Raw genomic sequence first — 57671 nt, 5'->3', positions numbered from 1 at the left:
TACCTAAGTTTGGCGAAGATCTTTTCCATACCGAGCCATTAACTGAAAAAGTTAACGATGAAGAACCACGTAAGCTCTCTCTTATTCCTACAGCGGAAGTGCCAGTGACCAATATGGTGAGAGACACCATAGTTGATGAAGCAGATTTGCCGATTAAGATGACGGCACATACGCCATGTTTCCGTTCTGAAGCAGGTTCGTATGGCCGTGATACGCGTGGACTGATCCGTATGCATCAGTTTGATAAGGTTGAACTGATTCAAATTACCAAGCCAGAAGATTCAATGGCGGCTTTGGAAGAGTTAACTGGACATGCTGAAAAAGTACTGCAAATGCTAGAACTGCCATATCGTAAGGTTATTCTATGTACTGGCGATATGGGCTTTGGCGCTCGTAAAACCTATGATCTAGAAGTCTGGGTTCCAGCACAAGAGACATATCGTGAGATTTCATCTTGTTCGAATACTTGGGATTTCCAAGCTCGTCGTATGCAAGCTCGTTTTCGTCGTAAAGGTGAGAAAAAACCAGAGCTACTACACACATTAAACGGTTCAGGTTTGGCTGTCGGTCGTACTATGGTGGCGATTCTGGAAAACAACCAAGAAGCCGATGGTCGCATTGCTATTCCTGCCGTCCTCCAGAAGTATATGGGTGGTGTGACTCACATAGGGTAAGAGCGGTATTCAACTAAAAGCCAGCCCAAGGGCTGGCTTTTTTGTATCATTACCCTCGCAAGATAGGGTACGTATAAAAAACTAAGTGGCTAAAGTTAAACAAGAAGTGAATCAGAACGGCAGCCCATAGCCTTCCGGTTAGATGAAAAACCAATCCGTAACCAAGTCCTGCTAGCGTGGCAAATATTATCAGTAGTGGGCCTCCTGCAAAGTGAGCGACACCGAATAACAAACTCGTGATGACGAGAGCAATGTATAAGCCAAATTTATCCGTTAGCTTTTGCTGAATAAAGCCTCGAAATAGTGCTTCTTCGGCGACGCTGGTGAACATTAGGTTGTTAAATGCAAATAACCACCACCATGATGGTATAGTCAATTCAGGCTTGATAGCACCAAGTAGCGATGCGATGGGTAGTAGAGCAAAAAGCAAGGTACAAACAATCAATAACCCGCGATAATTTGCTTGCCGTGGCTTACCTAATAAGGGTGGGAAAATGCATAGTAGTGCAAAAAATACGAGTGGCTTGTCCAAATTCATGTACATATTGAAGTCTGCACTGAGAGGACCTGCTTGAACTTTTTCTAGTACCTGAGGATTATTAAAGCCAGGGATTAGATGAAGGAAAAGAGCGACACAACAGATAACTGCAAAAGCAGATAGAGCCGTTGATGGCATCCATGTTTTGTTTCTTAAGTAGTAAAGAGCGGTAAAAAGCGTGCTAACCAGTATAAAGCCAACGGGCGTTACAACCCCAAAATACAGGGCACTAAGCAGAACGACGGCGAGAAGAATCGATGAAGCTTTGTTTACCTTGAGAAAAGCTGCTGCAATTGAAATTGCGAGTATTAGCCAAACCCATATTTGGATGTCTATTTGCATATCTTGGGCTCATTTATTTTTAAAGCCACATCATGAACCGAATTGTCCGAGTGAACAAGTGGACTTAAACTCATCAGATCAATTTATTGAAAAGCCGATAAGTCATCGGCTTATTTGATATGCTTTGCTCAAGCGGCTAAGAATTAAATAGACATTTCGCCTCTTAATACTTGCTGCATCTGCGCCTTTACCTGCTCATAACTGAGGTTTTGGCTGAGTAGATAGTGAAGTTTTGCCAATGCAGCTTCTGGTGTCATGTCATATCCACTGATCACACCTGCTTCAGCAAGAGCACAGCCTGTGGCATATCCCCCCATGTTGACTTTACCTGCCAAGCATTGGGTAAGGTTGACTACAATAACCCCCCGTTCTGATGCATCTTTAAGGTGAGACAGAAGTTCTGGGTTTTGTGGGGCATTACCTACACCAAAAGTAAGCAAAATCATAGCATTAACAGGTTGTAGTAGTGTATTACGAATTACTTCATGGGAGATCCCTGGGTACATGGTGATCACGCCAATCGGCTGTGGTGTAATATCGTGTACTTTAAATGTACCAGCAGGCTTTTCGTCCACAACAATATCACTACTGATCTGAATGTTGATACCAGCTTCTAAAAGGGGAGATAGGTTTGGAGAGGTGAATGCATTAAAACCATCTGCGTGTGACTTAGTGCTTCGATTACCACGCATTAGCTTATTATTGAAGAAAAGCGTGACCTCATTAATTGGATAGTTCGCCGCTATGTGGAGAGCATTAAGCAAATTGGCTTGGCCATCAGATCTAAGCTCTGCCAATGGAATTTGGGATCCTGTTACAATTACAGGCTTTGATAAGTTTTCAAGCATAAATGACAAAGCTGATGCCGTATAAGCCATAGTATCAGTGCCGTGCAAGATGACAAATCCATCGTATTTATCGTAATTGCTTCGGATATCATCTGCAATTTGCTGCCAATCTTTTGGAGTCATATCCGATGAGTCGATTAAAGGAGCATATTCATGGATGGTAAATTTTGGCATTTCAGGACGCTGGAACTCCGGCATACTTGCTAACTGCTTTTCCATGAAGCCAGCCACGGGAACGTATCCGTGATCGTCAGACTTTTTCATTCCGATGGTTCCGCCAGTATAAGCGATATATATATGTTTTCTTGCCATAGCTTAAAAAACCAGTCAATTGTAGGGGAACAGAGCGTGGGATTATATATTAATATAAGCCAAGAAAAAGTGGGTAGCTCCTCATCAGCTTTCTTTTATCTGTTGAATTGTCAATAAATGTACTAACTAAAGCCCTAAGGTGGTGTTTATCGTTTGTTAAGGGACTGCAACATACGGTGGATAAGCTCTTCACTAGGCTGGTATGACCAATAAATTGGACTGGTCAGTTGTTTGTAAAATGACATGCGTTAAATTTTGCTACTATCCAAAGCTTATATGTGACTTAAACCAATCTTTTGGTTTTTATAGTAATACTTAGGTAAATAATTGGTTTAGCGAGAACACAGACTATTTCTTGGAAATTCATATAAGTATTGTGCCTATTTTCTCCCATATATGAATTGTAATTTAATTAGCCAGCAGTATGAGGTTTTGTATGCCTAGACAATTTTTGGTGCTTTTTTCTCTATTTTTTGTGTTATTTACCACTCCCTCGTTTTCAAGTCAGCAAGAAGGCGACCAGATCTGTGCTGCCGCACAAGCGGCCTATTTTAAGTTCAGAGGGCTAGATATTGGCACTAATGCAAGTTATATCAAGGCTCTGGAGTCAGTTGACCCAAAAACATTTGGCATCTCGGTTGTGACAGTAGACGGACGTGTTTGTGAATTTGGAGACTACGACGCGCCAGTTTCTATTCAGTCTGTTTCCAAAGTGTTTACTCTAGCACTGTTGATGAAAGACAAAGGGCCAGATTTTGTTGAAGAGACAATCGGAGTTCAGCCTACAGGCATGCCTTTTAATTCTGTGTTGGCGATTGAGAATCAGCATGGCTCTCCATCAAACCCTTATGTAAATGCTGGAGCTATCTCTACTGTGAGCTGGTTAACGCCTCAAAATGAAACAGATCGTTGGAAGGTGATTAAGAGCAATATGGATAGCTTTGCAGGAAAAAAGCTAAGCCTTAACAATGATGTTTTGCAGTCGGAGATGGAGGGCAACAAACGTAATCTCGGTATTGCTACTCTGCTCGACTCGTACGGAAAACTTGGTTCCAGCCCCCTCGATGCAGTGACCACGTATACGAAGCAGTGTTCACTTAATGTCACCTCACATGATCTAGCAGTAATGGGTTCAGTTCTTGCCAACTATGGCTCTCATCCAATTACACATAAACAAATATTAAATGGTGATTATGTACCAAACATATTGTCTTCAATGGTTATGTCGGGGGTTTATGACAATTCAGGCAGCTGGTTTTATGAAACGGGAGTACCTGCTAAAAGCGGTGTCGGTGGTGGGTTTATTGCCATTATACCAGGGAAAATGTCGATAGGTGTGGTGTCTCCACCACTTGATGAATTCGGTAATAGTGTGCGAGCACAAAGAGCGGTGAGTTACATTGTTAATGAGATGAACTTAAATCCTTACGCCAACCAAAAGTAACCTTGATCTAAAAAATGAGCCAGTATTGACAATGAATACTGGCTATATAAAGTCCCTTTGTCGCTCGAAAGTCAGTTTTTAGAGTATAAAAAGACTTTTGGCAGTGAAGAATTTCGGCAGCACTTCACACTTTTCGTACATCCGACTATCCTTATTTGAGACTAGATAAAATAAGAGCTAGGTTTCATATGAAAGGCAAACGTCGATACTTGAGTATTAATAAAAAGTTACTCTTCGCCGTCACCATTATTAGTGTATTTCTTGCCCTGACGACAACCAGTTACAACCTCTATCACCGACTACAACTCGATATAAGTCATATCAATAACGCGCTATCTAATATAAAAGTGAGTCAGTTGTCGAGTATTACCAGTAGTTTATGGGTGGAAGATAGAGCTTTACTCAAATCGCAGATTGAAGGTTTGCTAACCTTGCCAGGAGTAGACTACGCCAACATCTGGAATGATAAAGAGTCAGTGATTGAAAGAGGTCAGCGACTGGATGAAAATGCGATCGCGCAAGTATGGCCATTGGAATATCAGCTCAATGGTAAAAGCTACGTGCTGGGCAATTTGATTATCCAATCAGATCTAACGCCCACCTATGATAGTTTGTGGCTGCAGTTTGTTCATATTCTTTTTGCAGAAAGTATTCGCATTTTACTCTTACTGACCAGCGTTCTTGCTTTCACTTGGTTCTTCGTTATCAAGCGCATTAATCTGATGGAGAAAACAGTGAGTAATAGTGAAAATGCTCAGGCTCCAAATAAAATTCTGCTGCCTCATGCATGGTTTAGAGATGAAATTACGAACTTAGCGGATAGATATAATCATTCTAGCGATGTGATTGAAAGCCATTACGCCCAACTTAATCAAGCGAGGGAAGATGCAGAGCGAGCAAAAGATGATGCGATTAAGGCCAGTAAAGCCAAAAGTAGCTTTCTGGCAAATATGTCACATGAAATTCGAACACCTCTAAATGGTGTGATAGGTATTTCAGAAGTTCTTTCCGATACCTCGTTAACGGCTATTCAACGTGATTACGTTTGTACTATCGAGACGTCATCCCACCTATTACTCAATCTTATTAATGATATTTTGGATTTTTCCAAGGTTGAATCTGGGATGTTAGTCATTAGCCCCAACGCCACCAATATAAGAGAATCTATTTACGATATCGCATCAATTGTGTCACCTAAAGCTCAAGAAAAAGGCATTGATCTCAAAGTTATAGTGAGTCCCAATACCCCTTATTGTCTGATGGTTGACGATCATCGCCTACGTCAGGTATTAATGAATTTTATGTCCAACGCAGTGAAATTTACCGATGTGGGTGAAGTTCATCTTTGTGTGAAAACAAAAGAAGTGGATGGCACTAATGCCTTAGTAGAATTTTCTGTACAAGACTCAGGAATAGGAATTGATGAGCAGCAGCAGAGGAAAATTTTTGAGCCCTTTGTTCAGGAAGATGAGTCTACAACTCGACAATTTGGTGGTACTGGTTTGGGGTTAGCGATCAGCACCCAGTTAGTTGAGCTGATGGGAGGAAATATTCGTTTAGAGTCCGAAAAGAATCAAGGCAGCCGTTTTTTCTTCGAACTTTCTCTACCTATTGCTCAAATGGACTTTGACTCGAAAAATGTTTCACGTCTCAGCCCACTGTGTTTAGTCTGTGATGACAAAGCTAAGCGAGAGCAGTTGTGTGAATCTTTAAACTTCTATCATGCGCCTGCATACCAATCGGTAACGGGACTGGATCAGTTACCCGAATGGGTGTATGAAAAAGATAATGTTATTGTTATCTATGTTGAAACTAGGCCGAACTCTGCAGCTCAAAGTGAGAGTCTTTTACGTTATATCAATGAGTTGGGTATACAAGTGTGTTTGATAAAGCACCTCCATAGCCACCAGTTTGATTTTGGGGAAAGTGTTAGTACTGTGATTACGCAGCCTTTACTTGGTCAGCGTTTGGTGAAGCTGATCGAACGGTTAGAACAAAGCATTGCTAAACCTATAACTTTAACATCACAAAAAGAGCCTGAAGAGGTAAAGAGCAACAAGATATTAGTGGTGGATGATAATGAGGTAAACCGAAAGATTGCCACAATTCATGTTGAAAAATCTGGCTTTAGCTTCGATCTTGCTGAAAATGGTCATCAGGCTTTAGAAATGTTTAAGAAGCATGACTACGCACTAATTCTTATGGATTGCATGATGCCCGTAATGGATGGATTTGAAGCAACAGAGAAAATTCGTCAAATAGAGCGAGAGGAAAAGCGCGACCGCCAGGTCCCCATTATTGCACTTACTGCTAGCGTGGTGGATGAGGATATTCAAAAGTGTTTTGACGTCGGTATGGACGATTATCTAGCTAAACCTTTCAAAGCTGATGTTCTTAGAGAAAAGTTGTCGACACTGATACCTCAAGATCTCACGCATAGACAACCAACAAAATTAGAGGCAGAGCCTAAAGGTATGACTAAAGTACCTAGTGAGTCGTTATCTGACTATTTAGGACGCATATTGTTGGTAGAAGATAATAGCGTTAATCAACAAGTTGCATCATTTATGCTTAGCAAAGCGGGCTATCAAATTGAAATCGCGGAAAATGGGCAGGTTGCGGTGGACAAATATGAACAAGACAGTGACTTTGATATTATTCTTATGGATTGCATGATGCCAGTGATGGATGGGTTTGAAGCGACACAAAAGATTCGTGAATTTGAACAGTTCACAGGGCTTTCTAAAACGCCAATTATCGCGCTGACAGCAAGTGTCATAGATGATGATATCCGTCGCTATTTTGATTCTGGGATGGATGCTTATTTACCCAAGCCTTTTAGGAAAGAGACGCTTTTGCATGAGATTGAAAGTGCCACTTCATAGAGATAGATTAGAATGGATGCAGACTCAGAATTTGATCTTCTGAGTCTGCGGCAGATAAAGTTTTTAAGCAAGAGAGAGCTCTGGCCTTGTATCTGTTAGGTAAAGCACGATTAGGCAAGGAATTGAAGCCATGGCCAGATATAAACCTACGTAGGCTGACCCATGTTCCATCGCTTCTGTTACGATTAGTGGTGTAAGACCACCAAAGATAGATAAGGCGATATTGTAACCAACCCCTAAACTTGTGATGTGGTTTTCTGAATACTGCCAAAGTACGGCTACTGTATTGCCCAATATCACGGCAGATAAAGTACTAATACCTAAAACAGCACATCCTTGTAAGATAAATTGCTCGGAGCCAAGTAGTGCAAAGAGTGGAATAGCAGAAAACAACATGGCTATTGCCCCAAACTTTAATGCTTGTTTGGTAGAAAAGTATTTATCTACGACAAAGGAAAAAATAAATATTAACAATACCAACACTGAAGAATTAATTAATGCCAAATTCTCAATATTCATTGCTTTGCCTAAAATACCACTTGCTAAGTTTTGTACGTAGAATATGACACCAGCAAGAACGGATAAGCAAAAAACTTTTGTAATAACTTTGTAGTTAGCTTGAGTCGCTATTTTTCCGGCTTTAGGTAGCTCAGGCAAAGAAAGGCGAAGATATAGACTGACGAGAATATTTATCACACCGATAAATAACGGCACTCTCCAACCCCAATCCATCATTTGTTCTTGACTAAGTAAGTACTCCAGCCCAGCAACGATGAGTAGCGATATGATAACGCCTGAAATTGAGCTGGATACAATTAAGCTGCTGATTCTAGAACGCTCAGATTTATTTGCATCATACAAAAGGTAGTTAAAAAGCGTTGGATATTCTCCACCAAAGCTAAATGCTTGGAGCATTTGTAGGACTAAGAATACAATTACTACATATTGACCAACAGTTTCCACTGGGACTAAAGCCATTGAGACAGTCGCAAAGCCTGTTAGTAGATTACAGAAAACCAGCGCTTTTTTTCGCCCATACTGTGCAGCATAGCGACAAATGACAACACCACCAATTGGGCGAATTAAGAATCTTAATGCAAATACTCCCCATACGATAAATTCCGAATGTTCAATTCCTTGGTTTGAAAATAGCTGAGAAATATACATAGATATTGACGCAAATACCGCAATATCGTAGTACTCCATCGCATTACCAAGTACGGCACTAGTTCTTTGTTTCCATGTTAACGACAATGTAATATTCTCCTCTATCTTTAGCTTATTTCTGCTGGCTTTTTATAAAGACTACCAAGATCTCTCAATCTAAAATATGGATTAGGTGTAAGTAATGGCGTAATTAAAATACTGACTAAAATATCCATATTGAGGGGATCCACTTTGTGGACAAAGTTATATTTTAGCCTAAGAAATATATGCGTATCATACACAATGAAACGAGTTTTTCTAGAAGTTTAACTGATAAATAGTTGAGAAGTCGATAGATTTAAATCAGGAAGTAAAAACAATTTAAAGGTGGTTAGAAAATGCGCCTATATATTATGTTTCTGATATAGGCGCTATAGTTGTAGTGGATGTTATTTATTCAACTTGGCAATTCAAACAAAAAGCATACTGACCTTTAGGATCATTGAAGCTGCTTAATAGGCTTGTATCTTGAATTATTTGAGTTGCTGCAGGTCTTAGTGTAGGAGGAATAAGAGCATAAACATCTAGACCAAGTTTGATTTGCACTTCACTCATTAAGTTTTGAATAAATTCTTGGGCTGGGGTCAGCGGCTCTTCAACCCAATATAAGTTGTAATCATCTAACTTGGCGAGCTCGGCAGCTAATGCTATTGCATCATCAAAGTCCCCCATTTGGTCAACTAAGCCAAACTTTTCTGCGTCTTGCCCTGTCCATACACGGCCTTGAGCTATGTTGTCCATGTCATTGATATCGATATTTCTGTTTTCACTTACTAGATTAATAAAACGATGGTATCCATGCTCAATACCGAGTTGAAATGCGTCACTTGCTCCCTTAGATAAGCCAGTTGTTATGCCAACACCTGAAAACGGGGAAGTACCAACGCCATCTGTATATACTCCTAGCTTGTTTAGCCCTTTTTCGAATGTAGTAATTACGCTGAAAATACCAATTGAGCCAGTCAGGGTAGTCGGTTGGGCGACAATTTTATCTGCACTCATAGAAATCCAATATCCACCAGATGCAGCCAAGCTTGACATAGATGCAACGACAGGTTTACCAGCTTCCCTTAAAGCCTGTATTTCGTTACGTATCACTTCAGATGCGAACGCACTACCACCTGGGCTATCAACACGCAGGACAACAGCCTTTACGTTATCATCGTTTCTAGCCTGACGCAGAAGAGATGATACTGTGTCACCGCCTGCTGTACCTTGTGGTTGTGACCCATCCATAATGGCTCCACTTGCGACCACTACAGCGATGTCATCTTTTGCAGTATCAAACTTAGGTTTGATTGTTGTTATATATTGATAGTAATCGACGTGTTGATAGCTGTCTTCGCCATTAGAGCCAAAGATTTCGATTAAGTCTGCTCTTACTTGTTGACGTGTCGCTAGTTCATCAATTAAACCAAGCTCAAGAGACAGGCCTGCGAGGTCGCCATCTTGCTCCTTTAGTTGAGCTAAAAACTCTTTCATACTCGGGTTTAGGGTCTCTTTTGATACTTGTCTATTGGTTGCGACATCATCTACATAGGCTCCCCAAAGTTGTCCTAGCCAGCGCGAAGCTGACTCTTTTGCGGCTTTTGACATGTCGTCACGTACGAATGGCTCGATAGCTGACTTATAGGTGCCAACACGGAAAACATGCGTATTTACATCAAGCTTTTCTAACAATGTCTTGTAGTACATTGAATATGCACTGTAGCCTTTAATCAGTACTGCACCATCTGGAGCAAGGTAAATTTTATCTGCGTAACTGGCAAGATAGTATTGGCTTTGGTTGTAAAAATCACCAGCAGCGTAAACGGGCTTGCCGGAAGCTTTGAATTCGTTAAGTGCTTTTGCTATGTAACGAAGCTTAGTTAAGTTGGTTTCTGGCATGTTACCAAGAGCTAACACAATTCCTGTAATTTTATCGTCATCTTTCGCGTGTCGGATGGTATCTACGATATCAAACAGTAAGTTTTCGCTTGGTATATCTTCACCGAATAGAGAGCCCGCAACTGAATCCATAGGGTTCACGTATCTTGATTGCTCCACGATTGGGCCGGAAATATTGAGAACAAGCGCCGACTTTTGAGTAATGCTTGGAGTAACCGAACTTCCGGTTGAGTATATAAAATACAAAAGTCCGAGTGTAATTAGGAATATAAGATTCACCAAAGCAAGGCGGACAAAGGTGATGGCTTTCCAAAAGCCTTTGAAAATCATGCCAATATACTTAAATATTTTTTTCATTCTGGCTCCACTGCGCGCGTGCGCAGGTATAAATCTAGATACGCTTGAGCATAAAAGTGTAAGTAGGTATACATCCTACTTAAACTAGTATACCTGAACAACTACAAGATTGATCACTGTTACAAAAATGTAAACGCCTGTTTGATTTTAATTGCAGTCAAATCTATTGTGGTCAGACCAGAAAAAGATAATGAAGTGATGTCTGCTATGTACCCAAACTTGTTAAAGCCCTTGGATTTAGGATTTACTCAGATTAGAAATCGAGTCTTAATGGGCTCTATGCACACTGGCCTTGAAGAACATAAAGAGGGGCTGGGAAAACTGGCTGCTTTTTACGCTGAACGTGCGAAGGGCGGTGTTGGCCTTATTGTTACAGGAGGTTTTTCTCCCAATTTACGGGGTAGGCTACATCCGTTTAGCGCTGAGTTTAGCAAGACAAAACATGCTAAAGCACACAAAGTCGTCACTGAGTCTGTTCATAAGCATGGCGGTAAAATCGCGCTTCAACTTTTGCATGCTGGTCGCTATGCAATGCATCCTTTTTCTCAAAGCTCATCCGCAATTAAAGCACCTATTGCTCGTTTTGCTCCGAGTGAAATGAGTGACCGTCAAATAAAAAAAACCATTGCAGCTTTCGCCAATAGCGCGGTACTTGCAAAATCAGCTGGTTATGACGGGGTCGAGATCATGGGTTCTGAAGGATATCTGATTAACCAATTTATCTGTAAGCGCACCAATACTCGATACGATGATTGGGGGGGAAATTATGAGAATCGTATTCGCTTCCCACAAGAGATTGTCCGAGCGATGCGACAAGCTGTTGGGGAGGAGTTTATTATCATTTTCCGCCTATCCATGCTGGATCTAGTCGAAGAAGGCAGTACTTTTGATGAGGTAGTGACTCTAGCCAAAGAGTTAGAGAAAGCGGGAGTGACTATCATCAACTCGGGCATTGGCTGGCACGAAGCGCGAATTCCTACCATTGCAACACAAGTGCCGCGTGGTGCTTTTACTTGGGTGACAGAAAAGGTTCGTCCACATGTATCGGTTCCCATAGTGACTTGTAATCGTATTAATACCCCGCAAGAAGCTGAACGTATTTTGTCCAGTGGTCATGCAGACATGGTATCAATGGCGCGTCCGTTCTTGGCTGACCCATATTTTGTCGTGAAAGCGGAGAATGAACAGGCTCATTTGATAAACACTTGTATTGGCTGCAACCAAGCTTGTTTAGACCATGTTTTCAAAGGTAAGAGGGCAAGCTGTTTAGTTAACCCGCTTGCCTGTCGGGAAGATGAACTCAGAGTGACTCCCTCCAGTTCTCCCAAAAATATTGCTGTCGTTGGAGCTGGCCCAGCTGGGTTATCCTGTGCTACGACGTTAGCTAAGCGAGGTCATCATGTGGATTTGTTTGAAAGAAATGATCGAATTGGTGGCCAGTTCCGTCTCGCTATGCAGATCCCAGGGAAAGAAGAGTTTCGAGAAACCATTCGGTATTTTGCTAATCAAATTGATGAAACGGGAGTAAAACTTCACCTTGAAACAGAGGCCAATTTTGATTTGCTTGCTGAGTATGATGAGGTGGTGATGGCCTCTGGCGTTGAGCCACGTAAGGTGAAGATAGAAGGAATTGAAAACCCTGATAAAGTCATTGATTACCAAACATTGATCAAAGAGAAAGCTTACGTTGGAGAAAAAGTAGCGATTGTGGGGGCGGGCGGTATTGGTGTTGATGTAGCTACCATGCTAACAGAACCGTCTGGACACAACCTTGATGATTGGCTTCATGAGTGGGGGATAGATAAAGATATAGCTCATCCAGGAGGTTTGTTCCCATACCCAGATTCTCACACTGAAAAGGATGTCTGGGTTCTACAAAGAAGAGCTGGAAAAGTGGGTAAAGGTCCTGGAAAAACAACAGGTTGGATTCACAAACGAACGTTGGAGAAAAGAGGGGTGAATCTGCTTGGTGGTGTGAGTTATGACAAAATTGATCAGCAAGGCTTACATATCACCTGCAATGACAAGTCCCAATTGCTTGAAGTTGACAAGGTCATAATATGTGCTGGTCAAGAGTCGGTCAGGCCTTTTGAAGACAAATGGCAACAAATGGGCGATAAACTTCACATTATTGGTGGGGCGGACCACGCTGGAGAAATAGATGCTGTTAGGGCGATTCGTCAAGGTGTCGAGCTTGCCATAAAGTTGTAAATTCAAGTGCAGTGGGAAGACCTTTCACAGAAGGGCTTCCCATTTGTAGGTTAAAGAATGACGGTTTTATTTCCCATTACAAACACATGGTCATTGATCACTTTACTTAACGCTTTACTCAGAACGTTTTTTTCAACATCACGTCCGGCTTGTGCCATGTCTTGCGCGCTAAAGTTATGATCAACGGGTATGACATCTTGTTTGATGATAGGGCCTTCATCGAGATCATTGGTGACAAAGTGCGCTGTCGCTCCAATTATTTTCACACCTCTATCGTAGGCTTGTTGGTAAGGCCTAGCTCCAATAAACGCAGGGAGAAAGCTGTGATGGATGTTAATGATCTTATGGCGATAGTTTTCAACGAAAGAAGGTGTTAATACACGCATAAACTTAGCGAGAACAAGATAATCTGCATGGTATTGTTCAATCACCTCAAGCATTTTCCTCTCATGCTCTTCTCTATCTAATCCTATATGTGAGATATGGTGGTAAGGGATATCAAATTTTTCTGTAAGGCTTTGAAGGACATCGTAATTACCCACCACTGCGGCAATATCGACATTGAGACTGCCATCGTAACTTTTCATCAGAATGTCACCAAGGCAATGTGCTTCTTTGGTCACCATAACCACGATACGCTTTCGATTTGTGCCAACTAATTCTCTTGAGGCACCTTGAGGTAAAGCCTGATCCAGTTCCTCAAGGAGTATACTATCGTTAAAGTATCCTTGTAATTCAGTACGCATGAAAAAGTGACCGCTTGTATTGTCGACAAATTCATTGTTGTGAATAATATTGAGCTGATGTTTGTAACAGATGTTGGTTACTTTTGATATAAGGCCTGGCGCATCTTTACAATGAGTAAGCAGTGTTTTCTTTTCCATTGGGATGTAACTTCCGTGAATTATGTTATTTGTAGTTTAAAACTAAAATTTGATACTGAACTATTAAGCAGTCTGTAACTATAGCAACTACAATTATCCTAATGTTGTGATAGTTTCAAGCATTAATCCTAGCTAACCGATTGGCTTGGTGAATTTGTCGAGAAACTGACTGATCTCAGCCCTTAGAGGTAGTAGATATGGATAGAGATCTACTTGCGCGCAAGTTGTACTGCGAAAGAGTGAGTGCACTACTTGGTGATCAAGAGCTTAATGAAGAACTTCTCAATGAAATGTGGGAAAATAAAGCGTCGCCTAGTGAAGCTGCTCGCGCAATGACAGATTGCCAAAATGAATTTGAAGGCCCGGCTTGGCTGTCGCGTTATTTGAATCGACGTTAAGTAATTGAAAATAAAATGTTCACACCCTCTTTTGACATGAGGGATTTGTGTTTATTCGCTCTAATTATATTCGCATCCCGAGCTCGAACCTGACATAATCCGTTTTTACCCAATCTCAGATTCACATTCCTCCTTGATGATTTCAAAAATTTTTTCAGCTAAAGGTGCTTTAGGTAAAGTAATTAAGGGTTTTCAACCTCGAAAAGCCCAGCTGCAGATGGCTGAAGCAATTTCTACTGCGATTCAAGCTAGTCAGCAAGTGGTTATTGAAGCGGGCACAGGGACAGGAAAGACTTTTGCTTACCTTATTCCAGCACTTCAAAGTGGAAAAAAGACCATCATTAGCACAGGGTCAAAAAATCTCCAAGAGCAACTGTTTCACCGTGATTTACCCTTAGTGACTGATGCTCTCGGTTTTGGCGGGCGAGTCGCTCTGTTAAAAGGCCGGTCAAACTATTTATGCCTTGATCGTTTAAGTCGACAAATGGTCGAAAGCCATGGAGAAGGAATAGACACTAACCTTCTTAGCCAACTGGTTAAAGTCAGAGCTTGGTCGAGTGAAACAAGAAGTGGGGACCTTGGTGAATGCAGTGACATAGCTGAAGATAGCCCAGTGATTTCATCTATCACTTCAACCAATGATAACTGTTTGGGCAAAGAGTGCCCCAGCTATCAAGATTGTTTTGTTCTCAAAGCTCGTAAAAAAGCTATGGATGCCGATGTGGTAGTGGTGAATCATCACCTTTTCTTGGCTGATTTAGCAATAAAAGAAACCGGATTTGGCGAGCTTATTCCCGAAGCTGAAGTTTTTATTTTTGATGAGGCACATCAGTTACCTGATATTGCTAGTCAGTATTTTGGCCAGTCATTGTCCAGTCGACAGATCCAAGAATTATCTAAAGATATTGAAATAGCTTACCGAACTGAAGCTAAAGACATGCGTCAGTTACAAAAAGTCGGAGAGAAACTACTACAAGGTGCAATGGATCTCAGGGTAGCTTTGGGAGAGCCTGGTTATCGGGGTAATTGGCGTGAAGCGATACAGTCTGCTGCAATTGAAAGGGATCTTGAACGCTTGCGCGAGACGCTTGAATTTTGTATAGAAGTACTAAAATTAGCGCTTGGCAGAAGCCAACTTCTCGATACAGCCTATGAAAGAGCCTGTGTAATCCATGCCCGCTTAGTTAGAATGTGTGACGTTTCCATTACCGGATACTCATATTGGTATGAGACAACACCGCGACATTTTAGTTTACATATCACTCCTTTGTCGGTCGCTGATAAATTTCAAGAGCAGATTATACAAACAAAAGGAGCTTGGATTTTCACGTCAGCAACCTTAGGTGTAAATGGGGATTTTGGACACTTTACCTCTAGGCTTGGTATTAAGGCTGATACTGAGTTAGCCTTGGCTAGTCCGTTTGATTACCACACTCAAGCAAAGTTGTGTGTTCCTCGCTACTTACCTGAACCTAATAGCCCTAATATGGCGGATAAGTTAGCGTCGATGTTAGGACCAGTGATTGAAAAGAATCAGGGGCGGTGCTTCTTCCTTTGTACATCTCATAATATGATGAAGGAATTGGTTGAAAGGTTTCGCAATAGCTTGTCAATCCCTGTGTTAATGCAAGGAGAAACCAGTAAACAAAAAACTCTCAGTGAATTTATGGAACTGGGGAACGCATTACTGGTTGCGACAGGAGCATTTTGGGAGGGTATTGATGTTAGAGGTGATGCCCTCAGCTGTGTTATTATCGACAAGTTGCCTTTTACAGCACCCGATGATCCTTTACTCAAAGCAAGGATAGAGGATTGTCAGTTAAAAGGAGGTCAGCCATTTTCACAGGTTCAACTTCCAGACGCTGTCATCACCTTGAAACAGGGAGTGGGGCGTTTAATTAGGGATAAAACAGATAAAGGTGTGTTGATCATTTGTGATAACAGGCTGGTCACTCGGGATTATGGTGGCGTTTTTCTTGCCAGTTTACCGCCAATTCCACGGACTCGAGATTTGGCAGTCGTGCAAGATTTTCTTGCACAAATTAAAGAAACAAACAGATAGTTAGAGAATTCAATGAGCGCAAAAATTCTTGCCTTAGATACAGCAACTGAAAATTGCTCTGTCGCATTACTTGTTAATGATCGTGTGTACGTACGTAGAGAAGTTGCACCTCGAGACCATACCAAAAAAATTCTACCTATGGTGGACGAAGTATTGAAAGAAGCGGGTCTTAACTTAGATGAGTTGGATGCGTTGGCATTTGGTCGAGGTCCAGGTAGTTTTACTGGGGTCCGTATTGGCATTGGTATTGCACAGGGTTTAGCGTTTGGAGCTGAGCTGCCTATGATTGGTATCTCCACATTACAAGCTATGGCTCAAGGTAGCTATCGTAATATGGGCGCAACGCATGTAGCTTGTGCGATTGACGCTCGTATGAGTGAAGTGTATTGGGGGCGTTTTATGCGTCAAGAAGATGGCACTTGGGCTTCTGTCGATGACGAGGCCGTTATCCCTCCTGCTGTAGCGGCTGACAATAGTCAAACTGATGACATGTCTTGGGTTACAGCTGGAACAGGCTGGGAAGCTTATAAAGAATTGTTGGATACGGTTAAATTCGATATTGTGACGGGTAATATTCTGTACCCAGATGCTGAAGATATTGTTGTATTGGCCAAGTTTGAGTTTGAAAAGGGTAATATCCAAACGGTTGAGCAAGCGAGTCCAGTTTACTTGCGTGATAAAGTAGCATGGAAGAAGTTACCAGGTAGAGAATAAGAGGATTTAAGACGGGGAGAGTATGGTTTCTATCAATGGATTACCTCCATCACTGCCAGGGCCGAATAAAGCCAATAAAACTGGAAAAAAAGATGGAGTAAAAAAATCACACAGTAAAACACCCGTTGATCAGCCAAGTAAAGTGGCTAGTGCTGTAGCACACTCCATTCGCCATATTAATGAATCAGATATCCATAAAGCACAGCTACAGTATGATCTTCCTGAAGGGCAAGGAAGAAAAGCTCTGGAAGAGTATATGAATGTGATGAATCAAACGAAACGTGAGGAGTTGTCACAGCTCTTGGGCGTTGACCTTTATATTTAACGGCTTGAAAAGGCTCCCTATGAAATCAAATGTATTTAAATGTTCTGTACTCACTCTTCTTATTATCGCACTGAGTGCCTGTAGTGTTCTTCCTGAAGACTTAGTATCGAGTAACCCAAATGTACAGACCAGTTACTCAAACTGGAGAGAATCATTGGATGTCACTCAAGAACTTCGCTTGGGTGGAGTGATTGCAAATGTAACTAACTTAAAAGACACAACTAGGGTAGAGGTGGTTAACTTACCGATAGGCTCAAGTGGTAAACCGGATATCAATCAAGAGCCACAAGGGCGTTTTGTCGCTTACATTGACGGCTTTGCAGATCCTGTAAAACTGTCAGAGGGGCGTTTGATTACGTTACTTGGAGATAACGGCCATAAGGAAATTGCACCAGTGGGTGACTATAGCTATGAATTTCCTGTGATGAAGGTGAAAAACTACCATTTATGGAAAATTGAAGAGCGAGTAATCATGCATAATGATTTTGGCCCTTATAATTATTCTTGTCGCAGTCTCTATTGCCGTGAAATCACTCGCGGGACGCAGCAAGGTATTGTTATCCAGGAAGTTAAATGAGTTATAGAAATACCCAATATACCCTAGCAGAGGGATATTTGAGTGCAGTTGAGTACGGTTACAGTGATTCGGCTAAGTGTTCTCTAGTCTTTATACATGGCTGGCTTGATAATGCAGCCAGTTTTGAATCAGTTATGAAAGAATTGCATGGGTTAGAGCCGGCTCTTCATCTATGTGCAATTGATCTCCCTGGTCACGGTCAATCCAGTCATAAGTCGGGTAACAATTTTTATTCATTTCATGACTACATTGATGATATTTATCAGTTTTTGTCTGAATTATCACCAAAAAAACTGGTTTTAGTAGGTCATTCGCTTGGTGCTTTGGTGGCAAGTTGCTATAGTGCGGCTTTTCCAGAGCAAGTTAGCGCACTTGTCGAGATCGAAGGGCGTGGCCCTTTATCCGAAGATAGTGAGAATACAGTTTCACGTCTAAGGGAAGGTGTTTTGAATCGACAAAAAATTCGTAGCAGACCGAATCGAGCGTTTTTGTCACAGGATGATGCTGTTGACGTTCGAGCTAAGATTAACCAAATACCTTCAGCTCTTATCAGTCCAATAGTGCAACGAGGGCTTAAGAAAGTATCGGATGGTTGGCTGTGGCGACATGATGAAAAACTGCAAGGCCAATCTCTCTATCGTATGTCACATCAGCATGCGCAGTCTGTTAGGAAAGGAATAGTGTGTCCTCACTTAGTTGTATTGGGTCAAAATGGATTCCCATACTTGCGTCAGGTACAAGAAGGGGAACTGAGAACCGTGGAGGTCGCAACTGTTGAAGGTGGGCACCATTGCCATTTAGAATCCTCCTCTAGAGTATCTAGTCTAATTTTTGCTTTGGTTAACAGAATTTAAATTAGTAGCCGAGCCTTTCGTGCCCTAGTTATGTGGCTGTGTTGTAATACTGGCCTATTAGAATAAACATGGCGTTAGATAGATAACAGCCTAATTACTTCAAGGAGTATTTTCGTGGATAAACCTTGGTTGTCTCGTTATCCTAGCGATGTGCCAGAGCACATCAACCCAAATCACTACCCGTCTTTAGTGGAAATGTTTGAGCAGTCAGTGCAGAAATTTGCTGACCAGCCTGCATTTACCAATATGGGCTCGGTGATGACTTTCCGTAAACTGGAAGAGCGTAGTCGCGCATTTGCGGCGTATTTGCAAAATGAACTGAAGCTACAGAAAGGCGATCGGGTTGCTTTAATGATGCCCAACCTTTTGCAGTATCCTGTGGCTTTATTTGGAGTGTTACGCGCTGGCCTTATTGCGGTCAATGTAAATCCTCTATATACACCGCGAGAGCTAGAACACCAACTTAATGACTCAGAAGCTAAAGCGATTGTTATCGTGTCGAACTTCGCTAACACGCTGGAGCAGGTGGTTGAGAAAACTTCAGTTAAGCATGTTGTATTAACCAGTCTTGGCCAAATGCTTCCCAGAGCAAAAGGCACTTTGGTCGACTTTGTGGTGAAGTACGTCAAAGGGATGGTACCTAAATATAATTTGCCCGGCGCTATTTCAATGCGTAAAACGTTACAAAAAGGTCGTCGCCTTCAATATGTTAAGCCTTTTATGTCTGGGGATGATATTGCGTTTTTGCAATATACAGGCGGTACGACCGGAGTCGCCAAAGGCGCTATTTTAACCCATAGCAATATGATTGCTAATGTCATGCAGGCAAGAGCTATGTATGGCCCTGTGTTAATTGAAGGCAGGGAAACGATTGTAACAGCACTTCCGCTCTATCATGTTTTTGCTCTAACGGTAAATTGCTTGTTTTTCTTGGAATTAGGAGGCTGTAACCTCTTAATTACCAACCCACGAGATATTCCTGGTTTTGTTAAAGAACTGAAAAAAAATCGTTTTACTGCAATAACAGGTGTAAATACCTTGTTTAATGCCCTAGTCAATGACGAAGACTTTCATGAGCTTGACTTCAGTCAACTGAAATTAGCTATTGGCGGTGGTATGGCTGTGCAGAAGGCTGTTGCTGAAAATTGGAACAAAACAACGGGTATCTGCCTGCTGGAAGGTTATGGACTCACAGAGTGTTCTCCTTTAGTTACAGTAAACCCATACGATACGGGCGAATATACTGGAGCTATTGGTTTGCCTGTGCCTTCAACAGAAGTTCGTATTGTTGATGAAGAAGGTAGTGTGCTGCCGAACACTCAAGTGGGAGAGCTTCAAGTTCGGGGCCCTCAGGTGATGCAAGGTTATTGGCAGAGACCTGAAGCGACGAAAGAAGTGATAAATGGCGACGGCTGGCTTTCAACGGGCGATGTCGTTAAGTTTGATGAGCAGGGCCTAATCCATATCGTTGATCGTAAGAAAGACATGATTTTGGTGTCTGGCTTCAATGTATATCCTAATGAGATTGAGGACGTTGTTGCCTTACATGGTAAAGTTTTGGAAGTCGCTGCTATTGGTCAGCCACATGATGTCTCTGGAGAAGTTGTAAAGGTGTATGTGGTTAAACGAGATCCTAGCTTGACCAAAGATGAGATCATTGCTCACTGTCGTCAGCATATGACTGGGTATAAAATTCCTAAGCTGGTTGAATTTAAAGACGAGCTACCCAAAACAAACGTTGGAAAAATACTAAGACGAGTACTGCGAGAAGAGAATGATGCAAAACTCGACAAAGTTAGCTAGATTTAAATACAAAGAGAACCAAATACTTATCGGATATCTCGCCGGTAAACGGTAAAATATTAATAAGTAGATACCAAGTGATAAAGAGCGCCGGCTAAATGAGTCGGCATTTTTCTTTATCGACCCGAAGGTTTGTGGATATTTAAATCAACATATCTAACTTACCTTATTACTCACAGTGAGAGTGTTGTGAATTATCAGATCATTACCCAGTCAGAACAGTTAAATTCGCTATGCCAGAAAGCGAGAAAGACAGGCTCAGTCATGTTGGATACGGAGTTTGTTAGAACACGTACCTTTTATCCCCAGCTTGGCCTCATACAGTTATATGACGGTGAACATCTTTCCTTAATCGATCCGACAGTGATTGATGATATGTCGGCCTTTATTGATCTTCTAAAAGACACGGCTGTAGTTAAGGTATTACATGCATGTGGGGAGGATCTGGAAGTTTTTAATAATAGCTTTAACTGTTTACCATTCCCAATGATCGATACTCAAATTATGGCCGCATTTTTAGGGCATGGCTTATCGACGGGTTTTGCAGCTTTGGTCGAATCGTATCTAGACATTTCTCTTGATAAAAGTGAATCCCGCACAGACTGGTTGGCGAGACCACTGACAAGTAAGCAGCTTGAATACGCGGCTGGTGATGTATTTTATTTGCTTCCTTTGTATGAAAAACTACTTAAAGCAGTGAGCGAAGCAGGATGGTTAGAAGCTGCTCAACTAGAAAGTGAATCACTTGCCAGAAAAAGAATCAAGAATATCGATCCTGAAAACGTCTATCTTGATGTGAAAGGTGCTTGGCAGCTAAAACCCAAACAGTTGGCCATTTTAAAACCTCTTGCAACTTGGCGATATAAAGAGGCGATACGACGTGACTTAGCTTTGAACTTTATATTCAAGGAACAAGACTTGCTGTCGGTTGCCAAGCTGGGTTTAGAGAGCAAGCAAAGTATGGAAGATGAAGGGCTAGATAGCCGCTCTGTTGACCGTCATAGTACACGTATTATATCTATAGTTAAAAGTGCGCGGATGCAGTCGGCGGTTGATTATCCAGATAAGATAGAGCGTTTAATGGATATGCCGATGTATAAGCACAAGTTCAAAGCGCTTAAAGATGAAGTGAAAAAAGTGGCCCAATCGTCCGGTCTAGCAACGGAATTTTTAGCGTCTAAAAAACAGCTCAATCAGTTGATCTCATGGGTGTGGAAGAAAAACCGCGATCCGCAACAACTCCCTGACTTGATGCAAGGATGGCGCTTGGATTTATTGGGCGAAAAGCTGGATAAGTTACTGTAGAGAAGTTTAAACGGGGCCTTCAATTGAAAGCCCCGATGTAGAAAATCTAACTAGCCAGCTAGAACATCAGTGGCAACTTTGTAGCTCGGATCTTCTTTTACGTTTATTTCTATTAAGCTTCCTGCTTTGTCGAGTAGTTTTCGGCAGTCAGGGCTTAAATGACGTAAATGAAGGGTCTTTCCAACCGATGAATATCTTTCAGCAAGTGTTTCTATCGCTTCTATCGCTGAATGATCGGTTACTCTCGAATCAGCAAAGTCAACGATAACATCAGCAGGATCATTTTGAGCATCGAATAACTCAAGAAAGTTAGCCGTTGAACCAAAGAAAATTGGTCCGTGAATGTTGTACTCTTTTGAGCCTTCTTCGTTAATCTTTGTGTCTGCGTATATGTGTTTTGCATGCTGCCAAGCGAACATTAGTGCTGATGCAATAACACCTACACCAACCGCAATTGCAAGATCAGTTAATACCGTAACGACAGTAACAAGTACGATGACGAAGAAATCTTGTCTTGGAACACGGCGTGCCAGTTTAAATGTTGCCCATTCAAAGGTACCAATCACTACCATGAACATGACGCCTACAAGAGCTGCAAGAGGGATCATCTCGATAAGTGCAGAAGCAAACAAAATGAACGTCAGAAGGGCAATAGCCGCAACAATACCAGAAAGGCGACCACGACCTCCAGAATTGACGTTAATCATTGATTGTCCGATCATGGCGCATCCACCCATGGCACCAAATACGGAACAGGTAATGTTCGCCATTCCCTGACCGACACACTCTCTGTTTGATTGTCCTCGAGTATTGGTCATTTCATCCAGTACAGTGAGTGTCAAAAGAGACTCAATCAGCCCGATTGCTGCAAGAATAATGGCATATGGGAGAATGATTTGAAGCGTTTCAAGCGTCATGGGGATCATAGGTAATGCGAATGTAGGCAGCGAGCCAGCAAGCGTTGCTTGATCATCCCCTGACATGGTCCGCAGAAAATCAACCACAGTTCTTGTCTCTAAATCTAAACCAACAACCAATGCTGTGACGCTCACAATAGCAACAAGTGAAGAAGGGACGGCGGTTGTGAACTTAGGTAAAAAGTGAATGATGGCCATAGTCAGAGCAACTAGGCCTAGCATCAGTATCATTTGATCCTGTGGAAGCCAAGTTAGGGCACCATTAACATCAGGAACTTTGAACTGCCCTAGTTGAGCGAGGAAGATGACGATAGCTAAACCATTAACAAAGCCAATCATTACTGGATGAGGGACGATACGAATAAATTTGCCTAGCTTAAATATGCCAGCGGTGACCTGAAGAAGACCAGCCAGCATTATAGCTGCAAATAAGTATTGAACTCCGTGGGATGCGACCAGTGACACCATGACTACAGCCATAGCGCCAGTTGCACCAGAGATCATTCCAGGACGACCACCAAATACAGAGGTAACTAGTCCAACAATAAAGGCAGCATAGAGCCCGACCATAGGGTCAACGCCAGCCACGAAGGCAAAAGCAACAGCTTCAGGCACTAATGCGAGTGCAACGGTTAAACCGGATAACACATCATTTTTTACAGAGTGTTTTGAAAATTGTGGGAATTCAAACATGTTTGCTCAGTTATGGTAAAAGTTATCCGAAAAACAAGATAACGATAAATTAATAGATAAAAGTATAGGCTCTGACTTAGTTTTCATCGAAGCAAAATAAGCGGAAAAAGAGCATTGAAAATTAAGAAAAAGCGACAAATCAGATTGACGCATGCTACATAAAAGTGTGATTAAGTTCAATAATGAGCCAGAAGCTAGGTGTAAGAGCTAATGAATAGTTTGGCTTGTATCATATGTCAGCCGCATAAAAATCTAAAAAAACAGCCCCATTGAAGGGGCTGTTTCATATTTTTTATTACTAACTAGTAGTGCTGAGGTCGAGCCATTTTTGCACTAGATTGATTACGAGCAACCTGACTACCTGCTCCTTTGGATAAGTACCTATGTTCACGGAAGGGGGCTGCAATAACAGTGATTTCCTTCATTTCGGCACCTCCTGGAGCCTTCACCATAGGTGCCGAAGCATGGCCCTTAAATGCTTTAGGTAAAACAATCTCCGAACATGCTTTCTCTTCAAAAGGTGGTTGAACACTTGATGACTTATTCTGCTCTGGGTTTAGCTCAACAGCAGGTAACTCGGTAGCGATTTCAACACTATTATCCGTAGATAAAGTTTCTACATGAGCTGGGGTTTCAGCAGAGGCGGTTGACTCAACTCTTGTGTGTATAGGCGTATTACGGCTGACAATCACTTTACCCATTGCCATTTCGGGGCAAGCAACACCACTGATTGTCTCCAATGGTGTAATAGGATCAGCTTTATCTGCCTGTTTTGGTCGTGGCTTACTAATGCCATAACTCGGCATAACTTTACCCATTGCCATTTCAGGAGATGCAACACCACCTTTGCGGAGCCTGAAAGGGTTAGGGCGACGCTCTCTTCCACGTCTTCTGCGCTGACCACTCGCTCTTAGGTGACGTGGTGAACGGCGATTGCGGCGTTGTTTAGGCTGTTCTGTCTCATCAACTGATACCGCATCATTGTTCTCTATCACAGCCTCTTGACTAGCAGAAGTCTGAACTTCTTTCACTTCTTCTGCTGCAACTGCCTGAGCTTTTTGGTCTTTGACTCGCACTTGCTTACTTAATTTGCGGCGTTGACGGCGCTCTTTGATCTTTGCCGTTTTTTCCTCACGTTTAGGCTTGTCTTCACTTTGTGCTTCAGCCGCAAGTTTTAGGCCTTCTTCGGCTACCTTAGTTGCATTCATGTCGTCACGTGGTTTATTACGACGTTCTTGCTTAGGTTTACGGTTTTGTTGTTTGCGCTCAGTAGAAGAAGCTTTTACTTCAGTGTTGAACTCTTCATTTTGCTGCTTGTTGTGACGGCTCTCGCGCTTGTCGTCGCGATTGTCTTTACGGTTATCCCTACCGTTACGACGGCGTTGATCGTTATTACGATTACGACGATTACGATTATTGCGCTGAGCATCTTTCTTCGGATCTCTCGCCTGTTTAGAATCCGATTTATTTTGCTCTTCTGAAGAACCAAATAAGAACTTACCTACAGCTTGGATTAATCGAGTCACCAGACCTGGCTGGTTAGTTCCAGACTGCACTTTGCTGGATGCCTTTGACGACTGCTTCGGTGCAGGTGCAGATTGAGATGGCGCGGCAAAGCCCTTCAACGCTGGCTCTTCAAGCTTTCTTGGCTTAGCCTCAGCTTCAGTGGTTTCTTTACTTTCTGCTTCTTTGATTGCATCCAGTTTGCTCGGAAGCAAATAGGATAGAAGGTCAAATTCTTCGCCTTCACGAACACGAATCACATCGAAATGCGGTGTTTCCATATCTGAATTAGGAACAACCGTTATTTTCACTTCTTGAATACGCTCTATGTGGTTTATTGAGCGACGTTTTTCATTAAGAAGATAGGAAGCAATAGGTACTGGGACAACCGCAAGAACTTGGGCCGTGTTGTCTTTAAGTGCTTCCTCTTCGATTAAACGAAGAACAGAGAGAGCTAAAGATTCATTGTCACGAACGACACCTGTACCACTACAACGAGGACAGATATGATGACTTGCTTCTGCTAGCGACGGGCTTAGGCGCTGACGCGACATCTCTAAAAGCCCAAATCGGGAAATCCTACCAATTTGGACACGTGCGCGATCCAATCTAACGGAATCACGAAGACGGTTTTCTACTTCACGCTGATGGCGGACTGGTGTCATGTCGATAAAGTCAATGACAACTAGACCACCCAGGTCACGTAGACGCAGTTGGCGTGCGATTTCTTCCGCTGCTTCAAGGTTGGTATTGAGTGCCGTTTCTTCGATATCACCGCCCTTAGTTGCGCGAGCAGAGTTGATATCAATAGAGGTAAGTGCTTCGGTCGGATCGATGACTATTGATCCGCCAGAAGGGAGTCGAACCTCCCTTTGAAAAGCAGACTCTATTTGGCTCTCAATTTGGTAGTGACTAAAAAGAGGGATTTCGCCATCATACTTTTTGACTCGATTAACAAAGTCAGGGCGTACAAGTCGAATGTGCTCTAAGGCACGCTCATAAATAGTATTGCTATCTATTAGTATCTCACCAATATCACGGCGCAGATAGTCTCGAATGGCGCGAACGATGACGTTACTTTCTTGATGGATGAGCAATGGAGCAGGGTGAGCATCAGAGGCTTGTTTAATCGCTCCCCAATGGTTAAGAAGGACATTAAGATCCCACTCTAACTCTTCTGCACTTTTACCCACGCCAGCAGTACGAACGATAAGGCCCATTCCTTGCGGCAGATCTAATGTGCTTAAGGCTGCTTTAAGTTGAGTTCGTTCATCCCCTTCGATACGACGAGATATACCGCCGGCTCGAGGGTTGTTAGGCATTAAGACAAGGTAGCTACCAGCAAGAGAAATAAACGTAGTTAGAGCTGCGCCCTTACTGCCTCGCTCTTCCTTTTCTACTTGAACGATAACTTCTTGGCCTTCGGTTAGCACTTCTTTTATGCTGGGACGGCCTTGGTAGGTGTATCCTTCAGGAAAGTATTCACGTGCAATTTCTTTAAGAGGTAGGAAACCGTGTCTTTCTGAGCCGTAGTCGACAAACGCAGCTTCTAAGCTGGGCTCAATACGCGTAATACGACCTTTATATATATTTGCTTTCTTTGATTCGTGCCCTGGGCTTTCGATGTCTAAGTCATACAACCTTTGACCGTCTACCAAAGCAACACGCAACTCTTCTTTTTGAGTTGCGTTAATTAACATTCTTTTCATTAATAAATCTCGTTGTCATTCTATGGCTTTGTTGCCTTTATGCTTCTTTCAAGGTGCCTGACCCCATGGCTAAATCTGTGCAGCCTCCCGGCTGGAGGGGTGCTCTTTGGGCACATCAGCCTCACAAACGCTTTGCCTGTGAGCCGCATATTGTGGCGGATAATACTCAACATGAAAGAGTTCTGAGTAGGGCAACAATCTTGACTAATTCTCAAAATGTCTTACGCCATATGCTGCATTTCGGTAAAATAGCCGCTACTCAATATATTGCTCAATAATGATTAGGTTTTGTAAAATAGAACCTAAGCATCCATTGCAGGTGTGAACTATAGCAGTACCCACTAAACTCAGCAATCTGCTTTACCACAAAAGGTTAAAAAACCTATTTTATATATTTTTAAGTTGTTGAATTTTAATGAAAATAACATTTTCTTGCTGAAGCGTTAATTATTATGACTAGTTTTTAAGCTCAGCCTCAATAAAATCAGCCTTAAAAGGGAGTGAACAATTTAGTATTCAGAAAACGTGAATTTACCGTCGCCTCAGTGATAGAATGCCTAGATGAGTGAAATTAGAACCCAAGTCCAGTTTGTCGATATCGATGAAGACATGGCTGGCCAACGTATAGATAATTTTTTACGTAACCAACTAAAAAACCTCCCTAAGAGCATGGTTTATAGGATCTTGCGCAAGGGAGAAGTACGTGTAAATAAAAAACGAATTAAGGCGGAATATAAACTTCAAGCAGGAGACATAGTCCGTATTCCTCCAGTCACCATTGAACAAAAGCAGGAAGAGTCGCAACCGCTAAATATCAAGCTTAACAAGGTGGCAGAGCTTGAGCATCTGATTATCTACGAAGATGAACATATACTCGTTCTTAATAAGCCTTCAGGTACAGCTGTCCATGGTGGAAGTGGACTTAAGTTTGGAGCAATTGAAGCACTTAGAGCGCTCAGGCCTCAATCACGTTTTCTGGAGTTAGTGCACCGTATCGACCGGGACACGTCGGGAATATTGTTGGTCGCGAAAAAGCGGTCAGCACTTCGGCATCTCCAAGCTCAGTTTCGTGCTAAAACAGTGCAAAAGTATTATTTTGCCTTAGTCATGGGGCATTGGAAGCCGAGTTGTAAAAAGGTGACTGCGCCATTGTTGAAAAACGAAGTCAACAGCATAGTGCGAGTTAACGCTCAAGGAAAACCCTCTGAAACACGATTTAAAATTATTGAGAAGTTTTCTAAAGCGACATTAGTGCAAGCCAGTCCAATCACAGGGCGTACACATCAAATTCGAGTTCACACTCAATATACGGGGCATCCAATCGCTTGGGATGATCGTTATGGTGATAGAAGGTTTGATGCCTATATGTCTCAAGTAGGCCTAGATAGATTGTTTCTTCACGCTGCCAATATCAAATTTCAGCATCCGTCTAATGAGCAGTGGATGGAGATAGATGCGCCAATGGGCGATAAACTTGACAAAGTCCTGATGAGTTTACGTCAACTCCCCTGAAATCGGTAGCCTGCATATTGCAGGCTAGCATCTCGCAAGTATTTAGCTTTTACGCTTTTAAAACGTCTATACCTTGGTCATTTAACATTTCGATTAAGTCAATTAAAGGTAGTCCAACAAGCGTGTTTGGATCTTTACCTTCGAGCTTTTTGAACAAGGCTATACCCAATCCCTCACTTTTAAAACTGCCTGCGCAGTCATAGGGCTTTTCCTTGTCGACATAATATTCAATCTGGGCTTGTGTTAGTTCTCGAAAGTGAACACAGAAGGTATCTAGGTGGACATGAGATTGTTTACTGACGTTATTGAAAACGGCTAGGCCTGTGAAAAACTGGATGACTTTTCCACTTTGGCTGCTCAACTGCTCAATTGCTGACTGTCGATTAAGCGGTTTGCCGATAATTTTCCCATCAATAACACAAACTTGATCACTTCCTATTATCAGGCTGGGTTGGTCGACTGTACAAGATTCTGCTTTAGTCTTCGCGAGTCGTGTAACTAAGCACTCTGGACTTTCGTTTTCGTGGGGAGTTTCATCACAGTCAGGAGACGCAGTGATGAAAGGCATAGATAACTTGGCGATAAGTTGCTGCCTGTATTTGGAAGTAGAGGCTAGGACAAGTTGGAAATTCGTCATATTATGTAATTACATTTCGTTTTCATCAGATGCGAAAAGATTAAAACATATTGTGCTTTTCGTCTCTGGTGTTTTGATAGCAATGAAAAAAACTATAACTTTTTGCCCTTTTTCTTTGACTAAAAATGAATAGGAAGATAGAATTCGCGCCCTATGCAAAAGGTAAAAATACCGCGAACGGTTGATCCGGCACGAGCAGCACAGAAACGCTTAGACTATGATGGTATCATCCAAGTCAGCCTTTTTAAGCGCTTATTCGAATCAGTTGAAGGCGTTAAACGCGACGCTCAAGTGTCATTGTCATTTGAGTTAGATGAACAGCGGCTTGTTGTTATCTCTGGTAAAGCTAACATCGAAGTTGATTTAGAGTGTCAACGCTGTAACGAGAACTTCGCTCATGAATGCGAAGTTACATTCACTTACACACCTTATAAAGGTGAACAAAGTGAAGAAAATGCACCGGAAGAGTACGATTTGGTAGATCTGAACGAGTACGGTGAAATAGACTTGATACAGTTAGTTGAAGACGAGTTCATTCTAAACTTACCTCAAATTGCCAAGCATGAAGAAGCGGATTGTAGCGTTCAATCAGACAATTTGGTATTTGGTGAAATTCCAGAAGAAATTGTGGAAGAAAAGCCGAATCCATTCGATGTTTTAAAAAACTTAAAGAATTAATTCTTTAAGCGTTAACATAGGAGTAGGGTCAATGGCCGTACAAAAGAGCAAAAAATCACGTTCTAAGCGTGGCATGCGTCGTTCTCACGATGCTCTAAACACAGCCGCGCTATCTGTAGATGCGACTTCAGGTGAAACTCACCTGCGCCACAACGTAACCGCTGAAGGTTACTACCGTGGCAAAAAGGTTATCAACAAGTAAGGTTGACCTTTGCCTAATATAACCGTTGCACTTGATGCAATGGGCGGGGATTTTGGTCCTCGCGTAACAGTGCCTGCCGCCGTGCAGGCATTGTCTCATTTCCCTGAGCTAAAAGTGATACTCATAGGTGATCATATAGCGATCGCTAAACAACTGTCGTTACTTGGCTATCACCCCAACCCACGCTTGGAAATACAGCACAGCGATCGCGTTATTTCTAATACAGAAAAACCTTCTTTAGCGTTAAGAAATAGTGACGGTACATCTATGTCTCAGTCCATTGATGCTGTTGCAAAACACGAAGCAGACGCATGTGTCAGCGGTGGTAATACTGGGGCTTTGATGGCGCTGTCGCGTTTTAAACTCAAACTCTTGCCTGGGATAGACCGCCCAGCCCTTATCTCTGCGCTGCCTACTGCTTCGGGATCGAATACTTGGATGCTAGATCTTGGTGCTAATGTCTCCAGCGATGCAGACTCCTTGTTTCAGTTTGCTATTATGGGAAGTGCCTTGGCCGAGCAATACTTAGAGCATTCTCCTCGCGTTGCAATTCTCAATATCGGCGCAGAAGAAATTAAAGGGAACGACTTGGTAAAACGCTGTGCAGAAATGCTCTCTCAAACCAACTCGATGAATTACATTGGCTATATTGAAGGTAATCAACTTTTGAGTGATGTCGCTGATGTGGTAGTTTGTGACGGTTTTGTGGGTAATGTCTGCCTTAAAGCCTGTGAAGGTACGGCGCAGATATTTATCAACAAGCTGAGGTCGAGTATGATGGCCTCATCAATAAAAGGTTGGATTGCAAGAAAATTATTTTCTGGGTTATTTAATGACCTGAAAACGCTGAACCCCGACCAGTATAACGGCGCAAGTTTGTTAGGATTGCGCGGCATTGTAATAAAAAGCCATGGAAGTGCTGATGTAGAAGCTCTTGTCAATGCAATTGGCGAAGCATTACACGAGGTCAAACGACAAGTACCAAGCCGTATTAGCGATCGTTTGGAAGCGGTTTTACTCGAGAGGCATTATTAGTCTTCATGTATAGCAAAATTTTAGGTACTGGCAGCTACCTGCCATCTCAGGTGCGTTCCAACGCAGATCTAGAGAAAATGGTAGATACAAGTGATGATTGGATCGTAACTCGTACTGGTATACGAGAGAGACGTATTGCTGCTGAGAATGAAACGGTTGCGGATATGGGCGCTATCGCCGCACAACATGCTATTGAGATGGCGGGAATTCAAACTGATGATATTGACCTTATCATCGTAGCAACGACCAGCAGTAGCCACACATTCCCATCATCTGCGTGTCAGGTGCAAGCCAAGCTTGGTGTTTCGGAATGCCCAGCTTTTGATATCGCAGCTGCTTGCTCTGGGTTTATTTATGCCCTGTCTGTCGCTGATCAGCATATTAAAACGGGTATGTGTAAAAATGTTTTGGTTATAGGTTCTGATACCTTGTCGAAAACATGTGATCCAACTGACCGCTCAACGATCATCTTATTTGGTGATGGCGCTGGGGCTGTTGTTGTGGGGGCCAGTGATGAACCTGGGATCCTATCTACACACATTTATTCTGATGGTCGCTTTGGAGAGTTATTGAGCTTAGAGGTACCTGAGCGCGGCAAAGATGCAGATAAGTGGCTACATATGGCGGGTAACGAAGTGTTTAAAGTCGCGGTTACTCAGCTTTCAAAATTGGTCAAAGATACCCTGGCAGCCAACAATATGCACAAATCTGAACTAGACTGGCTGGTGCCCCATCAAGCGAATTACCGGATCATTTCAGCGACGGCTAAGAAGCTGTCTATGTCTCTTGATCAAGTAGTCATCACCCTTGATAAGCATGGTAACACCTCTGCAGCTACGGTCCCGACTGCTCTTGATGAAGCAGTTCGAGATGGTCGAATCCAGCGAGGCCAAACACTTTTACTTGAGGCCTTTGGTGGTGGTTTTACATGGGGTTCTGCGTTAGTTAAATTCTAAACTAACGCGTATTTTCTGAGTTTTTTTGATGTCTAGAGTCTCCCTTTTGTCATCCAACGATGCGGTGTGCGAAGTAGGCTCTAGAAATAGGCATCGTTTGTTACTTTTTTAAGGTAAATAGAATGAGCAATTTTGCTATCGTTTTTCCAGGTCAAGGTTCTCAAGCTGTTGGTATGCTTGCTGAGCTTGGCGAGCGGTATGATGTAATAAGAAACACATTTGCAGAAGCGTCTGAGGCATTGGGCTATGACTTATGGTCCCTAGTTCAAGACGGTCCTGTAGAAGACTTGAATCAAACGTTTCGCACTCAACCTGCCTTATTGGCTTCTTCAGTTGCAATCTGGAGAGTATGGCAAGAGTTAGACTTGGATCAGCCAAGTTGCATTGCTGGTCATAGTTTGGGTGAATATTCAGCTTTAGTTTGCGCTGGTGTTATTGATTTCAAGCAGGCCATTAAATTGGTTGAGTTACGTGGACAGCTAATGCAAGAAGCGGTACCTGCTGGCACAGGGGCTATGTACGCCATCATTGGTCTTGATGATGAATCTATTGCGAAAGCATGTGAGGAAGCTGCCCAAGGAGATGTTGTTTCTCCTGTAAACTACAACTCGCCAGGACAAGTTGTTATCGCGGGCAGCAAAGAAGCTGTCGAAAGGGCTGGAACATTATGTAAAGAAGCTGGTGCTAAAAGGGCATTACCTTTACCAGTCTCTGTTCCCTCTCATTGTGCATTAATGAAACCAGCAGCGGACAAACTTGCTATCGCTCTGGAAGAAATAGAGTTCAATGTGCCTCAGCTGCCCGTTATCAATAATGTTGATGTGACTGCTGAAGCTGATCCAGAAAAAATTAAAGAGGCGCTGGTTCGCCAACTGCATAGCCCAGTTCGTTGGACGGAAAGTGTTCAGCATATGAGTGAGCAAGGTGTTGAGAAATTATATGAACTTGGCCCAGGCAAAGTATTGACTGGTCTGACAAAGAGAATTGTCAAAACACTCAGTGGTGCAGCGGTTAATGATTTAGCATCGCTTGACGCTGTTAAGTAAATATTTGAGGAATAGCAATTATGATGAATCTTGAAGGCAAAGTTGCTTTGGTGACAGGTGCGAGCCGTGGTATCGGTCGTGCTATCGCCGAACTTCTGGCTGAAAGGGGAGCGACAGTGATTGGTACTGCGACTTCTGAAAATGGGGCTGCGGCTATCAGTGATTACCTAGCAGACAAAGGCAAGGGTCTTGCCCTGAATGTGACCAATGTCGAATCAATTGAAGCAACTCTAAAAAACATCAACGATGAGTTTGGTGCGATCGATATTTTAGTGAACAATGCTGGTATCACTCGCGATAACTTGCTGATGCGCATGAAAGATGACGAGTGGAATGACATCATTGATACCAACTTAACGCCTATATATCGTATGTCAAAAGCAGTGCTTCGTGGCATGATGAAAAAACGCTCTGGTCGTATTATTAATGTTGGTTCTGTTGTCGGCACAATGGGCAATGCTGGACAAGCTAACTATGCAGCTGCTAAAGCAGGAGTGATAGGTTTTACTAAGTCTATGGCACGTGAGGTTGCATCTCGTGGTGTGACAGTAAATACTGTTGCACCTGGTTTTATTGAAACCGATATGACGAAAGCGCTTAACGACGAGCAAAGAGCAGCGACATTATCTAATGTTCCTGCAGGTCGTCTTGGAGATCCTAAAGAAATTGCTTCAGCAGTTGCTTTTCTTGCCTCTCCAGAAGCTGCGTACATTACAGGCGAAACTTTGCACGTTAATGGCGGCATGTATATGGTTTGATGCTAAGTTGAGCTAACTCGGCTATTAACTATCACAAAATAGCCTATAGTTTGTGATGACCAGCATCTATGTGCGCAAGATTTGTGCATGATATAAGTCAAAAATGTATTGAATTTCGGTAAAAATCGCGAAATTTGTGGTTTGACCAGCAAGTACCCCCTTGCAACTTTCAATAGTTCGAATAAACTACGGAACCATCGCATTGAGCGAAATCTGTAAAGGAAAAGAAAAATGAGCAACATCGAAGAACGCGTAAAGAAAATCATTGTTGAACAGCTAGGTGTAGATGAAGCAGAAGTTAAAAATGAAGCTTCTTTCGTTGACGATCTAGGTGCTGATTCTCTAGACACTGTTGAACTAGTAATGGCTCTAGAAGAAGAATTTGACACTGAGATTCCAGATGAAGAAGCTGAGAAGATCACAACTGTTCAAGCTGCAATCGACTACGTAAACAGCGCTCAGTAATATCTCTCCCAGGCGGCCTTCTGGCCGCCTGTGTTCTTTTTAACTCTTCTATACCTTTCATAGAATCATATCAATTCCGGAGAATAAAATCGTGTCCAAGCGTCGTGTTGTTATCACTGGCATGGGTATGTTGTCACCGGTCGGCAACACAGTAGAATCATCGTGGAAAGCCCTGCTAGAAGGTCAGAGTGGTATCGTTAATATCGAGCACTTTGATACAGAAAACTTTTCAACTCGCTTTGCGGGATTAGTAAAAGGTTTTGACTGCACAGAATACATGTCAAAGAAAGATGCTCGTAAAATGGATTTGTTTATCCAATACGGCATTGCTGCTGGCATTCAAGCTCTTGATGACTCAGGCCTAGAAATTAGTCATGACAACGCAGCGCGCGTTGGTGTGGCTATAGGATCAGGCATTGGTGGACTTGACCTCATCGAAGCAGGTCATACCGCTCTAGTCGAAAAGGGTCCGCGAAAAGTCAGTCCTTTCTTTGTCCCTTCAACCATAGTGAATATGGTTGCTGGAAACCTATCGATCATGCGTGGCCTCCGTGGTCCTAACATCGCTATCTCAACAGCATGTACCACTGGCCTTCACAACATTGGTCATGCCGCTCGTATGATTGCTTATGGTGATGCTGATGCTATGGTCGCTGGCGGAGCAGAGAAAGCTTCAACACCGCTCGGTATGGCAGGATTTGGTGCTGCTAAAGCACTATCTACTCGCAATGACGAACCTCAGAAAGCATCGCGTCCTTGGGATAAAGAGCGTGATGGTTTTGTTTTGGGTGACGGAGCTGGTGTTATCGTATTAGAAGAATATGAGCATGCGAAAGCCCGAGGCGCCAAAATTTATGCTGAGCTTGTTGGCTTTGGTATGTCTGGCGATGCCTATCATATGACCTCTCCAAGTGAAGACGGTTCTGGCGGTGCTTTAGCGATGGAAGCGGCAATGCGTGACGCTGGCATCACAGGTACTCAAGTCGGTTATGTCAATGCGCATGGAACTTCTACACCAGCGGGTGATGTCGCAGAAGCTAAAGGTATTCGCCGCGCGCTTGGTGAAGAAGGCACAAAACAAGTAAAAGTGTCTTCTACCAAGTCTATGACTGGCCACCTTTTAGGCGCCGCAGGTTCTGTAGAGGCGATCGTTACTATTATGGCTTTGGTTGATCAAATGGTGCCACCTACGATTAACTTAGACAATTGTGAAGAAGGGTTAGGAGATATTGACCTTGTCCCACATACTGCAAAGCCAATTAATTCAGATTACGCGATTTGTAACTCATTTGGTTTTGGCGGAACTAACGGTTCTTTGGTCTTTAAAAAAATCTAAAGAGTCTTAGAGCAATTTATGATAAAACGGCTTAATGCGCAGGCATTAGGCCGTTTCTCTATCTATGGAAGAAAATATGTACTGGGTAAATGGACGACTGTCAGAGACGATTTCTTTGCATGATCGCTCCTTTCAATATGGTGATGGTTGTTTTACCACTATGTTGGTTCAAGGAGAGCAGGTACAGTATTGGGATAAGCACAAAGAAAGAATGCAGTCATGTATGGAGCTGCTTGGGATCTCCCTGCCAAATTGGCATCAAGTAGAAGACTGGTTGCGAAATGCCTGTACTGCGAAAGTTGAAGCTGGCATTAAACTTCATATCAGCCGTGGCGAAGGCGGTCGTGGGTATAGTCCCAACAAAGTTAAGGGACCCAATGTAATTATCAGTACTTTTGATTTTCCCACTCACTATACAAAGTGGATGACTGAGGGAGTAAAATTAGGTGTATGTTCCCAGCGCCTTGGCCATAACCCTATGCTCGCAGGTCACAAGCATAACAATCGGCTTGAACAAGTACTACTCAAGTCTGAAATGGATGAAAAAGGCCTTTCTGATGGAATCGTGCTTGATATCAAAGCTAATGTCATAGAAACCACAATGGCTAATGTTTTTTGGGTTAACCAAGATGTTGTTTATACACCAGATCTTACCAACGCTGGCGTAAAAGGAGTGATGCAACGTGTTATTATTGATTCAGCGGTTAAGAATGGCATAGAGGTGAGAGTAGGGGACTATTCGCTTAAAGAGCTGTATGCAGCGGAGGAAGTCTTTATTTCGAACTCTCTTCTTCGTATAGCACCTGTCAAAGCTATTGGTCAGCAATCTTATGCAAAAAGCTCAGTGACAAAGACTATTCAGGAGATGATTAACCAGTGGTAAAAAGACTCACCTTATTGTTGTTAAGTGGCTTAGTGCTGGCAGGTGCTGGTTATGCCTACTTAACAAAGTACATGGAGCAATATGTCAACCAAGCACTCATATTGGATCAAGAGAAAATATATACAATTGAGCCAGGTGCGAGCTTTAACCAAGTATTATCTGGGCTGACAAAAGAGCAACTGATCGAATTTGATAAACTCACTCCCTTGGTACACAGATTTTACCCGCAAATGGCTGAGATCAAAGCTGGCACTTATCTTCTGATACCGGAAATGACGCTAAAGCAAGCTCTGGAGCTGTTTAACACGGGTAAAGAGCACCAGTTTGCCATCACCTTTGTCGAAGGTTCGACATTTTCTGAATGGCTCGACTCTCTGCAGCAAGCTCCACACCTTGACCATAAAGCTCAAGGCATGACAGAGGCTCAAATTGCGCAGAATATAGGTGTAAAACAGAATAAACTGGAAGGCTTGCTGCTAGCAGAAACGTATCATTACACTGTGGGTACTTCTGATCTCGATATATTAAAGCGGGCAGCCAACAAACTGCAAAAAGTACTCGATGAGCAGTGGTCTTTGCGTCAGAAAGATCTTCCACTTGATTCACCTTATGAAGCCTTAATCTTAGCTTCAATTATCGAGAAAGAAACCGCAGTAGAGTCAGAGCGAGAACGAGTGGCTGCCGTGTTCGTTAATCGACTTAATAAGCGAATGCGATTACAAACCGATCCGACCGTCATTTATGGTATGGGGGACAAGTACGATGGTAATATTCGCAAGAAAGATCTGCGAACGCCAACTCCGTACAACACCTATACTATTTTTGGTTTGCCACCTACGCCAATCGCTATGCCGGGGAAAGCATCCATTAAAGCTGCACTTAACCCAGAAGCGAGTCGCTATCTTTATTTTGTCGCGAGTGGTAATGGTGGGCATGTATTTTCTAAAACATTGGCCGAACATAACCGAGCCGTTCGTGCTTATTTAAAACAGTTAAGAAGTAATAAATGAACAAAGCTAAATTCATAGTTGTCGAAGGTCTAGAAGGCGCAGGAAAAAGTACAGCGATTAAAACAGTACTTGAGACACTTGAGAATGCAGGAATAAAGAACATTCAATCAACACGAGAGCCAGGTGGTACAGCATTAGCAGAACAACTGCGCACTTTGGTCAAACAAGACCATGAAGGCGAATCACTTCAAGATATGACTGAACTTTTGCTTATGTATGCTGCTCGTGTTCAGTTAGTTGAAAATGTGATTAAGCCTGCCTTGGCTTGTGGTGATTGGGTGGTTGGTGACAGACATGATATGTCTTCTCAAGCCTATCAAGGTGGAGGACGACAGCTTTCACATAAGATACTGCAAGATCTTAAGCAAACAACGCTGGGTGACTTTAAACCCGATTTGACCATTTATCTTGATATTGACCCCAAGCTTGGTCTTTCCAGAGCGAGAGGCCGAGGCGAGCTGGATCGCATTGAAAAGATGGACATGAGTTTTTTTGAGCGCACAAGAGAGCGCTATCTCGAATTAGCTTCTAGTGATGACAGGGTAGTCACCATCAACGCGAATCAAAGTATTGATGCTGTTGCCAGTGATATACAAAGTCAACTTAACGAATGGTTAAAACGGCAGCAATGATATCCACGTATCCATGGTTAAGTAGCATTTGGAAGGAATGGCAATCTAGTCTAGAGCAGGATACCTTTCCAAACGCTGTTTTGTTGAGCTCCCATCTAGGAATGGGCACTGAAGTATTGGTTTCAATATTCACTCAGGCTGTGATGTGTAGCAATTATGCTAGTGAAGCGTGCGGTGTTTGTCATAGTTGCCAGTTAATGCAGGCAAGCAACCATCCCGATTATCATCTTATCAAGCCAGAGAAAAGTGCTAAATCAATCAGTGTGGACCAAATTCGAGGTTGTAACCGATTAGCGCAGGAGTCATCGCAGTTATCGGGTAAGCGTATATTTATTATTGAACCCGCAGAGGCAATGACAGAATCTGCAGCGAATGCGCTTTTAAAGACTCTTGAAGAGCCCTCAAGTACCTGTATATTCCTCCTCATCTCCTATCAGCCACATAGGCTGCTTCCGACGGTGAGTAGTCGATGTCAAAGATGGCAAGTTACTAAACCTTCGGCGCACGAAGTCGCTGATTGGTTAAGTCAGCAGGTATCATTCACTATTGCTCCTCACATCGCGCATGTTAACGGTAATGCTCCAACCACTATTCAGTCATTCATGGACCGAGGACAAGAAGCGCTTTACCAGCAATTAGAGCAAAGTTTATTAGATATTCTAAAACATGACGGTGATCTGGTCGCTCTGGCTAAACTACTCGCAAGCTCACATGAGGAATCTCTCGATTGGATGTGGTACATACTTACTGATGCGCAGAAAGTTTATTTTGGTCTAGATGCGCCATACTTTTCACCCATTGCAAAAGAGCTTATACACTACTTAAGCTATGAGAAGCTCTTCCAACAAACAGAGAATTTAAGCAAATTAACAGAGCAACTCAGAGAATACTCAGGGCTTAACAGTGAATTGCTAATTCTAGATTGGTTAATCAAGTTTAACGAGGAAGTATGTTCGTAGATTCCGCAGTCACCTTTAAACACAACCGAATTGAAAGAGGTTGTTAAAGCGCTTCCCTTAGAACTCATATTAATAGAGACGGACTCCCAATATTTAGCCTCTGTGCCTCTCCTTGGAAAGCTAACCAGCCTATGCCTATAAAGGTTGCATACTACGTAGTACAGTTCAGGGAGTGTCGTCATCAGAAATAGGCTTGAAACTAGCCAAAACTCCCAAATTCTTTTTTCTCGAAGAGAAAAAAGAATTGAGTGGAAAAAGAACAAAAGGTCACTTTTCCATGTTAAATATCACGATAATGAGAAATATTATGCTTGTTTACGAAAAATGTTGAACTCGTGGTGTGAATAGGTCTGAGATGTAATTTTGTTACGTGAAATAACAAGCTTGGTGATTTTATTTTTACTGTAAAATTAATATTATCACTATTTAAGTCTATTGTTTTCAGTGGTTTATTGGAATTTTTGTGCAAAACACCCTACTTTTAGACTGTGATCTATCTATTAGTTTGAAACTTATTTTCGTAAGCCGCTAGAAAGTTTGTTTACCATCAATATATATTTAGAGCCGGAAAATATACTGTCATATGTGGTTACATTTTCCACGGGTGCTAACATTTAAGGCTACGGGGGTGTGCCGTTAGAACCCAAGAATTCTTATAATTTTTCAGGAGCATATATATGTTTAAGAATCTTTTTGCTAACCTGCAAAAAGTGGGTAAGGCTCTGATGCTTCCAGTATCAGTATTACCTGTTGCAGGTATCTTGCTTGGGGTTGGTGCAGCCAATCTAAGCTTTATTCCAGAGATTGTTTCGAATCTGATGGCACAAGCGGGTGGTTCTGTATTTGGCCAAATGGCGCTTTTATTTGCAGTCGGTGTTGCACTTGGCTTTACCAATAACGATGGTGTTGCTGGTCTAGCAGCCATTGTCGGTTATGGCATCATGACAGCTACTCTAGGAGCGCTTGCTCAGTTAGATGTGGAGTCTGCTAAAGCAGCGGCACTTGCGGCTGGAAACGTATTAGATGACAAAGCGGTAGAGTTGATCTTAAAACGTTACGAAACGGGCGTGCTTGGCGGTATTCTAGTTGGTGGTATTGCAGCTTGGTCCTTTAACCGTTTCTTTAAAATTCAGCTTCCAGAATACTTGGGCTTCTTTGCCGGTAAGCGCGCAGTTCCAATTATCACTGGTTTTCTAGCTATTGCATTGGCACTTATTCTGTCTGTGATCTGGCCTCCTGTTGCAGCGGTTATGCAGTCATTCTCTGATTGGTCAGCACACCAAAATCCACAGGTAGCTTTCGGTATTTACGGTATTGTTGAGCGTTCTTTAATCCCATTTGGTTTGCATCACGTTTGGAACGTACCTTTCTTCTTTGAAGCTGGCTCTTGTGTAAATGCAGCTGGTGAACCTCAAACTGGTGTTCTTACCTGTTACTTAGTGGCTGATGAAGCATCTCGTGCTGCTGGTAATGGCTTTGGACAGCTAGCTGGTGGTTATATGTTCAAGATGTTTGGTCTACCTGCAGCAGCGATTGCTATTGCTCATTCTGCTAAACCAGAGAATCGAGTAAAGGTTATGGGTATTATGGCTTCGGCGGCATTGACGTCATCCCTTACAGGTATTACAGAGCCGATTGAATTCTCATTCCTGTTTGTTGCTCCAATCTTATACGGTATCCACGCTTTGTTAGCGGGTTCAGCGTACGTGGTAGCAAACACTCTTGGTTTTGTGCACGGTACGTCTTTCTCACACGGTTTGATTGACTTCCTTGTTCTTTCAGGCAACGCTCAAAAAGTCGGTCTAATGGTAGCGACAGGTGTCGTCTATGCGGTTATTTACTACGTTGTGTTTCGTGTAGTGATTAAAGCTCTGGATCTTAAGACTCCTGGACGTGAAGATGAGTCGCTAGAAGAGGCAGTAGCATCTGGCTCTGAGCTTGCTGGTGAGCTTGTTGCTGCCTTTGGTGGTAAAGCTAATATCACTGGCTTGGATGCATGTATTACTCGCTTACGTGTTGCAGTTGCAGACGCTGAAGCAGTTGACCAAGACAAGCTAAAACAGCTGGGTGCTGCTGGTGTTGTTGTGGTTGCTGGTGGTGTTCAAGCAATATTTGGCACTAAGTCAGACAACCTTAAAACAGAAATGGATGAGTGGATCCGTAACAACGGCTAATTTACTTACATCTCGTGTGAAAAAAGGAGGCATTAGCCTCCTTTTTTAATCCAATCTAAATCGATTAAAAATTATCAAATTTATCACTTACCTTAACTTTAGTCTGACATATGGTAGTTTCTTATCTGTAGATTTGAACGCTGTTTTATTAGATAAGAGTAGAGAGTAATGAAGACACATAATCTAGTCAGAGCCGCTTTGCTTGGTACCATTTTATCTGTGAGTACGACAGTGTTAGCTGAAGGTGAAAGCAGCCATCAGTGGTCTGCAGGTATGGCGTTTGATCAAGATTTGAGCGCTGTTGTTGAACTGGATGATAAGTATCGTCTCACTTTAGGTAATGATGGCGCAGCTTTCGATTACATTTTTGCCAGAGGAAAGTTTGATGCGGATGTACCTTTTACTTGGTATGTCGGCGCAGGTGCTTGGAGTGAATGGGACCATGATGAGTTCGGAGCTCGAGTTCCTCTTGGCGTGAACTGGAACTTCCACAAAAACTGGGATATGTATGGTCAAGTTCACCCAGAACTAGACTTACATAGTGGCGCAGAGCTACAGATTGGTGGAGCACTTGGCGTTAAGTATACATTCTAGCTCATCAAAAAAATGCCGACATAGCTATGTCGGCACTTTTAATCGGAAAGGAAACTTATGATTCTTTCTTATTCATTGCTCTTATAATACATATGGCAGCGCCGCCCCAAGTAAGCCCCAGCCCTAGTACCATCATGACAATTGCTCCAGTGGTCATAGTGATTCCTCTTGTTTACTCGTCGCATTAATTAAAATACCAATGACAAATAGCGCAGCTATCATTGCCCAGCCTAAAGTGAGATCGTAGTCACCATAACCTTCGGTAAATAGTGTGTGTAGTTTGGTTACTAGGATAATGGCTAGCATTATTGGAGTAATGAACTTAAGGCAGATGATAAACCAAGTTCCGATTGAAAAATCCGAGATATCATTAGCGTATTGACGCACATCAGCCACTCTATTTAAAAGCCATGCCATCAAGACAATTTCCACTAAGCCACCAGCCATAATTCCGACATTGTTGGCAAAATGATCAACTAGATCGAGAAGTAGCAGTCCGCCATTGGTTGCAAAGGCCATTGATACAAAAACGCCTATACCTATGACTATTGTTGCCGCTTTTCTCCGGCTCCAGTTTAATTTGTCCATGATTGCGGACGTTACCGCTTCCATAATTGAAATATGCGAGCTCAGCCCCGCAACAACAAGGGCAAAGAAAAACAGAGGCCCTAGGATATAAGGTGCAGGCAGTAAGTTGATTGCTGCGGGCAAAGTAACAAACGCTAGGCCAACACCTGCAGAAACCACATCAGTTAGAGGTTTTCCTTGCTCGAAAGCCATATAACCCAGGACCGAAAAGATCATAATACCGGCTAAAATTGAGAATCCACAATTAATGAGGACAGTCATAAAAGCATTATTTGTAATATCTGACTTTTCAGGCAAATAACTGGAATAAGCGAGCATGATGGCAAATCCAATACTCAGCGTGAAAAATATCTGTCCATATGCAGCCGCCCACACCTTTACATCCCATATCTTACTAAAGTCAGGTTCAAACATGTAGTTTATGCCGTTAAGTGCTCCTGGAAGAAAAACCATTCTAGCAATAAGCAAAATAACCAAAATAAAGAGGATTGGCATCATAATTTTTGAAGCGCGCTCTATACCTGATTTCACACCACCAACAATAGCCGCATATGTGATAGCCCAAGCAATAGCCATAGCAGCGGCTATTTTCCACTGAATGTCGCCTAAGTTAGTTGGAGAGTTGTCTCCCAGTGCTAAGTACTCTTTGAAAAAGAAAGCATTCGTATCTGTGCCCCAGCTTTGGTTGAAAGACATACTAAAGTAAGAAATAGCCCAACCAATGACGGCCACATAGTACACGGCTATGACTGCGGCGACACCTACTTGAAACCATCCAAGCCATTCGAACTTCGAATGAATTTTTGCAAGGGTTCTAGGTGCACTTCCACGGTATTTTTGCCCCATACTGAACTCGAGTATCATGAAGGGAATACCTGCTGTGATCATGGCAAAAAGATAGGGAATAAAGAAAGCTCCGCCACCGTTATCGTAAGCCATGTATGGAAAACGCCATATGTTTCCCAACCCGATCGCTGATCCCACTGCGGCCAGTATAAAGCCAGCTCGGGATCCCCACTGTTCTCTTTTCATATAGGACTCCTGTAAATCCAATATCCTATGAGTAAAGCGATGAAAACGATGCGTTAGCTGAACGTTAGCTTGTCGCATCCAGTACATAGAAGTGGATATGCCTTTCTAGGTGGCATTTTAAATAAAAACTCACTGCTAATAAATAGCTGGGTAGCTATATGTACTGATAAATTCGCCTTACATTAGGTTTTTATGCTTCTTTGTTTGATGTGTGTTTACCAAATCTGAAATAATCAGCTTTATGTAATAAAAAGATTAACTACTAAAATGACTTAACGCAATAGCATAGATGTGTAAAAAGTAACTTAATATCTTGCAGTTAACCTAAATTAGGTAAGTGAATAAAATAAATGAAGCGTAGGGTGTGACATCCGTTTAGTTTAGAGTCGATGATTACCAACAAAAACCTAGAAAGTCACCATAATGAACAGGGATAGTTTGACCTAAGCTTAAGCCCGTGTAGAGGATCTCCTCGTCAAGTTCAGAAATTCCAAGTAAGCCCTAAATTGGCAGAAAATTGGTTCATCCAATCTGTTTTAAACTTAATAATGCAGTTGTCGGATTCAGAAGCGGATAAGTTACACACACCACTGGTATCATTATCAACCACAGTTCCTAGCCAGCGTAGTTGGGAATTTAGAGCTAAATTTTTGTGGAAGCGGTATTCAAACCCTCCAAAAATACTTGCTGAGAATCCCAACTCATCGTCTACCCAGTCTGCATCTATATACGAAGCGCCCAATCCAATACCAAGGTAAAATGAGACTTTTTCTTCTGTCGGGTAGTAGATGCTACTTTGGAATTGCAAATAATGAATTTTTGAATCTAAGTTTATGGAGTCGACGCTTGTGTCTTGGTTAGAATAGAAAACCCCAACTCGTCCATCTTCTAAATCAATTTCTCCAGTGATTGCATAACTTTCTGAGCCCTCTAAATCATAAATCATCTCATTTTGAGCGACGACTTTTCCACCTCCTGTGTATCCTACCCAAGGAGTCAGATAAATATCAGCTAAAACAGGCATTGAAATATAAGTTATTATTATGACGAGAGAATATCTAATCTTGTTACTCATTTTAGTAGTCCCTTGGAACAAGACGTTTTGGTAATTGTGATACTAACATCATAAATACGCACAAAAAAAAAGGAATATTTGAAGATAGCTCACAAGGGTGTTATTACTTTGTTACATAACAAGGAGGTGTTTATGGAGCTTGAGCTAAAGTATGCGATACTTATCACAGTAATCGTGTTTACTATACTAATTGGTTTTGGTTTGGTCGCTATTACTTCCGTTTAGGCCTGACTTATGAGCAATAGCGGCATTGTTACAGGTGCGACTATTGAATTAGACCTTGATCGCCTTGCCAAGTACACAGGGGGTAAAAATGCGCTTGTGGCTCAAGGCGGCGGTCAACGTGGTATCTTTACTTCTGGCGTACTTGACGCTTTTCTCCTCTCTAATTTTGACCCGTTTGATGTTTTTTATGGTACCTCTGCCGGAGCGCTTAACCTATGTGGCTTTCTCTGTCGTCAGAGAGGCATAGGTCGTGCTTTCATCCTTGATCTCACTACTGATCCTCTGTTTTTCAATCTATTTCGTTATATCAGACGTAAGCAGCACCTTGGAATAGATTGGGCGGTGGATAAAATCAGCGACTATCCATACAAGTTGGACATAGATATGGGTAGAAAAGTATTACGTGACAGAAAAGCTTTTGCGGCGGTGACTGATACCAGCCGTTTATTCGATCATTATTTGCCCATGTTGCAAGAAGACTGGCGAAAGGTGATGATTGCCACTTGTGCGATTCCTAGACTGTATAACCAAGCGGTTGAGTTTGAACATGGGATATATGTTGATGGGGGGGTATCGGCATCCATTCCTGTTCAAGAAGCTTGGCGTAAAGAAGCTCGTTGTATCATTGTAATAAGAACAGAAGGAGAGGACTTAGAAACTGAAGTTGAAGAAGAAATGCGCGCTGAAGACACGCAATGGTATAGAGGTTCTTTCAATCTTATTCAAGAAAGATGGCAGCAGAAGTTGTCAAGTTGGAAGGAAGATTGGGCAAGTTTTTTCACTGAGCAGTTGCAGCGTTCGAAAGAAGAAAAGCTCAGGCATGTTCATCTTGAAGCACTTAATGGTGGTCGATGGCTGTTTGGCGCTGAAGATATTTATAGATTAAGTTATCTACTGGGAGAGAAGTTTGACTCTGGACTCGCAGATATGCTGATGGTTCATTACCAGACATATTCCCTAACCCAAGACTTTTTACACAATCCTCCTGATGATTGCTTCATCGTTCAGATAAAGCCAGCAAAGCCACTTTTATCGAACTCTTTGATGAGTGAAAGAGAGGCTTTACTGCATGACTATCAAATGGGACTTGACGCTGGATTCCGGTTTGTTGAAACGTACGCTTCTGTATCGACCAGAATAACTTCTCATTTTCACCATAACTAACTCTACAGCGTATAAGCGCATTAGGCGGATAGTATTCGCATACAATTAGTTGAACCGACCACGTCCATTACGTCTCCGAGAGTAATTATCACAAGGTCTCCATCATGGAGTAGGCCCTTATCTTTTAAGCGCTGAACGGCATCTTTGGCGGTAGACAATCCTGAATCACTTGTTGAATCAAAATAAACGGGTGTCACCCCTCGGTATAGGGCGGCTTGGTTCAGAGTACTCTCATTACGCGATAAGGCAAAGATAGGTAATCCTGAACTGAGTCTCGACATCATAAGTGCAGTCCAGCCTGATTCTGTGAGTGTAACGATTCCCTTAACGCCCTTTAAATGATTGGCTGCAAACATGGTCGTCATAGCAATGGTTTCTACACATGTTTCAAAGACGGTATCCATTCTGTATGTCGAGCGGTTGATGGCTGACATTTTCTCTGCACCTAGGCAGACTTCAGCCATTGAACGAACCGTTTCGAGAGGGTATTTTCCTGCTGCAGTCTCGCCAGATAGCATGACAGCGTCGGTTCCGTCTAACACTGCATTTGCGACATCCATGACTTCTGCTCGTGTTGGCATTGGGTTCTCAATCATAGATTCCATCATCTGCGTTGCAGTAATGACAGCTCGATTAAGGCTTCTTGCTCTGCGGATGAGTTGTTTTTGCACACCAATCAGCTCTGGGTCACCAATTTCAACTCCTAAGTCTCCACGGGCAACCATAACCGCGTCTGAGGCGAGAATAATATCATCGATGTTTTCTTCGCTTTCTACGGTCTCTGCACGTTCTACCTTGGCGACAAGCTTGGCTTCAAGGCCAGCATCAAGGGCAAGACGTCTGGCATACTTCATATCTTCGCCATTTCTCGGGAAGGAAATAGCCAAATAGTCTACTTTGATTCTGGCGGCAGTTTTAATATCATTTTTGTCTTTTTCTGTTAGTGCATCGGCTGATAAACCACCGCCTTTTTTGTTAATACCTTTATTGTTTGATAGTGGCCCACCGACAATGACTTCAGTGATCACTTGGTTTCTTGATACCTTAGTGACCTCTAGTTGTACACGACCATCATCGAGGAGCAAGATATCACCAGTGGTGACATCTTGGGGGAGCTCTTTGTAATCGAGCCCGACAGAGTTCTGATTTCCTTGACCTTGTGGTAAGTCACTATCGAGTACAAAAGTATCGCCGACTGAAAGATGGATTTTGTTGTCCTTGAACGTTGAAACACGTATTTTGGGCCCTTGAAGATCACCAAGTATTGCCACATGAGTTCCATATTTGGCAGCAATACTGCGTACTTGTGTTGCTCTTTCGACATGCTCCTCGGCCGAACCATGAGAAAAGTTTATTCTAACGACATTCGCACCCGCTTTTATAATTTCTTCCAGCATGCCCTCTTTGTCTGTTGAAGGACCTAGAGTAGTGACTATTTTCGTTCTTCTTTGAATACAGGTCATGACATCTTCCTTGATCACATTAGGAGTGAAACGGCTTTTTCGACGCAAGCCTTATTTGAGTATAAGCAAAATACTGAGTTGTGGGAGATATAGACAATTAACTGTGTACATATTTATTAATGCAAAAAAATATAGTGTCAAATGTCGGATTTGTTTAGCAATTTGATGAAACGCTCAAACAATCATCTTTATCCGTGATGGCTGTCACGGCAATTTAGTAAAGTCCTTCACAATTACTTCGCAAAGTAAAAAAATCGCGATGTTGTTGATATTTGGAGCACCCTATGTACATGGCTCAACCAGGTCATATTGACCACATTAAGCAGGTCAATGCTGGCCGTGTATATAAACTCATCGATCAAAAAGGTCCTATTTCCCGAATTGATTTGTCCAAAGAGAGTGAGCTGGCCCCTGCCAGCATTACTAAAATCACTCGTGAATTGATTGAAGCTCACTTGATTCACGAGACAACAGTTCAGGAAGCAACCAGTCGCGGGCGACCTGCGGTTGGTCTACAGGTCAATAATAAAGATTGGCAATTTCTCTCTATGCGTCTTGGGCGTGGTTATCTCACGATTGCGTTACATGAGCTGGGCGGTGAAGTGCTTATCGATACCAAGATTGATATTCATGAAATCGATCAAGAGGATGTTTTAGCTCGGTTGTTACATGAAATTGAAGAGTTTTTTCAGAGCTACTCGGATCAACTTGGTCGCGTAACCAGCATAGCTTTAACCTTACCTGGACTGGTCAATTCAGAGAAAGGTATTGTCATGCAAATGCCCCACTATAACGTTGAAAACCTTGCTCTAGGCCCCGAAATATTCAAAGCTACGGGGTTGCCAGTTTTTATTGCTAATGACACGCGAGCTTGGGCTTTGGCAGAAAGGTTATTTGGTCATTCACAAGATAATGAAAACTCGGTACTTATTTCAATTCACCATGGTCTCGGAGCGGGTATTATTCTTGATGGCCGTGTTCTTCTTGGACGTCATGGAAATATTGGTGAATTAGGCCATATCCAAATAGATCCCCATGGTAAACCTTGTCATTGTGGGAATAGAGGTTGTTTAGAAACAGTCGCGAGCTCTCAAGCTATTCGAGATGAGGTAACTGAGCGGCTTGCTAGAGGAGAGCAGTCAATACTATCGAGCATTGATGAAGTTTCTGTTGAAGACATTTGTGAAGCCGCTGCTAATGGTGATGCCTTAGCGGTCGAGGTAATAGAAAAACTTGGTCGTTATTTGGGAACTGCAATATCGATAGTGATTAATTTGTTTAATCCAGAGAAGGTCTTGATAGGCGGGGCAATCAATCAAGCGAAAAATATTTTGTATCCGGCGATTCAAAATTGTATAAAGGAGCAAAGTCTACCTGTCTATCAGCAAGGCCTACAAGTTGTAGAATCTCGTTTTTACAAGCAAGCAACAATGCCAGGCGCAGCTTTAATCAAACAAGCTCTTTATGATGGTTTATTATTAATGAAAGTTATTGAAGGTTAGCTTTTGTTATTATGGGTATTTATACCTTTTTTGTGAACATATAGCATTTTAGTTGCACGTGTTTATTTTGGTTTAGGCCAGCTTTAGTCTATTTTTGATATATTACATAGTAGTTGAGAAGTCGTATGTCTGGAGTTTTAAATAGCGTTGATCAGCGAACCAACTTGGTGGGTGAGAACCGGCTTGAGCTATTGCTATTTCGTCTAAACAGTCGGCAGATCTTTGCGATCAACGTATTTAAAGTTCGTGAGGTAATTCAAGTTCCCCCATTGACTAAGATGCCGGGTTGTCATCATCATATTACTGGCGTTGCGTCTCTGCGCGGGGTTCCAGTACCAGTGATTGACCTTCGCGGCGCCATTGGTTTTCCTCCTCTTCGTGAAGAAGATGTGGAATATAACCTTATTATCACAGAATACAATAGGTCCATTCAGGGGTTTTTAGTTGGTCAAGTGCGCAACATTATCAATACGACGTGGGCGGAAATTCAACCCCCGCCAAAGAGTGCTGGTCGAGCCAATTACTTAACGGCAATTACCCACATTAAAGATAATGAGGATCAGGCGATTGTTGAGATAATCGATGTCGAGAAAGTTTTGGCAGAAATCATTGAGTATGATGTTTCCATCTCTGAAGGTGTGCTTGATGAAGAGCTTGCGGCTCAAATGGTGGGTCGAAATGTTCTGATTGTGGATGACTCTTCTACAGCGCGCTCTCAGGTCAAAGGGTGTTTATCACAACTGGGGCTCAACATTTTAGAGTGTTGTGATGGACTTGAAGCATTGAAGCTTCTAAAACAATGGACCGAAGAAGGTAAAGACGTCCCGCGTGAGTTGCTGTTAATGATAACAGACGCGGAAATGCCAGAGATGGATGGTTATAAACTTACCTATGAGATCCGTAATGATCCCAAGCTCAAGGATCTTTACGTCACTTTGAATACTTCTCTCAGTGGTAGCTTTAACGATGCCATGGTTAAGAAAGTAGGTTGTGACCGTTTTATATCCAAATTCCAACCAGACTTGTTGGTTCAGGTTGCACAAGATAGGCTGCGAGATGTGCTGTCGAGCTAGTGATGTCATCACCTTTACTTAACCCACAAGCTTTTAATCTCGGCGCGTATTTCTGCATTTTGGCCTAACCTTTATTTTATGTTTGAAATTAGTGGAAATTACGTGAGTGTGTGGTCAAGCCGCTAAGTCTATCCGTGATATCAATTAGTTTGCCAGCAACCACATGGGTGACTTGACCTTCTTTCTCTAATATCCCTTTTACCATCATAATCTTGGCTGTTAAATAAGCTTTCTTTTGAGCTCGAGCTGTTGCCTGCCAAACGATAACATTTATATTGCCAGTATCGTCTTCTAGCGTTAGGAAAGTGACACCTGCAGCAGTTCCGGGAGCTTGCTTACCTGTCACAACACCGACGATAGTCACAAGGGAGCGATGGGGAAGTTGTATCAGATTGCAGGCGCGAGTAAATCGTCCGAGCTTGTTGGCTTTCTCTAGAAGTGTTATCGGATGCTTGTTAAGGGAGAGGTTGGTTGCAGCATAATCTTCCAGTAAGGTTTGTGTTTCAGACGGGTAAAGCAGCCCCTTTTCTTTAGGCTCTTGTAACTCTTTGAATAAAGGTAAATCTGATAACGAATCCATTATTTCCCAGCGAGTTTGAAAGCGGTTATTGGCAATCGATGACATAGCGTTAGCTGAGGCAAGTTGTTCTAACTCTTGCTTAGTTAAACCAATGCTTTTCAGTTGTGCTAGATTTTGGAATACTGTGGACCCGCGAGCTTTGAGAAGACGTTGACCAGTATGCTTACTAAAGCCTTTGATTTGACGAAAGCCGAGCCTGATTGCTAATCCGCCATTATGTTGCACCACTTGGTGGTCATGGAGAGAATGATTTATACAAATGGGTAGGATGGTGATCTTGTGACGCTTTGCATCTTGGACCAATTGGGATGCACTGTAAAACCCCATCGGAAGGCTATTGAGGAGCGAGGTATAAAAAACCTCTGGATGGTAATACTTTAGCCATGCAGAGCAGTAGGCTAGCACGGCGAATGAGGCAGAGTGACTTTCTGGAAAACCGTATTCACCAAAGCCAAGTATCTGCTCAAATATGCGCTCAGCGAATACTGTCTCATAACCACGATTTTGCATTCCTTGGATCAGTTTTTTCCGAAACTTGAGTAACTTGCCATTTTTTTTCCAAGAGGCCATAGCTCGGCGTAACTGATCTGCTTCACCACCAGTAAAGCCAGCGGCTACCATAGCTAATTTGATCACCTGTTCTTGAAAAATAGGTACGCCCATTGTGCGTGATAACACTTCTTTCACTTCTTTTGAAGGATAAGTGACAGACTCCAGACCGTTTCGCCGTTTGAGGAAAGGGTGGACCATATCCCCTTGGATTGGACCAGGCCGGACTATGGCTATCTGGATAACTAAATCGTAATAAGTCTTTGGTTTGAGTCTAGGTAGCATACTCATTTGTGCTCTAGATTCAATTTGGAAGACGCCTATGGTGTCTGCTTGTTGAATCATTTCATATACATTTCTATCGTCTTCTAGATTAGTAATATGTGCGATAGTTAATGATTGATTATGTAGGCGTTTAACCAGTTTAAAGCATTTTTGAATCGCGCTGAGCATACCCAATGCAAGCACATCTACTTTCATCAACTTAAGGCTCTCAAGGTCATCTTTGTCCCATTGAATGACGGTTCTATTAGCCATGGCTGCATTTTCAATAGGGACTAATTCATAAAGAGGACCTGCTGCAATAACAAAACCGCCGACATGCTGTGAAAGGTGACGAGGAAACCCAAGAATACTATTAACTAAGGAAATAAATTGCTCACCTTTGAGCGAATTTGGCTCCAAACCAAGTTCAACAATTTGCGCTTGCCAATCAAGATCGCGATCGCGACGGTTAACATTTTTGATGAAATAGTCGAGTTGAGCCTCTTCAATCCCAAGCGCCTTACCAACATCTCTGACTGCGCTTTTAAATCGATAAGTGATCACGGTAGCGGCAAGTGCTGCTCGCTCTCGGCCATATTTTTGATAAATGTATTGAATGACTTCTTCACGGCGTTCATGCTCAAAGTCGACATCAATATCGGGCGGCTCATCACGCTCTTCACTGATGAATCGCTCAAAAAGAACGGAAATCTGCCTTGGGTCTACAGCAGTAATTTCGAGGCAATAACAGACAACAGAATTAGCAGCAGAACCTCTTCCTTGGTAGAGAATATTTTCTTTCTGGGCAAACTGAACAATGTCATGGATGGTTAGAAAGTAATATGGATAGTTAAGCTTTTCAATGAGATTGAGCTCTTTATCTATAGTATTTTCAATCTCATCAGGTATACCATTAGGAAAACGTCGCTGCTTTCCTTTTGCAACCAAATTTTTCAGGTGGCACATTGCACTTATACCATCAGGCACAAGTTCACTTGGATATTCATATTGCAATTCCGATAAACTAAAATGGCATTGTTTGGCAATATGTATGCTCTCGTTCAGCCATTGTGCTTTGAATAGTCGAGAAAGCTTGTCTTTACTACGCAGACTTCGCTCAGAGTTACTTAAAAGGTGTCGGCTGATATTTTCAACGCTGCTTTTGTGCTGAATTGAGGTTAAGACGTGCTGCAAAGGTAGCCGACTTGGAGTATGCATTAATACCCCGCCAACAGCGGTAATAGGTAACTTGAGATTTTGAGCAAGTTGCTCACAGTGAGTAAGGTACTGCTTATCATCTGAGCCTAGATGGCGCTGCACGCCTAACCACAGCCTAGGTTGATGGTGCTGAGTCAACCACTGTCCCCACTTTGGATTGTCTTGTGTGTGGTTAGGTAGCCAGACAATGAGGCAGTGGCGTATTGACATCAAGTCCCATTCGGCGAGTTGGTAATGTCCTTTTTGACAGCGTTTTCTCGCATTGGTGATAACCCGACATAACTCAGCATAGGCTTTGCGATTTGGACAAAGCAAGATGATCTGACATTCTTGATGTAGCCAAAACATGCTACCAATGATGAGCTGAATATTGAGCTTATGTGTTTTGATTGCATTGTAAGCTTTTACAACGCCAGCAACAGAGCATTCATCGGTAATAGCAAGCGAATGGTAACGCAGAAAGTCTGCTTGTAGAATCAGCTCTTCTGCATGAGAAGCGCCAGTGAGAAATGAAAAGTTAGTTTGGCAAAACAGTTCAGCATATTTCATGTCTTAATCTCTTGCTTAGCTAAATATACCATGGAGAAACCATTGCATTTTCTGATTTCGAAATACCCATAACCAACGACCGTTTTTACTGCGCGCAATGAAGTAATCTCGGGTGACATCTTCACCATCCCACCATCCAGTAGCTATACGTTCAGGACCATGCAAAATGGTGACTTTGTCGACTAAGAGTTCTGGGGTTTTGAGTACGAATGAGGGTCTTAGTCCAGTTGTTCGAGAGTCATTTGAAACCGTCTTCTCTGGACAACAAAGTACGGTAGATTTTTCTGGTCTCGGATCATCAGTTGGCGCGATCTTACATACTCGCGTTTTACCTAACTTGGCTTGTAGTGTTGTGATAAGTTCGAGAGGTGTTTGTTGGCCTTTATAGCCTGAGAAAATATCTTGGCTGATAGATTTAAGTTCACCGCTACGAATGACTTTAAGTGTTAGAGCATAGACAGAACCATTAAGTTGCAGAGATTCCATAGTCAGCTGACTGAGCTTTTCCCACCTATCAGCTAGGTAGTCACCACATGCTGATGTTAAAGTAACGACCTCTGATGTGGTGTCACGCTGGTGCAGTTGTAATTCAAGTTCATACGCGACTTGGCTACGTAATGTAAGGAAGTGCTCAAGCTTGACAAGCAGTTTTCTCAGGGGCTTTTCTAGCCACTGCCTATTATCGATATCAAAGAGTAGCTCTAGGCAGTGATGGAACTCTTCTGGTGGATGGTAAAAATCCACTGGGTGTTTGAATTGACCCGTCAGCTTGCCAATGTAATTCACTAGTTCAATATCGAATCTTCTAGCAATTTCAGGCATTGGAAGCTTAAGTAAATCCTCCAGTGTAATCACACCAACACGAGACAGCTTTTCAACCTGCTTTTTACTCAGTTCTGTTGCAGAAATAGGACAAGCTCTCAGGTTAATGTTGATGTCATCTTGGTCTTCTGTGAGAAAGTTTGAACCTAATTTGGTTAGTAAAATAGCTGAAAATGGAGAAAAACCCGTGGCATAACAAAATTCAATGTTGAGGGATTGTAAGTGGTGAGAAACAATATGCCAGTAAGACTCAAGCCCACCGTATAGAGTAAGCATATCTGTTAGTTTAAGTAAAAGTCCTTTAGGTGGAAATAAGACGAGATCAGAGGTGACAAGATAAAGCCATTGGGCGATCTCTAAAAGAGCTTGCTGTTCGACGCTTTCATCATAAGGATGCACTAAAAGTGATGGGCAAAGTGTGCTTGCGCTGCCAAGGCCCATACCATTCTGAATGCCTTGCTGTTGAGCCGTATTATTCGACTGTACGATTTGAAAGCACTTCGTATCAAGAACCACTAGAGGTTGAAGATCCTTGTCTGAATACAGAGTATCCAGTTGTAATTTTGGAAAATGCAGGTAAAGCCACAATTGCTTCATCAGCCTTGCTTACGCCTCTGAAAAGGTAACACGACATTTTGACGTTCTTTTTCAGCAAGATCGGGCCAGTAAGTTCTCATGTCGATTAAAAAACTTGAATGTGACCAGCTTCCTTTACGTTTAGTGATGGTTATTTCTAACCCATGAGCGTGTGGTACAAGTGTCATGCTCAAACTAACAGGTAGAGAGAAAAGAGTGCTGGATTGTTTAAACAAAAATGACAGGCTAGTACCTGTTTCACTGGCAACCTGAAGGCGGCGAACATGATGTACTTCTAGTTGATTTTGCCATAGAAGTACATTGCTACAAGCTCCGCTTTTAAGGCATTGCTCAGCGGCCCATAACGCTTCTTTGTAAGTTTTTGGGTAGAGCAATAGGGTATAGTTTAGATCAATGCCTTGGGCAATTAAGTGTTGTGCTGAGAGATTGCCTGGAGGCTGAATGAATACGGATAGCCTCCCTTTATGGTTATTTCTTAGATGAGGACATAATAATCGAAGCTCTCCTATACCAGAGCTTGAGTGTAACTCTACGACGCCATGATGCGGGAAGCCGCCCTCTAGCCTTTCGTCTAAAAGCTCATAACCGGTTGGATAGGCTCCTTTAGATTGCAGTTCAGAGCTTCCCTGCCAAAGCCATTGTTTTTTCTTAAGATGTTCGATTAATTCATACATAACAAAATACCTGTATATACATGCAGTATATGTTTTTATTATTAATCGGCAAGAGACAGGGTAGGTAAACGGGTAAAAAAACGCCTTGTTTGTTAACAAGGCGTTGAATAAAAGAAGGATTTATTTTTTGGGTTGAGCATCAATACATTGGCCTGTGATGTCCTGACTTTGATTCGACATCAAATAGAGATACAAAGGCATAATATCTAGCGGTGTTTTGAGCAAATCGGTATCTTCAGCAGGGTAAGCTTTTGCACGCATTCCTGTTCTTGTGCCGCCAGGGTTAATCGCATTTACTCGGATATGAGAATCGCTGAGCTCATCGGCTAGGACTTGCATCATACCTTCGGTTGCGAACTTTGACATGGCATACGTTCCCCAAAAAGCGCGTCCGCTATGACCCACAGTGGAAGAAGTAAAAATAAGGCTCGCGTGATTGGATTTATGCAGAAGTGGTAATATAGCTTGAGTCATTAAAAATTGCGCTTTGACATTCACCTGCATTACATCATCGTATGTTTCTTCACCGATCTGATCGAACGGGCTCAATACACCTAACAGGCTGGCATTATGTAAAACGCCATCTAAGCGACCGAATTGGCTGCCAATAGTGTCGGCCATATCGAGATAGTTTTGTTTAGATGCTCCTTTCATATCCAGAGGAATGATGGCTGGTTGGGGAAGGCCTTGTGCTTCAATCTCATCGTAAGTCTGTTCAAGTTTTTTGACTGTGCGGCCTAGCAATATGACAGTGGCACCATGTTGAGCATAGGATAAAGCCGCTTGCTTTCCGATGCCGTCACCAGCGCCTGTTACAAGTATGACTTTTCCTTGTAACGCATCTGAGGGAATAGAATAATTCACGTCATATGTCCTTAATTGTTACGTTCTGCTTTATGAATCAGTAGGATGATGGTTACAATACACTAATTCGCATCTTAGGGGATATTACATTGGAATTTTTGTTGGACTATGGGCTGTTTTTGGCCAAGATTGTAACCGTGGTCGTTGCCGTAATTGCACTGTTAGTGGTTGCTAAAACCGTAGGCGGAAAAAACGGTGCGGCAAAAGGTGAGTTAGAAATCACCAATCTGACTGAGCAGAATAAAGAGACGGTCGAGCAGCTTGAACATCACTTGCATGACTCTGCGTTTCTTAAAGCGCGTGATAAAGCGGAAAAGAAGCAGGAAAAAGAAAAGCTCAAAGCCAGAGAAAAGGAAGTAAAACAAGCGTCAAAAGAAGGGGATCTAGATAGTAAAAGAGAGCCTCACTTATTCGTGCTTGATTTTAAAGGAAGCATTGATGCTAAAGAAGTGTCTTCACTGCGAGAAGAAGTCACAGCGATTCTTTCTGTTGCAAGAGAGGGAGATGAGGTCCTACTGCGTTTAGAATCTGGCGGCGGTATGGTTCATGGCTACGGATTAGCTTCTTCTCAGTTGGATCGTATTAAAGCCGCTCAGTTGCCATTAACTATTGCTGTTGATAAAGTTGCTGCCAGTGGTGGTTACATGATGGCTTGTATCGCAGATAAGTTGGTTTCTGCTCCTTTCGCAATCGTGGGCTCAATTGGAGTGATCGCGCAGCTACCAAATTTCAATAAGCTTTTGAAAAAGCATGATATTGATTATGAACAACTGACCGCTGGAGAGTATAAGCGCACTCTGACCATGTTTGGTGAAAATACAGATAAAGCTCGCGATAAATTTAAGCAAGAGTTGGAAGACACTCATGATTTGTTTAAAGACTTTATCCGTGAACGTCGACCGTCTTTAGAGTTGGAGAAAGTTGCAACTGGAGAGCACTGGTTCGGTATTCGAGCGCATGAGCTAGGTCTTGTTGATGAAGTTAGCACCTCTGATGATTTGGTAGTAGCGGCTTGTAAAGATAAGACCGTATTATCTATTCGTTATGTTGAGAAGAAAAAGCTTACATCAAAGCTAGCGGGCTTGGCGGGAGAAGCCGCTGATAATGTTTTGTTGAAGCTTATCGATCGAGGCCAACGTCCGATAGTGTAATGCCTAGTCGCAATTAAAAGTAAGCCCTCGTTTTGAGGGCTTATGTATGTGACTCACAATGAAAGTAAATGAGCTATCAGCTCATTTGTGCTAGTAGAGCAGCCAGTCTAGCTTTGACTATACCTTTATCTTTATCATCGAGCTCAACTACAGTACTCGTGAGTTGATCAACTAAGTTTTCGGCTTTATCACGCGGTGATTCCTTACTCGTCAATCCACCTTGAAGAAGAGAGAGGTATGTCTTAGGTTCATTGAGTCTAGCATTACTAATATCACTCAACTTAACTTGCAGATCATTGCTTTTTTGAGGGTATTTTTTCGTTAATAATTTGTTGTTAGCCTTTACCAATGAATTTAACGTGCTTTCATCTGAAGACATATAATGTGAGCGGACGGTATTTCCCAGTACTGCATTGTCTATTGGTAGCTGATTCTGGAACTTTGAAAATTCCTGTTTCAGATCCAACTTAACGCCATCTTTTAATTTACTTTCTACTTGTTGATTAAACTGTGTTACTTGTTCTTTATGGCTCGCATAAAATGGAGCTACAAGTATATTCAGAACTGCCTTATCAGTGATGTTTTGACGGAAATCATTATCTGAGTTGAACTTTTCCTGAAACTGTTGGATATCACTTGGGTCTTTTAAATCTGTCTTTGTTGCCAGTGTACTCATGTATTGAACAGCGTCTAAAGTGAAACCAAATGTATCAGCTAACTCACGACAGGCTGTTTCGAAACTGGTCATATTGGACTCTGTTGTCTTAGCTGCTTGGTTCGAACTCTCACTAGCCCTTGATTCGGATGCTTTTGCTGCCTTAGCCGCAATTTTTGCAGCTAATTGTTCTTGCAAGCTCCCCCCAGATTTCTCCCCTGCTGTCGAGGTTGTACTGCTTTGTGTTATCTGCGGTGATACTGCTGCTGTCATTGGAGGTGGCGGTGGTGGTGGTGGTGGT

Annotated in this window: 50 protein-coding genes and 3 pseudogenes (1 of these 53 cut by a window edge); 36 read left to right on the top strand and 17 right to left on the bottom strand. The window is 42.5% G+C overall.

Annotated features, from left to right (window positions below):
* Positions 1-674: the 3' portion of a serine--tRNA ligase gene (gene serS, locus AAFM34_RS03285; protein WP_341659948.1), read on the top strand. The gene continues 634 nt to the left of window position 1, outside the view; only the last 674 of its 1308 coding nucleotides appear in the window; the start codon falls outside the window, past its left edge; its stop codon occupies positions 672-674.
* 49 nt (positions 675-723) lie between these two features.
* On the opposite strand, the gene AAFM34_RS03280 is transcribed toward serS, so the two are convergent.
* Both AAFM34_RS03280 and ansA read right to left on the bottom strand, forming a co-directional pair.
* A complete protein-coding gene (locus AAFM34_RS03280) occupies positions 724-1554 on the bottom strand; it encodes a CPBP family intramembrane glutamic endopeptidase (protein WP_341659947.1) in 831 nt (276 codons plus the stop codon).
* A 143-nt stretch (positions 1555-1697) separates the two neighbouring features.
* Positions 1698-2714 (bottom strand): asparaginase, encoded by a 1017-nt coding sequence (gene ansA, locus AAFM34_RS03275; protein WP_341659946.1) that lies wholly within the window; start codon positions 2712-2714, stop codon positions 1698-1700.
* Between the two features lie 436 nt (positions 2715-3150).
* On the opposite strand from ansA, the gene glsA reads away from it, so the two are divergent.
* From glsA to AAFM34_RS03265, 3 genes and pseudogenes are all read left to right on the top strand, one after another.
* Positions 3151-4158, top strand: coding sequence for a glutaminase A (gene glsA, locus AAFM34_RS03270; protein WP_341659945.1), 1008 nt, complete (start codon positions 3151-3153; stop codon positions 4156-4158).
* 188 nt (positions 4159-4346) lie between these two features.
* Positions 4347-4760 (top strand): annotated as a pseudogene (locus AAFM34_RS21000) (hybrid sensor histidine kinase/response regulator); the annotation flags it as partial.
* A 192-nt stretch (positions 4761-4952) separates the two neighbouring features.
* Positions 4953-7043 (top strand): annotated as a pseudogene (locus AAFM34_RS03265) (response regulator); the annotation flags it as partial.
* 63 nt (positions 7044-7106) lie between these two features.
* Here the strand turns inward: AAFM34_RS03265 and AAFM34_RS03260 are convergent.
* The gene (locus tag AAFM34_RS03260; RefSeq protein ID WP_341659943.1) at positions 7107-8297 is read right to left on the bottom strand and encodes an MFS transporter; all 1191 of its coding nucleotides are present in this window, start codon (positions 8295-8297) and stop codon (positions 7107-7109) included.
* Positions 8298-8642: 345 nt separating this feature from the next.
* Positions 8643-10493, bottom strand: coding sequence for a signal peptide peptidase SppA (gene sppA / locus AAFM34_RS03255; RefSeq protein WP_341659942.1), 1851 nt, complete (start codon positions 10491-10493; stop codon positions 8643-8645).
* A gap of 198 nt (positions 10494-10691) precedes the next feature.
* Between sppA and AAFM34_RS03250 the strand changes: the two genes are divergently transcribed.
* Positions 10692-12704, top strand: coding sequence for an NADPH-dependent 2,4-dienoyl-CoA reductase (locus AAFM34_RS03250; protein WP_341659958.1), 2013 nt, complete (start codon positions 10692-10694; stop codon positions 12702-12704).
* Positions 12705-12754: 50 nt separating this feature from the next.
* Here AAFM34_RS03250 and purU read toward each other — a convergent pair whose 3' ends face one another.
* Entirely contained in the window at positions 12755-13588 is an 834-nt protein-coding gene (purU, locus tag AAFM34_RS03245) for a formyltetrahydrofolate deformylase (protein WP_341659941.1), read from the bottom strand.
* Positions 13589-13785: 197 nt separating this feature from the next.
* On the opposite strand from purU, the gene AAFM34_RS03240 reads away from it, so the two are divergent.
* The 8 genes from AAFM34_RS03240 to rnd all read left to right on the top strand — a co-directional run bounded on the left by AAFM34_RS03240 (position 13786) and on the right by rnd (position 21626).
* Positions 13786-13986 carry a hypothetical protein gene (locus tag AAFM34_RS03240; protein WP_341659940.1) on the top strand — a complete coding sequence of 67 codons (201 nt, stop codon included), beginning with the start codon at positions 13786-13788 and terminating at the stop codon, positions 13984-13986.
* A 136-nt stretch (positions 13987-14122) separates the two neighbouring features.
* A complete protein-coding gene (locus AAFM34_RS03235) occupies positions 14123-16048 on the top strand; it encodes an ATP-dependent DNA helicase (RefSeq protein ID WP_341659939.1) in 1926 nt (641 codons plus the stop codon).
* A gap of 12 nt (positions 16049-16060) precedes the next feature.
* Positions 16061-16762, top strand: a complete 702-nt coding sequence (tsaB, locus tag AAFM34_RS03230; protein WP_341659937.1) for a tRNA (adenosine(37)-N6)-threonylcarbamoyltransferase complex dimerization subunit type 1 TsaB — start codon at positions 16061-16063, stop codon at positions 16760-16762.
* A gap of 22 nt (positions 16763-16784) precedes the next feature.
* The gene (locus AAFM34_RS03225) at positions 16785-17087 is read left to right on the top strand and encodes a chromosome partitioning protein ParA (RefSeq protein WP_341659935.1); all 303 of its coding nucleotides are present in this window, start codon (positions 16785-16787) and stop codon (positions 17085-17087) included.
* Between the two features lie 19 nt (positions 17088-17106).
* Entirely contained in the window at positions 17107-17664 is a 558-nt protein-coding gene (locus AAFM34_RS03220) for a Slp family lipoprotein (RefSeq protein ID WP_341659933.1), read from the top strand.
* Positions 17661-18518: an alpha/beta hydrolase gene (locus AAFM34_RS03215; protein ID WP_341659931.1), complete on the top strand. Its 858-nt coding sequence runs from the start codon at positions 17661-17663 to the stop codon at positions 18516-18518. Before AAFM34_RS03220 ends, AAFM34_RS03215 begins: the two co-directional genes overlap by 4 nt.
* Positions 18519-18632: 114 nt before the next feature.
* Complete coding sequence (fadD, locus tag AAFM34_RS03210; protein ID WP_341659929.1) at positions 18633-20321, top strand: long-chain-fatty-acid--CoA ligase FadD; 1689 nt, start codon at positions 18633-18635, stop codon at positions 20319-20321.
* Positions 20322-20510: 189 nt separating this feature from the next.
* The gene (gene rnd / locus AAFM34_RS03205) at positions 20511-21626 is read left to right on the top strand and encodes a ribonuclease D (protein WP_341659927.1); all 1116 of its coding nucleotides are present in this window, start codon (positions 20511-20513) and stop codon (positions 21624-21626) included.
* A gap of 50 nt (positions 21627-21676) precedes the next feature.
* Here the strand turns inward: rnd and AAFM34_RS03200 are convergent, their stop codons facing one another.
* Both AAFM34_RS03200 and rne read right to left on the bottom strand, forming a co-directional pair.
* Positions 21677-23236 carry a SulP family inorganic anion transporter gene (locus tag AAFM34_RS03200; protein ID WP_341659925.1) on the bottom strand — a complete coding sequence of 520 codons (1560 nt, stop codon included), beginning with the start codon at positions 23234-23236 and terminating at the stop codon, positions 21677-21679.
* Between the two features lie 302 nt (positions 23237-23538).
* A complete protein-coding gene (gene rne, locus AAFM34_RS03195) occupies positions 23539-26448 on the bottom strand; it encodes a ribonuclease E (protein ID WP_341659923.1) in 2910 nt (969 codons plus the stop codon).
* 65 nt (positions 26449-26513) lie between these two features.
* On the opposite strand from rne, the gene AAFM34_RS03190 reads away from it, so the two are divergent.
* Both AAFM34_RS03190 and rluC read left to right on the top strand, forming a co-directional pair.
* A complete protein-coding gene (locus tag AAFM34_RS03190; protein WP_341659921.1) occupies positions 26514-26726 on the top strand; it encodes a hypothetical protein in 213 nt (70 codons plus the stop codon).
* Positions 26727-27009: 283 nt separating this feature from the next.
* Positions 27010-27960, top strand: coding sequence for a 23S rRNA pseudouridine(955/2504/2580) synthase RluC (gene rluC / locus AAFM34_RS03185; RefSeq protein ID WP_341659919.1), 951 nt, complete (start codon positions 27010-27012; stop codon positions 27958-27960).
* Between the two features lie 49 nt (positions 27961-28009).
* Here rluC and AAFM34_RS03180 read toward each other — a convergent pair whose 3' ends face one another.
* Entirely contained in the window at positions 28010-28597 is a 588-nt protein-coding gene (locus tag AAFM34_RS03180) for a Maf family protein (protein WP_341659917.1), read from the bottom strand.
* Positions 28598-28750: 153 nt separating this feature from the next.
* Between AAFM34_RS03180 and yceD the strand changes: the two genes are divergently transcribed.
* The 15 genes and pseudogenes from yceD (at position 28751) to AAFM34_RS03105 (ending at position 41325) form a co-directional block, all read left to right on the top strand.
* Positions 28751-29275, top strand: coding sequence for a 23S rRNA accumulation protein YceD (yceD, locus tag AAFM34_RS03175; RefSeq protein WP_341659915.1), 525 nt, complete (start codon positions 28751-28753; stop codon positions 29273-29275).
* A gap of 31 nt (positions 29276-29306) precedes the next feature.
* Positions 29307-29477 (top strand): 50S ribosomal protein L32, encoded by a 171-nt coding sequence (gene rpmF / locus AAFM34_RS03170; RefSeq protein WP_114787253.1) that lies wholly within the window; start codon positions 29307-29309, stop codon positions 29475-29477.
* A gap of 9 nt (positions 29478-29486) precedes the next feature.
* Entirely contained in the window at positions 29487-30512 is a 1026-nt protein-coding gene (plsX, locus tag AAFM34_RS03165; RefSeq protein ID WP_341659912.1) for a phosphate acyltransferase PlsX, read from the top strand.
* 5 nt (positions 30513-30517) lie between these two features.
* Positions 30518-31468 (top strand): beta-ketoacyl-ACP synthase III, encoded by a 951-nt coding sequence (locus AAFM34_RS03160; RefSeq protein WP_341659910.1) that lies wholly within the window; start codon positions 30518-30520, stop codon positions 31466-31468.
* Positions 31469-31590: 122 nt separating this feature from the next.
* Positions 31591-32514 (top strand): ACP S-malonyltransferase, encoded by a 924-nt coding sequence (gene fabD / locus AAFM34_RS03155; RefSeq protein WP_341659908.1) that lies wholly within the window; start codon positions 31591-31593, stop codon positions 32512-32514.
* Between the two features lie 23 nt (positions 32515-32537).
* Complete coding sequence (gene fabG / locus AAFM34_RS03150; RefSeq protein ID WP_341659957.1) at positions 32538-33272, top strand: 3-oxoacyl-ACP reductase FabG; 735 nt, start codon at positions 32538-32540, stop codon at positions 33270-33272.
* Between the two features lie 231 nt (positions 33273-33503).
* Positions 33504-33737 carry an acyl carrier protein gene (gene acpP / locus AAFM34_RS03145; RefSeq protein ID WP_004406112.1) on the top strand — a complete coding sequence of 78 codons (234 nt, stop codon included), beginning with the start codon at positions 33504-33506 and terminating at the stop codon, positions 33735-33737.
* Between the two features lie 91 nt (positions 33738-33828).
* On the top strand, positions 33829-35073 hold the full coding sequence (fabF, locus tag AAFM34_RS03140; protein WP_341659906.1) for a beta-ketoacyl-ACP synthase II: 1245 nt from the start codon (positions 33829-33831) through the stop codon (positions 35071-35073).
* Positions 35074-35149: 76 nt separating this feature from the next.
* Positions 35150-35956: an aminodeoxychorismate lyase gene (gene pabC, locus AAFM34_RS03135; protein WP_341659904.1), complete on the top strand. Its 807-nt coding sequence runs from the start codon at positions 35150-35152 to the stop codon at positions 35954-35956.
* On the top strand, positions 35950-36966 hold the full coding sequence (gene mltG / locus AAFM34_RS03130) for an endolytic transglycosylase MltG (protein WP_341659902.1): 1017 nt from the start codon (positions 35950-35952) through the stop codon (positions 36964-36966). Before pabC ends, mltG begins: the two co-directional genes overlap by 7 nt.
* On the top strand, positions 36963-37598 hold the full coding sequence (tmk, locus tag AAFM34_RS03125; RefSeq protein ID WP_341659900.1) for a dTMP kinase: 636 nt from the start codon (positions 36963-36965) through the stop codon (positions 37596-37598). Before mltG ends, tmk begins: the two co-directional genes overlap by 4 nt.
* Complete coding sequence (gene holB, locus AAFM34_RS03120; RefSeq protein ID WP_341659956.1) at positions 37595-38557, top strand: DNA polymerase III subunit delta'; 963 nt, start codon at positions 37595-37597, stop codon at positions 38555-38557. The genes tmk and holB overlap by 4 nt, the downstream gene beginning before the upstream one ends.
* A 24-nt stretch (positions 38558-38581) precedes the next feature.
* A pseudogene (locus tag AAFM34_RS03115) lies at positions 38582-38748 on the top strand (TatD family hydrolase); the annotation flags it as partial.
* A gap of 486 nt (positions 38749-39234) precedes the next feature.
* Positions 39235-40731, top strand: a complete 1497-nt coding sequence (gene ptsG / locus AAFM34_RS03110) for a PTS glucose transporter subunit IIBC (protein WP_341659898.1) — start codon at positions 39235-39237, stop codon at positions 40729-40731.
* Positions 40732-40899: 168 nt separating this feature from the next.
* A complete protein-coding gene (locus AAFM34_RS03105; protein WP_341659896.1) occupies positions 40900-41325 on the top strand; it encodes a hypothetical protein in 426 nt (141 codons plus the stop codon).
* Positions 41326-41380: 55 nt separating this feature from the next.
* On the opposite strand, the gene AAFM34_RS03100 is transcribed toward AAFM34_RS03105, so the two are convergent.
* The 3 genes from AAFM34_RS03100 to AAFM34_RS03090 all read right to left on the bottom strand — a co-directional run bounded on the left by AAFM34_RS03100 (position 41381) and on the right by AAFM34_RS03090 (position 44020).
* Complete coding sequence (locus AAFM34_RS03100) at positions 41381-41482, bottom strand: MetS family NSS transporter small subunit (RefSeq protein WP_341659894.1); 102 nt, start codon at positions 41480-41482, stop codon at positions 41381-41383.
* A complete protein-coding gene (locus AAFM34_RS03095) occupies positions 41479-42945 on the bottom strand; it encodes a sodium-dependent transporter (RefSeq protein WP_341659891.1) in 1467 nt (488 codons plus the stop codon). Before AAFM34_RS03095 ends, AAFM34_RS03100 begins: the two co-directional genes overlap by 4 nt.
* Before the next feature lie 481 nt (positions 42946-43426).
* On the bottom strand, positions 43427-44020 hold the full coding sequence (locus tag AAFM34_RS03090) for a porin family protein (protein ID WP_341659889.1): 594 nt from the start codon (positions 44018-44020) through the stop codon (positions 43427-43429).
* Between the two features lie 132 nt (positions 44021-44152).
* Between AAFM34_RS03090 and AAFM34_RS03085 the strand changes: the two genes are divergently transcribed.
* Together AAFM34_RS03085 and AAFM34_RS03080 are read left to right on the top strand one after the other, a co-directional pair.
* Positions 44153-44245 carry a YnhF family membrane protein gene (locus AAFM34_RS03085; RefSeq protein ID WP_341659887.1) on the top strand — a complete coding sequence of 31 codons (93 nt, stop codon included), beginning with the start codon at positions 44153-44155 and terminating at the stop codon, positions 44243-44245.
* Between the two features lie 9 nt (positions 44246-44254).
* The gene (locus tag AAFM34_RS03080) at positions 44255-45409 is read left to right on the top strand and encodes a patatin-like phospholipase family protein (protein WP_341659885.1); all 1155 of its coding nucleotides are present in this window, start codon (positions 44255-44257) and stop codon (positions 45407-45409) included.
* A gap of 20 nt (positions 45410-45429) precedes the next feature.
* Here AAFM34_RS03080 and pyk read toward each other — a convergent pair whose 3' ends face one another.
* Entirely contained in the window at positions 45430-46872 is a 1443-nt protein-coding gene (pyk, locus tag AAFM34_RS03075) for a pyruvate kinase (RefSeq protein ID WP_341659883.1), read from the bottom strand.
* Between the two features lie 284 nt (positions 46873-47156).
* Between pyk and AAFM34_RS03070 the strand changes: the two genes are divergently transcribed.
* Together AAFM34_RS03070 and AAFM34_RS03065 are read left to right on the top strand one after the other, a co-directional pair.
* Positions 47157-48374, top strand: a complete 1218-nt coding sequence (locus tag AAFM34_RS03070; protein WP_341659881.1) for an ROK family protein — start codon at positions 47157-47159, stop codon at positions 48372-48374.
* A 125-nt stretch (positions 48375-48499) separates the two neighbouring features.
* The gene (locus tag AAFM34_RS03065) at positions 48500-49447 is read left to right on the top strand and encodes a chemotaxis protein CheV (RefSeq protein WP_341659879.1); all 948 of its coding nucleotides are present in this window, start codon (positions 48500-48502) and stop codon (positions 49445-49447) included.
* An 88-nt stretch (positions 49448-49535) separates the two neighbouring features.
* On the opposite strand, the gene AAFM34_RS03060 is transcribed toward AAFM34_RS03065, so the two are convergent.
* From AAFM34_RS03060 to AAFM34_RS03045, 4 genes are all read right to left on the bottom strand, one after another.
* On the bottom strand, positions 49536-52607 hold the full coding sequence (locus tag AAFM34_RS03060) for an error-prone DNA polymerase (protein ID WP_341659877.1): 3072 nt from the start codon (positions 52605-52607) through the stop codon (positions 49536-49538).
* 15 nt (positions 52608-52622) lie between these two features.
* Positions 52623-54026, bottom strand: coding sequence for a DNA polymerase Y family protein (locus tag AAFM34_RS03055; protein ID WP_341659875.1), 1404 nt, complete (start codon positions 54024-54026; stop codon positions 52623-52625).
* Positions 54026-54700 carry a translesion DNA synthesis-associated protein ImuA gene (gene imuA / locus AAFM34_RS03050; RefSeq protein ID WP_341659872.1) on the bottom strand — a complete coding sequence of 225 codons (675 nt, stop codon included), beginning with the start codon at positions 54698-54700 and terminating at the stop codon, positions 54026-54028. The genes AAFM34_RS03055 and imuA overlap by 1 nt, the downstream gene beginning before the upstream one ends.
* Positions 54701-54820: 120 nt before the next feature.
* A complete protein-coding gene (locus tag AAFM34_RS03045) occupies positions 54821-55564 on the bottom strand; it encodes a YciK family oxidoreductase (RefSeq protein WP_341659870.1) in 744 nt (247 codons plus the stop codon).
* Positions 55565-55653: 89 nt separating this feature from the next.
* Here AAFM34_RS03045 and sohB point away from each other — a divergent pair, with 89 nt between their 5' ends.
* Positions 55654-56715, top strand: a complete 1062-nt coding sequence (sohB, locus tag AAFM34_RS03040) for a protease SohB (RefSeq protein WP_341659868.1) — start codon at positions 55654-55656, stop codon at positions 56713-56715.
* A 76-nt stretch (positions 56716-56791) separates the two neighbouring features.
* On the opposite strand, the gene AAFM34_RS03035 is transcribed toward sohB, so the two are convergent.
* Positions 56792-57463, bottom strand: a complete 672-nt coding sequence (locus AAFM34_RS03035) for a hypothetical protein (RefSeq protein WP_341659866.1) — start codon at positions 57461-57463, stop codon at positions 56792-56794.
* Between the two features lies 1 nt (position 57464).
* On the opposite strand from AAFM34_RS03035, the gene AAFM34_RS03030 reads away from it, so the two are divergent.
* The coding region (locus AAFM34_RS03030; RefSeq protein ID WP_341659864.1) for a hypothetical protein at positions 57465-57671 on the top strand (207 nt) is incomplete at its 3' end.

The organism is Vibrio sp. (genome assembly GCF_038138445.1).
Classification (GTDB): Bacteria; Pseudomonadota; Gammaproteobacteria; order Enterobacterales; family Vibrionaceae; genus Vibrio.
The sequence above is the reverse complement of the archived record's forward strand: the minus strand, read 5'-3'. Positions and strand labels throughout refer to the sequence as shown.

Bases quoted from the DNA above. Each gene is read 5' to 3' on its own strand.
- yceD (WP_341659915.1), top strand. From the start codon at position 28,751: ATGCAAAAGGTAAAAATACCGCGAACGGTTGATCCGGCACGAGCAGCA.
- AAFM34_RS03060 (WP_341659877.1), bottom strand. From the start codon at position 52,607: ATGAAATATGCTGAACTGTTTTGCCAAACTAACTTTTCATTTCTCACT.
- AAFM34_RS03280 (WP_341659947.1), bottom strand. From the start codon at position 1,554: ATGCAAATAGACATCCAAATATGGGTTTGGCTAATACTCGCAATTTCA.
- AAFM34_RS03225 (WP_341659935.1), top strand. From the start codon at position 16,785: ATGGTTTCTATCAATGGATTACCTCCATCACTGCCAGGGCCGAATAAA.
- glsA (WP_341659945.1), top strand. From the start codon at position 3,151: ATGCCTAGACAATTTTTGGTGCTTTTTTCTCTATTTTTTGTGTTATTT.
- pabC (WP_341659904.1), top strand. From the start codon at position 35,150: ATGTACTGGGTAAATGGACGACTGTCAGAGACGATTTCTTTGCATGAT.
- tsaB (WP_341659937.1), top strand. From the start codon at position 16,061: ATGAGCGCAAAAATTCTTGCCTTAGATACAGCAACTGAAAATTGCTCT.
- AAFM34_RS03100 (WP_341659894.1), bottom strand. From the start codon at position 41,482: ATGACCACTGGAGCAATTGTCATGATGGTACTAGGGCTGGGGCTTACT.
- fabG (WP_341659957.1), top strand. From the start codon at position 32,538: ATGAATCTTGAAGGCAAAGTTGCTTTGGTGACAGGTGCGAGCCGTGGT.
- AAFM34_RS03095 (WP_341659891.1), bottom strand. From the start codon at position 42,945: ATGAAAAGAGAACAGTGGGGATCCCGAGCTGGCTTTATACTGGCCGCA.
- rne (WP_341659923.1), bottom strand. From the start codon at position 26,448: ATGAAAAGAATGTTAATTAACGCAACTCAAAAAGAAGAGTTGCGTGTT.
- AAFM34_RS03080 (WP_341659885.1), top strand. From the start codon at position 44,255: ATGAGCAATAGCGGCATTGTTACAGGTGCGACTATTGAATTAGACCTT.
- sppA (WP_341659942.1), bottom strand. From the start codon at position 10,493: ATGAAAAAAATATTTAAGTATATTGGCATGATTTTCAAAGGCTTTTGG.
- imuA (WP_341659872.1), bottom strand. From the start codon at position 54,700: ATGTATGAATTAATCGAACATCTTAAGAAAAAACAATGGCTTTGGCAG.
- AAFM34_RS03035 (WP_341659866.1), bottom strand. From the start codon at position 57,463: ATGACCAGTTTCGAAACAGCCTGTCGTGAGTTAGCTGATACATTTGGT.
- purU (WP_341659941.1), bottom strand. From the start codon at position 13,588: ATGGAAAAGAAAACACTGCTTACTCATTGTAAAGATGCGCCAGGCCTT.
- AAFM34_RS03085 (WP_341659887.1), top strand. From the start codon at position 44,153: ATGGAGCTTGAGCTAAAGTATGCGATACTTATCACAGTAATCGTGTTT.
- AAFM34_RS03190 (WP_341659921.1), top strand. From the start codon at position 26,514: ATGGCTAAATCTGTGCAGCCTCCCGGCTGGAGGGGTGCTCTTTGGGCA.
- AAFM34_RS03235 (WP_341659939.1), top strand. From the start codon at position 14,123: ATGATTTCAAAAATTTTTTCAGCTAAAGGTGCTTTAGGTAAAGTAATT.
- AAFM34_RS03240 (WP_341659940.1), top strand. From the start codon at position 13,786: ATGGATAGAGATCTACTTGCGCGCAAGTTGTACTGCGAAAGAGTGAGT.
- AAFM34_RS03065 (WP_341659879.1), top strand. From the start codon at position 48,500: ATGTCTGGAGTTTTAAATAGCGTTGATCAGCGAACCAACTTGGTGGGT.
- AAFM34_RS03250 (WP_341659958.1), top strand. From the start codon at position 10,692: ATGTCTGCTATGTACCCAAACTTGTTAAAGCCCTTGGATTTAGGATTT.
- AAFM34_RS03180 (WP_341659917.1), bottom strand. From the start codon at position 28,597: ATGACGAATTTCCAACTTGTCCTAGCCTCTACTTCCAAATACAGGCAG.
- AAFM34_RS03105 (WP_341659896.1), top strand. From the start codon at position 40,900: ATGAAGACACATAATCTAGTCAGAGCCGCTTTGCTTGGTACCATTTTA.
- AAFM34_RS03220 (WP_341659933.1), top strand. From the start codon at position 17,107: ATGAAATCAAATGTATTTAAATGTTCTGTACTCACTCTTCTTATTATC.
- acpP (WP_004406112.1), top strand. From the start codon at position 33,504: ATGAGCAACATCGAAGAACGCGTAAAGAAAATCATTGTTGAACAGCTA.
- fabD (WP_341659908.1), top strand. From the start codon at position 31,591: ATGAGCAATTTTGCTATCGTTTTTCCAGGTCAAGGTTCTCAAGCTGTT.
- holB (WP_341659956.1), top strand. From the start codon at position 37,595: ATGATATCCACGTATCCATGGTTAAGTAGCATTTGGAAGGAATGGCAA.
- AAFM34_RS03215 (WP_341659931.1), top strand. From the start codon at position 17,661: ATGAGTTATAGAAATACCCAATATACCCTAGCAGAGGGATATTTGAGT.
- ptsG (WP_341659898.1), top strand. From the start codon at position 39,235: ATGTTTAAGAATCTTTTTGCTAACCTGCAAAAAGTGGGTAAGGCTCTG.
- AAFM34_RS03055 (WP_341659875.1), bottom strand. From the start codon at position 54,026: ATGAAGCAATTGTGGCTTTACCTGCATTTTCCAAAATTACAACTGGAT.
- AAFM34_RS03070 (WP_341659881.1), top strand. From the start codon at position 47,157: ATGTACATGGCTCAACCAGGTCATATTGACCACATTAAGCAGGTCAAT.
- tmk (WP_341659900.1), top strand. From the start codon at position 36,963: ATGAACAAAGCTAAATTCATAGTTGTCGAAGGTCTAGAAGGCGCAGGA.
- rpmF (WP_114787253.1), top strand. From the start codon at position 29,307: ATGGCCGTACAAAAGAGCAAAAAATCACGTTCTAAGCGTGGCATGCGT.
- AAFM34_RS03200 (WP_341659925.1), bottom strand. From the start codon at position 23,236: ATGTTTGAATTCCCACAATTTTCAAAACACTCTGTAAAAAATGATGTG.
- rluC (WP_341659919.1), top strand. From the start codon at position 27,010: ATGAGTGAAATTAGAACCCAAGTCCAGTTTGTCGATATCGATGAAGAC.
- AAFM34_RS03090 (WP_341659889.1), bottom strand. From the start codon at position 44,020: ATGAGTAACAAGATTAGATATTCTCTCGTCATAATAATAACTTATATT.
- AAFM34_RS03160 (WP_341659910.1), top strand. From the start codon at position 30,518: ATGTATAGCAAAATTTTAGGTACTGGCAGCTACCTGCCATCTCAGGTG.
- ansA (WP_341659946.1), bottom strand. From the start codon at position 2,714: ATGGCAAGAAAACATATATATATCGCTTATACTGGCGGAACCATCGGA.
- pyk (WP_341659883.1), bottom strand. From the start codon at position 46,872: ATGACCTGTATTCAAAGAAGAACGAAAATAGTCACTACTCTAGGTCCT.